At 68.2% G+C, this 57671-nt stretch carries 43 protein-coding genes and 4 pseudogenes (2 of these 47 running past the window's edge); 18 read left to right on the forward strand and 29 right to left on the reverse strand.

Annotated elements, in window-relative coordinates; genetic code table 11:
- Positions 1-1057, reverse strand: partial view of a PorA family protein gene (locus L6444_RS02445; protein WP_236980191.1) — the 5' portion only. Its footprint begins 227 nt before the window's first position; the window shows 1057 of its 1284 coding nt (coding positions 1-1057); it begins with the start codon at positions 1055-1057; its stop codon lies off the left edge, out of view.
- Between the two features lie 177 nt (positions 1058-1234).
- On the opposite strand from L6444_RS02445, the gene L6444_RS02450 reads away from it, so the two are divergent.
- Positions 1235-2422: an acyltransferase family protein gene (locus L6444_RS02450; RefSeq protein ID WP_236980193.1), complete on the forward strand. Its 1188-nt coding sequence runs from the start codon at positions 1235-1237 to the stop codon at positions 2420-2422.
- A gap of 5 nt (positions 2423-2427) precedes the next feature.
- Here the strand turns inward: L6444_RS02450 and L6444_RS02455 are convergent, their stop codons facing one another.
- The 7 genes from L6444_RS02455 to L6444_RS30395 form a co-directional block, all read right to left on the reverse strand.
- The gene (locus L6444_RS02455) at positions 2428-4113 is read right to left on the reverse strand and encodes a hypothetical protein (RefSeq protein WP_236980196.1); all 1686 of its coding nucleotides are present in this window, start codon (positions 4111-4113) and stop codon (positions 2428-2430) included.
- A gap of 76 nt (positions 4114-4189) precedes the next feature.
- Positions 4190-4933: a PP2C family protein-serine/threonine phosphatase gene (locus tag L6444_RS02460; RefSeq protein ID WP_236980197.1), complete on the reverse strand. Its 744-nt coding sequence runs from the start codon at positions 4931-4933 to the stop codon at positions 4190-4192.
- A gap of 4 nt (positions 4934-4937) precedes the next feature.
- A complete protein-coding gene (locus tag L6444_RS02465) occupies positions 4938-6395 on the reverse strand; it encodes an AMP-binding protein (RefSeq protein ID WP_236980199.1) in 1458 nt (485 codons plus the stop codon).
- Positions 6392-7372 carry a phosphotriesterase-related protein gene (locus L6444_RS02470; RefSeq protein WP_236980201.1) on the reverse strand — a complete coding sequence of 327 codons (981 nt, stop codon included), beginning with the start codon at positions 7370-7372 and terminating at the stop codon, positions 6392-6394. The genes L6444_RS02465 and L6444_RS02470 overlap by 4 nt, the downstream gene beginning before the upstream one ends.
- A 70-nt stretch (positions 7373-7442) precedes the next feature.
- On the reverse strand, positions 7443-8444 hold the full coding sequence (locus tag L6444_RS02475; RefSeq protein ID WP_236980203.1) for a Gfo/Idh/MocA family oxidoreductase: 1002 nt from the start codon (positions 8442-8444) through the stop codon (positions 7443-7445).
- Positions 8441-9559 carry a Gfo/Idh/MocA family protein gene (locus L6444_RS02480; RefSeq protein WP_236980205.1) on the reverse strand — a complete coding sequence of 373 codons (1119 nt, stop codon included), beginning with the start codon at positions 9557-9559 and terminating at the stop codon, positions 8441-8443. Before L6444_RS02480 ends, L6444_RS02475 begins: the two co-directional genes overlap by 4 nt.
- Positions 9560-9624: 65 nt before the next feature.
- Positions 9625-11577: a serine/threonine-protein kinase gene (locus L6444_RS30395; protein ID WP_289624955.1), complete on the reverse strand. Its 1953-nt coding sequence runs from the start codon at positions 11575-11577 to the stop codon at positions 9625-9627.
- 164 nt (positions 11578-11741) lie between these two features.
- On the opposite strand from L6444_RS30395, the gene L6444_RS02495 reads away from it, so the two are divergent.
- The 3 genes from L6444_RS02495 to L6444_RS02505 all read left to right on the forward strand — a co-directional run bounded on the left by L6444_RS02495 (position 11742) and on the right by L6444_RS02505 (position 15348).
- Positions 11742-13457 (forward strand): acyl-CoA dehydrogenase, encoded by a 1716-nt coding sequence (locus tag L6444_RS02495; protein WP_236980207.1) that lies wholly within the window; start codon positions 11742-11744, stop codon positions 13455-13457.
- Between the two features lie 275 nt (positions 13458-13732).
- Complete coding sequence (locus L6444_RS02500; protein WP_236980208.1) at positions 13733-14413, forward strand: TetR/AcrR family transcriptional regulator; 681 nt, start codon at positions 13733-13735, stop codon at positions 14411-14413.
- Positions 14410-15348, forward strand: coding sequence for a R2-like ligand-binding oxidase (locus tag L6444_RS02505; protein ID WP_236980210.1), 939 nt, complete (start codon positions 14410-14412; stop codon positions 15346-15348). The genes L6444_RS02500 and L6444_RS02505 overlap by 4 nt, the downstream gene beginning before the upstream one ends.
- A 9-nt stretch (positions 15349-15357) precedes the next feature.
- Here L6444_RS02505 and L6444_RS02510 read toward each other — a convergent pair whose 3' ends face one another.
- Positions 15358-16734, reverse strand: a complete 1377-nt coding sequence (locus tag L6444_RS02510) for an NADP-dependent succinic semialdehyde dehydrogenase (protein WP_236980212.1) — start codon at positions 16732-16734, stop codon at positions 15358-15360.
- Between the two features lie 80 nt (positions 16735-16814).
- Here L6444_RS02510 and L6444_RS02515 point away from each other — a divergent pair, with 80 nt between their 5' ends.
- From L6444_RS02515 to L6444_RS02535, 5 genes and pseudogenes are all read left to right on the forward strand, one after another.
- A complete protein-coding gene (locus L6444_RS02515) occupies positions 16815-18458 on the forward strand; it encodes an acetolactate synthase large subunit (protein ID WP_236980213.1) in 1644 nt (547 codons plus the stop codon).
- Positions 18459-18564: 106 nt separating this feature from the next.
- Positions 18565-19928 (forward strand): annotated as a pseudogene (locus L6444_RS02520) (HNH endonuclease signature motif containing protein).
- A 175-nt stretch (positions 19929-20103) separates the two neighbouring features.
- Positions 20104-21372 carry a PE-PPE domain-containing protein gene (locus L6444_RS02525; protein ID WP_236980215.1) on the forward strand — a complete coding sequence of 423 codons (1269 nt, stop codon included), beginning with the start codon at positions 20104-20106 and terminating at the stop codon, positions 21370-21372.
- Between the two features lie 20 nt (positions 21373-21392).
- Positions 21393-22277, forward strand: a complete 885-nt coding sequence (locus L6444_RS02530) for a LysR family transcriptional regulator (RefSeq protein ID WP_236980217.1) — start codon at positions 21393-21395, stop codon at positions 22275-22277.
- A gap of 99 nt (positions 22278-22376) precedes the next feature.
- Positions 22377-23531, forward strand: coding sequence for an NAD-dependent formate dehydrogenase (locus tag L6444_RS02535; protein WP_236980219.1), 1155 nt, complete (start codon positions 22377-22379; stop codon positions 23529-23531).
- An 11-nt stretch (positions 23532-23542) separates the two neighbouring features.
- Here L6444_RS02535 and L6444_RS02540 read toward each other — a convergent pair whose 3' ends face one another.
- The 3 genes from L6444_RS02540 to L6444_RS02550 are packed head-to-tail and all read right to left on the reverse strand — an operon-like array spanning position 23543 to position 29382.
- Positions 23543-24970 (reverse strand): lipase maturation factor family protein, encoded by a 1428-nt coding sequence (locus tag L6444_RS02540; RefSeq protein WP_236980221.1) that lies wholly within the window; start codon positions 24968-24970, stop codon positions 23543-23545.
- Between the two features lie 7 nt (positions 24971-24977).
- On the reverse strand, positions 24978-29156 hold the full coding sequence (locus L6444_RS02545) for an alpha-(1->3)-arabinofuranosyltransferase (protein ID WP_236980224.1): 4179 nt from the start codon (positions 29154-29156) through the stop codon (positions 24978-24980).
- 55 nt (positions 29157-29211) lie between these two features.
- Positions 29212-29382 (reverse strand): DUF2613 domain-containing protein, encoded by a 171-nt coding sequence (locus tag L6444_RS02550; RefSeq protein WP_236984604.1) that lies wholly within the window; start codon positions 29380-29382, stop codon positions 29212-29214.
- A 246-nt stretch (positions 29383-29628) separates the two neighbouring features.
- Between L6444_RS02550 and L6444_RS02555 the strand changes: the two genes are divergently transcribed.
- Genes L6444_RS02555 through L6444_RS02565 form a run of 3 tightly spaced genes read left to right on the forward strand, consistent with a single transcriptional unit; the run spans position 29629 to position 32754 of the window.
- Positions 29629-30831, forward strand: a complete 1203-nt coding sequence (locus L6444_RS02555) for a glycoside hydrolase family 3 N-terminal domain-containing protein (protein ID WP_236980226.1) — start codon at positions 29629-29631, stop codon at positions 30829-30831.
- Positions 30832-30872: 41 nt separating this feature from the next.
- Positions 30873-31499, forward strand: coding sequence for a TetR/AcrR family transcriptional regulator (locus tag L6444_RS02560; RefSeq protein ID WP_236980228.1), 627 nt, complete (start codon positions 30873-30875; stop codon positions 31497-31499).
- Positions 31500-31503: 4 nt separating this feature from the next.
- Positions 31504-32754, forward strand: a complete 1251-nt coding sequence (locus L6444_RS02565; RefSeq protein WP_236980230.1) for a chloride channel protein — start codon at positions 31504-31506, stop codon at positions 32752-32754.
- A 25-nt stretch (positions 32755-32779) separates the two neighbouring features.
- On the opposite strand, the gene L6444_RS02570 is transcribed toward L6444_RS02565, so the two are convergent.
- Together L6444_RS02570 and L6444_RS02575 are read right to left on the reverse strand one after the other, a co-directional pair.
- On the reverse strand, positions 32780-33634 hold the full coding sequence (locus L6444_RS02570; RefSeq protein WP_236980232.1) for a MaoC/PaaZ C-terminal domain-containing protein: 855 nt from the start codon (positions 33632-33634) through the stop codon (positions 32780-32782).
- A gap of 64 nt (positions 33635-33698) precedes the next feature.
- Positions 33699-35063 carry a 3-oxoacyl-ACP reductase gene (locus L6444_RS02575; RefSeq protein WP_236980234.1) on the reverse strand — a complete coding sequence of 455 codons (1365 nt, stop codon included), beginning with the start codon at positions 35061-35063 and terminating at the stop codon, positions 33699-33701.
- A gap of 123 nt (positions 35064-35186) precedes the next feature.
- Between L6444_RS02575 and L6444_RS02580 the strand changes: the two genes are divergently transcribed.
- The gene (locus L6444_RS02580) at positions 35187-36500 is read left to right on the forward strand and encodes an acetyl-CoA C-acetyltransferase (RefSeq protein WP_236980236.1); all 1314 of its coding nucleotides are present in this window, start codon (positions 35187-35189) and stop codon (positions 36498-36500) included.
- Positions 36501-36910: 410 nt separating this feature from the next.
- Here the strand turns inward: L6444_RS02580 and L6444_RS02585 are convergent, their stop codons facing one another.
- Positions 36911-38746: an acyl-CoA dehydrogenase gene (locus L6444_RS02585; RefSeq protein WP_236980238.1), complete on the reverse strand. Its 1836-nt coding sequence runs from the start codon at positions 38744-38746 to the stop codon at positions 36911-36913.
- A 193-nt stretch (positions 38747-38939) separates the two neighbouring features.
- On the opposite strand from L6444_RS02585, the gene L6444_RS02590 reads away from it, so the two are divergent.
- Together L6444_RS02590 and L6444_RS02595 are read left to right on the forward strand one after the other, a co-directional pair.
- Positions 38940-39935 carry an isopenicillin N synthase family dioxygenase gene (locus tag L6444_RS02590; RefSeq protein ID WP_236980240.1) on the forward strand — a complete coding sequence of 332 codons (996 nt, stop codon included), beginning with the start codon at positions 38940-38942 and terminating at the stop codon, positions 39933-39935.
- 49 nt (positions 39936-39984) lie between these two features.
- A complete protein-coding gene (locus tag L6444_RS02595) occupies positions 39985-40473 on the forward strand; it encodes a flavin reductase family protein (protein ID WP_236980242.1) in 489 nt (162 codons plus the stop codon).
- A 13-nt stretch (positions 40474-40486) separates the two neighbouring features.
- Here L6444_RS02595 and L6444_RS02600 read toward each other — a convergent pair whose 3' ends face one another.
- The 6 genes and pseudogenes from L6444_RS02600 to L6444_RS02625 form a co-directional block, all read right to left on the reverse strand.
- Positions 40487-40642: a hypothetical protein gene (locus tag L6444_RS02600; RefSeq protein ID WP_236980244.1), complete on the reverse strand. Its 156-nt coding sequence runs from the start codon at positions 40640-40642 to the stop codon at positions 40487-40489.
- Positions 40643-40717: 75 nt separating this feature from the next.
- The gene (locus L6444_RS02605) at positions 40718-41464 is read right to left on the reverse strand and encodes a succinate dehydrogenase/fumarate reductase iron-sulfur subunit (RefSeq protein ID WP_236980246.1); all 747 of its coding nucleotides are present in this window, start codon (positions 41462-41464) and stop codon (positions 40718-40720) included.
- A pseudogene (locus tag L6444_RS02610) lies at positions 41464-43382 on the reverse strand (fumarate reductase/succinate dehydrogenase flavoprotein subunit). Before L6444_RS02610 ends, L6444_RS02605 begins: the two are co-directional and overlap by 1 nt.
- A gap of 52 nt (positions 43383-43434) precedes the next feature.
- Entirely contained in the window at positions 43435-44256 is an 822-nt protein-coding gene (locus tag L6444_RS02615; protein ID WP_236980248.1) for a hypothetical protein, read from the reverse strand.
- Positions 44257-44348: 92 nt separating this feature from the next.
- The gene (locus L6444_RS02620) at positions 44349-44645 is read right to left on the reverse strand and encodes a hypothetical protein (protein ID WP_236980250.1); all 297 of its coding nucleotides are present in this window, start codon (positions 44643-44645) and stop codon (positions 44349-44351) included.
- A 174-nt stretch (positions 44646-44819) separates the two neighbouring features.
- On the reverse strand, positions 44820-45269 hold the full coding sequence (locus L6444_RS02625) for an Hsp20/alpha crystallin family protein (RefSeq protein ID WP_236980252.1): 450 nt from the start codon (positions 45267-45269) through the stop codon (positions 44820-44822).
- A gap of 216 nt (positions 45270-45485) precedes the next feature.
- Between L6444_RS02625 and nirB the strand changes: the two genes are divergently transcribed.
- Together nirB and nirD are read left to right on the forward strand one after the other, a co-directional pair.
- Complete coding sequence (gene nirB, locus L6444_RS02630) at positions 45486-47996, forward strand: nitrite reductase large subunit NirB (protein ID WP_236980254.1); 2511 nt, start codon at positions 45486-45488, stop codon at positions 47994-47996.
- Positions 47997-48009: 13 nt separating this feature from the next.
- Positions 48010-48372, forward strand: a complete 363-nt coding sequence (nirD, locus tag L6444_RS02635) for a nitrite reductase small subunit NirD (RefSeq protein WP_236980256.1) — start codon at positions 48010-48012, stop codon at positions 48370-48372.
- 11 nt (positions 48373-48383) lie between these two features.
- Here nirD and L6444_RS02640 read toward each other — a convergent pair whose 3' ends face one another.
- Genes L6444_RS02640 through L6444_RS02650 form a run of 3 tightly spaced genes read right to left on the reverse strand, consistent with a single transcriptional unit; the run spans position 48384 to position 50717 of the window.
- A complete protein-coding gene (locus L6444_RS02640; RefSeq protein WP_236980258.1) occupies positions 48384-48833 on the reverse strand; it encodes a TetR/AcrR family transcriptional regulator in 450 nt (149 codons plus the stop codon).
- Between the two features lie 31 nt (positions 48834-48864).
- Positions 48865-49575: a sirohydrochlorin chelatase gene (locus L6444_RS02645; RefSeq protein WP_236980260.1), complete on the reverse strand. Its 711-nt coding sequence runs from the start codon at positions 49573-49575 to the stop codon at positions 48865-48867.
- A complete protein-coding gene (locus L6444_RS02650; RefSeq protein ID WP_236980262.1) occupies positions 49572-50717 on the reverse strand; it encodes a uroporphyrinogen-III synthase in 1146 nt (381 codons plus the stop codon). Before L6444_RS02650 ends, L6444_RS02645 begins: the two co-directional genes overlap by 4 nt.
- A 624-nt stretch (positions 50718-51341) precedes the next feature.
- On the opposite strand from L6444_RS02650, the pseudogene L6444_RS30400 reads away from it, so the two are divergent.
- Positions 51342-53139, forward strand: a pseudogene (locus tag L6444_RS30400) (PE family protein).
- A 1-nt stretch (position 53140) separates the two neighbouring features.
- Here L6444_RS30400 and L6444_RS02670 read toward each other — a convergent pair.
- From L6444_RS02670 to L6444_RS02690, 5 genes and pseudogenes are all read right to left on the reverse strand, one after another.
- Complete coding sequence (locus tag L6444_RS02670; RefSeq protein ID WP_236984606.1) at positions 53141-54532, reverse strand: nitrate/nitrite transporter; 1392 nt, start codon at positions 54530-54532, stop codon at positions 53141-53143.
- A gap of 153 nt (positions 54533-54685) precedes the next feature.
- Positions 54686-55219, reverse strand: a complete 534-nt coding sequence (locus L6444_RS02675; protein WP_236980266.1) for a GNAT family N-acetyltransferase — start codon at positions 55217-55219, stop codon at positions 54686-54688.
- A gap of 44 nt (positions 55220-55263) precedes the next feature.
- On the reverse strand, positions 55264-56133 hold the full coding sequence (locus L6444_RS02680; RefSeq protein WP_236980268.1) for a 5-oxoprolinase/urea amidolyase family protein: 870 nt from the start codon (positions 56131-56133) through the stop codon (positions 55264-55266).
- 14 nt (positions 56134-56147) lie between these two features.
- A complete protein-coding gene (locus tag L6444_RS02685) occupies positions 56148-56813 on the reverse strand; it encodes a 5-oxoprolinase subunit B family protein (protein WP_236980270.1) in 666 nt (221 codons plus the stop codon).
- Positions 56814-56902: 89 nt separating this feature from the next.
- A pseudogene (locus tag L6444_RS02690) lies at positions 56903-57671 on the reverse strand (ABC transporter substrate-binding protein) (it continues 240 nt past the right edge of the window).

A 57671-nucleotide genomic window follows, 5' to 3' on the forward strand; every position in this document is an offset into this window, starting at 1 on the left:
CGCTTTCGGTGCGCAGGCTGAACGACGCCAGCACGCCGCCGCCGATCAGCGCGATCAATCCGATCGCGGTGAGCGTGATGGGCAGCACGCGCGACCATAGCGCCATCCGGTCCCGCTCGTCGCGGGCCGCGTTGACCTGCGATTCCACCGTGTCCGGAGTCGAGGTCACCTTGTAGTCGGCCAGCGTCACCTCGGGCTTGAGCGCGTCGCGCGCGTAGTAGTGGTGGGCCTGGTCGGTTTGCTTGACGATGGTCCCGGATACTGGGTCCACCCAGAAGGTCCGCTTAGCCGTGTAGTAGCGGGTCATGGTGATCTGCTCGCCGGGCTCACCGGGCACGCCCCACATCTGGGCGCTGGTGGTGATCTTGCGGTCTTCTTCGCCGGAGTACAGCGACGGGTACGGGATGGGGGCCACCGGGTTGCCTTCGGAGTTGACCCCGACGGTTTGGGTGAACCGGTATGCGGTCAGCCCGTTGACGTCTTCTTCACCCTCGTATTCGGCGTCGAACGTCTTCTGCGCGATCGCGTCGAAGTACGGGTAGGACTTGCGCTCGGTGTGGATCGGGAAGCGGTAGGACAACCCGCGGTGGGTCAGCGGCGTCGACGTCGGCGGGCTTTCGTCGCCGATGCCGCGCGGCTTCTGCACCGACCCGCCCGGGTGCGAGTCGTCGGAAACCGCCATGGCCGTCTTGCGGTTGAGGGTGACGGTGTCGACGATGGCCAGCAGCAAACCGCTGTCCTTCTGTTTGTCGCTGCGCCGCACCGAGGAGCCGACCTGCAGCGTGACTACTTGGGCGTTGGACGGCAGCTCCACACTGACTTGCTGCTGGGATACCAGCGGCACGTTCTGGTTGACCACCACGTGGTCCCCGGACAGCGACGCCGCATCCAGTGCGGTCCCGTTGCCCTCGCTGATCAGCGTGGCGTCGATGTTCAGCGGGATCTTTTCGATTCTGCTGCTGGTGTAGGCCGACAGCAGTAGCGCGGCGGTCAGCAGCGCGGCTCCGAGTCCGATGGCGCCGCATGCGGCGAAGCGCAACATGACTGCTCGGTTCACGTTGCTGTGACCTCCTTCTGGTCCCTGGACACATCGGTGACTCGGCGGCGCCGGCCCGCTCCGACTGATCGAGCAGCGAGGCAAACCCGTTCGACCCTAACAGCAGAAACTAAGGCGACGTTGTGCGAACCGGCCCGCTTGCCGGGTAGTTCCCCTGTACCCGCTCAGCGGGTGGACATGCACAGGCAGACTGGGACCGTGACCGACGGCGCGCAGGTGGGTGGCACCCGTAGCTTCCTGCCCGCCGTCGAGGGGTTGCGCGCCTGCGCGGCCATGGGCGTGGTGGTCACCCACGTGGCTTTTCAGACCGGGCATTCCAGCGGGGTGGACGGCCGGTTGTTCGGTCGCTTCGACCTGGCGGTGGCGGTGTTCTTCGCGTTGTCGGGTTTTCTGTTGTGGCGCGGACATGCGGCGGCCGCCCGCAACCTGAAGCCGCGGCCGCGTACCGGCCACTACCTGCGGTCGCGGGTGGTGCGCATCATGCCGGCGTATCTGGTGGCGGTGGTGGTGATTCTGACGTTGCTGCCGGAGTCCGACCACGCCAGCCTGACCGTGTGGTTGGCGAACCTGACGCTCACCCAGATCTATGTGCCGCTGACCCTGACCGGCGGGTTGACGCAGATGTGGAGCTTGTCGGTGGAGGTCAGCTTCTATTTGGCGCTGCCGATTCTCGCGTTCGGCGCCCGACGGCTGCCGGTGGGCGCGCGGGCGCCGGTGATCGCTGCGTTGGGTGCGCTGAGCTGGGTCTGGGGGTGGTTGCCGCTGGCGGTGCTGGGCGGCGGCCTGGAGGCCAACCCGCTGAACTGGCCGCCCGCCTATTTTTCCTGGTTCGCGGCGGGCATGTTGCTGGCCGAGTTGGTGTACAGCCCGATCGGCTGGGTGCATCGGCTGTCGAGGCGACGGGTGGCGATGGCCGCGATCGCGCTGGCCGCCTATCTGGTGGCGGCCTCCCCGCTGGCCGGTCCGGCTGGCCTGGTGCCCAGTAGCGCCGCGCAGTTTTCGGTGAAGACGGCGATGGGTGCGCTGGTGGCGTTCGCGCTGGTGGCTCCGTTGGTGCTGGACCGCGCGGGCACGCCGCACCGGTTGTTGGGCAGCACGCTGATGGTGACGTTGGGCCGGTGGTCCTACGGGCTGTTCATCTGGCACCTCGCCGCGCTGGAGATGGTGTTCCCGGTGCTGGGCATCTTCGCGTTCAACGGCCATATGCCCGTGGTGCTGGCGTTGACGCTGGTCTTCGGGTTCGCGCTGGCGGCGGTCAGCTACGCCCTGGTCGAGTCGCCGTGCCGGGGAGCGTTGCGGCGCTGGGAGAAACGCGAGCACAAAGCCGAGCCGACGGATCGGGAAGCCGACGCGATCGCGCCCTGAACCGCTCAGGCGGGGACGACGCCGCGCCGGTCGACGTCGCGCCAGATCGCGATTTCACCGACTCGTTCGGGCGGCCGGCCGAACAGGTCGGCGAAGAACGCGAGCATGGCCGGCCACTGCTGCATCGGCCCGACGATCACGTGCCGGACCCCGGCGTCCCGCAGGTCGGCGGCGACTTGGGCGCGGTCGTCGCCGCGTGCCAGCACCGGGGTACCGCCCTGGATGTCCAGCATGATCGCGAACAGCTGCGTGGGCGGCGGTCCGGTCCTGGTGCTGCCGTCGGGTTGCGGCAGGTATGCGTAGGCCTCGGGCATCCGCAGCCCGTAGTCCGTCTCCGCCGCCCACAGCATCGGGTCGGCCCGGCCCTCGTAGTCGATGAAATACGGTGCGACGAGCACGGTTTCGCCGGCGCCGATATGCCGGCCGGCCCAGGTCCGGAAGAAGACGGGGGTGTAGAACGAGGTCCGCTCCAGCGGGGCGGGCAGGATTAGCAGCAGCGTCGCGCCCACGGCGAGCAGCCACCCCAGGGCGGGTCGCCGGGCCAGGCGGGTGGCCCGCGCCACGACCAGCCCCACGATCACGGCGACGGCCAGCCAGGCGAACAGCGTGAAACGGCCCGGCAGCACGTGTTCGAGCAACGGCAGCTTCCCCAATGGCAGCCACGGCAGCGGGACCGGCACAGCGTCCTTGCCCAGGTGCAGCCGCGGTCCGAGGGACAGCACCAGCAGCACCGTGCCGGTCACGCCGGCGACGCGGATCCGGATGTCGTGCCACTGCCGGACCGCCACCACCACGAGCAGCACCAGCAGCGGCAGCGAGAGGTAGCCGGTGGCCTCGTGGTACATCCCGCTGAAGTGCTGGGATACCCGAGTGGCCGCGCGCGGGGCGATCAGCTGGTACGGCGTCGGGATGACCAGGTTCAGCAGGTCGGTGGAGAACGTGGTGGGGTCCTGTACCGGTGCGGTGATCCGCTGCCGCCCGAAGAACTGGGTGGCCAGCGGCCAGGCCGCCAGCAGCATGAACGTCGCGGTGGCGACCGCGAGTGCGGGCGCCAGCCGGCTCAGCGCCCGGCGGCACCGGTCACCGAGGTGCCCGTCGCGGTGCGCCACGGCCATCACGCCGACCAGCACGGCGGCCGCGACAACGCTGGTGGCGAGCATTTCCGCGGCGATCAGTAGCTGCGCGCAGCTCAGCACTCCGAGCGCCAGACCGGATTGCCAGGCCGGGCGGCGGCGGGTGATAAGCAACTCGTCGATGACGATCAGGAACAGTGGCGGCACCCACGCCGTCGCGAGGTTGAGGTGCAGGGCCGCGTGCGAGGCGACGTACGGCGAAAAGGCATACACCGCGCCGCCCACCGAAGGGCCGAGGCCGTCGCCGGTCCAGCGCCGGATCGCCAGCCGTGCGGTGAGTCCGCTCAGGGCGATGCCGAGCACCATCAGCACGTTGAACCCGAAGATCGGGCCGCCGATCCGGGCCGGCAGCCAGCCGAGCAGCCCAAGCAGCGTCATCGGCGTGTTCCACATCAGGTTCACCCCGGCGGGCGCCCCGATCTGGGTGGTGAAGAACGGATTGAGGCCGTGGCCCAGCGCGTGCGGTGCCCAGCCCAGGTACCAGATGGTTTGTTCCTGATCGCAGCAGCCGCCGGCCCAGCCGGACGTCGGGTCGCGCCAGGCGGCGATGGTCAGCACGACGGCGCCGAGTAGGTAGCAGAGGAACGCGGTGAGTCCGCCGCTCCACCGCCGCCGGGGTGCGACGGCGCCCGGGCTACGCCGGGGCGACGTTGATCACCAGCGCCGTGATGTTGTCCGGCCCGCCGCCGTCCCGCGCGGCCGCGATCAGGGCGGCGCAGGCGTAGCCGGGAGCCGGATTCTCTTCGAGGATCTGGGACAGCTCCGGTTCCCGGACCACGCCGTGCAGGCCGTCGCTGCACAGCAGGATCCGGTCCCCGGCGCTCAGTTCCACCGCGCTGGCGTCGGCCCGCGCCGGCGGTTTCATCCCCATGTACTTGGTCACCACGTTGCGGGCCTTGTGCCGCCCGGTGTCGGCGGCATCGACCTGATTGGCGTCGACCAGCGCCTGGACCAGGGTGTGGTCGCGGGTCAGCCGGGTCAGCTGGCCTGCGCGCCGCAGGTAGGCGCGGCTGTCACCGAGGTGGGCGACCAGTGCGCGGCTGCCCGCGATGACCACCGCCACCAGGGTGCTGTTCGCCCCCGCGTAACGGCTGTCGGTTTGCGCGATGCCGTGCAGGTCGTCGGAGAGTTCGGAGACCGCGCGGCCCAGTCGGTCGGCGGCCTCCGGTTCGTTGCGGTGCTCCGGGGGCAGGTGGTGGGCCACGTAGCCGGGTAGCTTGTCGACCATCGTCTGGGCGGCCAGGGCGCCGTCGCGGCTGCCGCCCACGCCGTCGGCCACCATGAACAGGTACTGGTCGGCGTCGGCGCCCCAGCGGTCCTGGTTGTCCGATCGTTCGCAACCGACGTCGCTGAGTGCGGAGTACTCGAGGGCGTACATGGGTCTATGTTCGCAGCCGCGAGAGCACCTCGTCACGCACCAACGTGCGACGCGCCTTGCCCGCGTCGTCGCGCAGCGGCGTGTCGACGAATTCGACGGTGCGTGGAACCTTGTAGGCGGCCAGTCGTGCGGACACGAATTCCCGCACCGCCGCCGCGTCCAGGACCGACCCGGCCGCGGTGTGCACCAGCGCGTACGGCACCTGTCCCAGGTCGCCGTCCGGGACACCAACAACCAAGCAGGACAACACCTCTGGATGTTCGGACAGCGCGTTCTCGATCTCGGCCGGGTACACGTTGCGGCCCCCGACGGTGAACATGTCGACGCGACGGTCGGACAGGTAGAGGAACCCGTCGGCGTCGAAGTAGCCCAGGTCGCCCAGCGAATCCCAGCCGTCGCGGGTTTTCGCCGAGGTGCCGATGTAGCGGTAGGTCGGCGCGCTGCCGGGGCTGGGCCGCAGGTAGATCTCGCCGACCACTCCGGGCGGGCAGACCCGGCCGTCGTCGTCGAGCACCGTCATCTCGCCGCTGACCACCTGGCCGACCGAGCCCGGGTGGGTCAGCCACTGTTCCCCGGAGATGAAGGTCAGCGCCTGCAGTTCGGTGCCGCCGTAGAGTTCCCAGACCTTCTCGGGCCCCAGCAGGTCGATCCAGGCTTGTTTGACCGCGGGCGGGCAGGGCGCGCCGAGGTGCCAGAACCGCCGGATCGACGACAGGTCGTAGGCGTCCGGGTCGGCGCGGTGGACGGGCAGCAGCCGCTGCATGATGGTCGGCACCGTGGTGAGAAAGGTGACCCGGTAATCGGTGATGGCCCTGAGGAATTGGTGCGGGTCGAAGCGCGGCAGCAGCACCAGGTGGTGGCGCATCAGCAACGCGATGGTCGCGGTGGTGAAGCCGGTGTTGTGGCTCAGCGGCACCGGCACCAGTGTGGTGTCGCCTTCCTGGGCACCCAGCGGGTACCCGATGGCCGGCGGCACCCGGCTGTCGCCGCCGGCCTCGATGAGCTTGGGGCGGCCGGTGCTGCCGCCGGAGGCCAGCGACTTCCACACCGGCGACACCGCTTCGGGCAGCGCTGCATCCGAAAGGGCCGGATCGGGTTCGAAACCTGTTGGCACAGCGCGTATTCGGCCGGTGGGGTCGTCGCGGCCGACCAGCAGCGCGCGCGGCTTGAGTTCCAGCAGGGCAGCCAGTTCCGCATCGGGCAGCCGCGGCGACAGGGGTTGCGGCACCGCACCCAGCTTCCAGCATGCCACCGCCGCCTGTACCCATTCGATGGAGTTGGGCAGCAGGATGGTCACGTAGTCGCCCGTGGTGACTCCGAGTTCGGCGTAGGCGCGGGCCAGCCGGTTGGTCGACGCGTCGAGTTCGCCCCGGGTGATGGTCTTTTGATCGCAGCTGACGGCCGGTTCGTCGGGAGCCAGCGCGGCCAGCTGCGAGATCTGGGTTCCGATCGGCGCGGTCACTGATAGGCGCCCTGCCGGTCGAAGATCCGGCGCGGGTTGTCGACCAGCATGGTGTGGATCTGCTCGTCGGTGACGCCCCGCTTTTTCAACGCGGGCAGCACGTCGTTGTGGATGTGCAGGTAGTGCCAGTTGGGTGCCATCTGCGGCACCAGCGCCTCGGGCAGCGCGTCGAAGTAGCAGTTGGCGTCATGGGAGAGCACCATCTTGTCGGCATGGCCGCGTTCGCACATGGTCGCCACGATGTTCACTCGGTCCTCGAACGGGGAGATCGTGTCGATACCGAACCGGTCCATGCCCAGGTAGGAACCGGCGGAGATGAGCTCCTCGAGGTAGCCGACGTCGGTGCTGTCGCCGGAGTGCCCGATGATCACCCGGGTCAGGTCCACGCCTTCCTCTTCGAAGATGCGTTGCTGATCGAGTCCGCGCCGCAGTCCGGCGTGGGTGTGGGTGGAGATCGGGACACCGGTGCGCTTGTGGGCCTGGGCGACGGCGCGCAGCACCCGCTCGACGCCGGGGGTGAGGCCGGGTTCGTCGGTGGCGCACTTGAGGATTCCGGCCTTGATGCCGGTGTCGGCGATGCCTTCTTCGATGTCGCGCACGAACATGTCGGTCATGATCTCCGGGCCGTCCAGCATGCCGCCGGGCCCTTCGTAGTGGAAGCGGAACGGCACGTCGTTGTAGGTGTACAAGCCGGTCGCCACCACGATGTTCAGCTCGGTTTGGGCGGCCACCCGGGCGATGCGGGGGATGTAGCGGCCCAGCCCGATCACGGTCAGGTCGACGATGGTGTCCACGCCGCGCGATTTGAGTTCGTTGAGTCGGGTGACGGCGTCGGCCACCCGCTGCTCCTCGTCGCCCCAGGCTTCGGGGTAGTTCAGTGCGATCTCGGTGGTCATGATGAACACGTGCTCGTGCATGAGCGTCACGCCGATATCAGCGGTATCGATGGGGCCGCGGGCGGTATTGAGTTCTGACACGTCCTCGATGCTAGGCCGTGCACCCCGTCAGCGGAACGTGCTTTGCGGGGTCATCCGGACCTGCTCCGGATCAGATTTCACCGGGGCGGAGCTGGGTCACCGCGGCGGTGTCACCGGTGTGCAACGAGGTCAGCGCCGCCTCCACCACCGCGCTCGTGGCATACCCGTCGTAGCTCGTGGGACCGTCGACCGAGCGGGTGGCCACACCGCGCAGCCAGGCGGCATCCTGGGCCCGGTAGGCGGCGTCGAAGCGTTCCATCCAGGTGTCCGGCAGTCGCTGTGCGGCCATTGCGCCGGCCACCGCCTGGGTGACCAGTGACGGTGAGCCGAGTGTGAGGCTGCCGCGGTCGGCCACCAGCTCGAGGCCGATGTCGTATTGCATGCCGGGGCCACGGCCGAGTTGCAGCACACCGAGAACGCCCGACTGCGATGTCAGCGTGACGACGACGGTGAGTGTCGCTCCGGAGCCGCCCTCCTTGACCAGGCAGTGAACCGACCTGATCTCGTCACCGGTCAGCCAGCGAAACAGGTCGATGTCGTGGGCGGCCGAACTGTTGACGAGTTGGCGCGCGTCAAAGTTGTTGACGGCCGAGGGATTATAGTGACGTTGCGTGATCAGGACGGGTTCACCGACCCGGCCTGACCGGACGGTGTCGTAGAGGTAGCGATAGTTCGCGTCGTAGCGGCGCATGAAGCCGACCTGCACCAGCCGCCGCCCGGCGACCCGCTCGGCCGCCACCAGTTGCAGTGCTTGCCGGGTCGACACCGTCAGCGGCTTCTCGCAGAACACGTCCAAGCCTCTGGCCAGGCACGCGTCGACGATCCCGTAGTGGGTCTCGTCGGCGGACGCGACGACGACAGCGTCGACGTCGGCAGTGCGTACGCACTCGATCGGGTCTTCGAAGACGGCGACATCGGCCATGCCGCCCGCGGCGCGTTCCACGAAGGGCCGGTGGCTGTCGGCCACGGCAGCGATCTCGGCCCACGGGGCCAGGCCGGTGAAAATCTCCAGGTGGCGCATGCCCATGCTGCCGAGCCCGCACACCGCGAGCCGCACGGGTGCGGCGCTCATGGGCGGCAGGGCCGCTCGCCGGCACCGGCGAGTCGGCCGGGGCCGGCCGGTGCGGCCACGTCGACCCAGGAACCGCGCCGCACCGAGGCGGCGACCGCGGCATGAATCGTCGTCGCCCGTAGCCCGTCGCTGAACGACGGCAGTCCGTCCGGCGCGACACCGGTGCGCACGGCTTCGTAGACGTCGGCGACGAAGAGGTCGAAACAGTCCTGGTAGCCCTGCGGATGGCCGCTGGGCAACAGCGAATATCGGGCGTTGCCGGGATCGAGGACGGCCGCATCCCGGGAGAGCACCGTGTTGCCGCGCAGCCCGCCGACCACCAGGTCGTCGGGATGTTCCTGGTCGAACAGCACCGCCACGTCGCGGCCGTCGAACGAGAACGACAGCTGATTCTTGCGGCCCGGCGAGGTCTGGCTGACGACGACGCTGCCGATTCCACCGAGATCGGTCCGAAAGGCCACGACGGCGCCGTCGTCGGGCCGGACCGCGGTCCCCGAAGCCCTGCCTTCCGTCGCAGCGAGAGCCGTAATCCTATGTCCGGTAACGAATTCCATCAGGTCGCACCAGTGCGAGCCGATGTCGGCGAAGGTCATCGACGCCCCGGTCTGCGACGGGTCGGATCGCCAGCCGGTGGGGTCGGCGGTGGCCATGTAGTCCTGCAGGTAGCTGCCGTGGATCAGCCACACGGGCCGGCCGGCCAGCCGGGAGCGGGCCTCGCGCACCATCGGGTAGAAGCGATAGATGAACGGCACGGCCGCCACAGTCGCGGCCTTGGCCGCCGAGATCGCCAGTGCTGCGGCGTCCTGGACGCTGGTGGCCAGGGGCTTTTCGCAGATCACGTGCTTTCCGCTGGCCAGGGCCGCCATCGCCTGGTCGTGATGCAGGTCGTTGGGGGTGCAGATGTGCACCACGTCGATGTCGTCGGCCGCGAAGATCTGCTCCGCCGTCGCGGCCCGCTCGGCGTTGAGCCGCTCCGCGGCGGCCTGGCTGCGCTGCGCGGTACTGGCGCAGACGGCGGCCAGTGTCCCGCCGGCGCGCTGAACGGCGTGGGCGTGCACCGCGCCGACCATTCCGGCGCCGATCAGCGCGCTGCGCGGGTTGTGGGTCGCGGCCACGGTCGATGTCCTTTGCGTGCGGCGGGGTTGGTGAATTGTAGTGCTCACCGGCGGCGGCACCGCGCTCAATGCCGCTCCCGGGCCGGCACGATCACCGACACCGTGGCGTCGTGGTTGGCGGTGTAGAGGATGTGGGTGTCGGGGTCCACGGCCAGCGCGAAGGTGTCCTTGCCGATCCGAATGACCCCGGCCACCGCGAGGTCGCTCGTGTCGATCACCGACACGCTGTCGTTGTGGTTGGCGGTGTAGACGGTGTGGACGGTCGGGTCGACGGTGACGCCGTACGGACTGTTGCCGACGTGGATGGTGCCGGCCACGCTCCGGTTGTCCAGGTTGATCACGGATACGGCACCCTCGGCCTCCTGGGTGACGTAGGCCCGGTGCGCGGCGAGGTCGAGACCCACACCTCGGGGGTCGTTGCCGACGGGGATGGTTGCGGTGACGGTATGGCTGACGGTGTCGATCGCCGACAGCGTGCCGTCGCTGCTGTTGGCCACGTAGGCGGTCGCGGTGCTGGGGTCGATGGCTATGCCGTACGGATTCTTGCCGACGGGGATGGTTGCGACCACCCGGTGCGTGGCCAGATCGATCGCCGACACGCTGTAGTCCCACATATTGGCGACGTAGGCGACATGGGAGGTCGGGTCCACCGCGATCCCCCACGGGTTGGTGCCGACTTTGACGGTGGCGGTGACGGCGCGGCTGCCGGTGTCGATGAGCGATACCGTGTCGTCGCGGTTGTTGGCGGTGCAGGCCAGGTGCGTCCCCGGGTCGACCGCCACCCACACCGGGCCCTTGCCGACCGGGACGGTGGCAGTCAGGGTGTGACTGGCGGCATCGATGATCGACATGGTGCTGTCGCCGTAGTTGGCGGTGTAGACGGTGTGGTTGGCGGGATCGACGGCGACCGCCTCGGGCCGTGCTCCGACTCCGATGGTGGCGGCGATGCGTGCGATCGGGGTGGTGCCCGCATTCGCGGCGGCGGCCTTGGCAGGTGTCGCCGGTCGATGCTGCAGCCGCGGGATGACCGCACCGGCAACCGCCAGGACGAGGGCGAGCGCGCCGACCAGCGCGGCGATCCTGCGTCGGCGGCGCCGCATCGCGTCGACGGGGGGTAACGGGTTGGCCGGCCCGGATGGCGCGGAAACTGTGTCCGGGTGCTCAGCCGCCAGCGCCTGGGCGGCGGCGGCCGCGAGTGCGCCGGCGCTCGCGTAGCGGTCCTCGCGATCCTTGGCCATGCCGCAGGTGACGACCTCGTCGAACTGGTGCGCAATACCCGGCCGCTGCCGGCTGGGACTCGGGATCGGGGCGGTCAGGTGGGCGGCGATGAGCGCGGCCAGGTCAGCATGCGGAAAAGGCGGAGTACCGGTCAGGCACTCGTAGAGCACACAGGTCAGGGCGTAGACGTCGGTGCGAAGGTCGATTTCCTCGTCGGCGAGCCGCTCCGGGGACATATAGGCGAAGGTGCCCACCGTGTTGCCCGCCGTGGTGAGTTTGGCGTCGGTGGCGGCGTTGGCCAGCCCGAAGTCGACCAGGCAGGCGAAATCATGGCCGGTGAGCAGGATGTTCGCGGGCTTGACGTCGCGGTGGATGATCTGCTCGGCGTGCGCAGCGTCGAGCGCCGAGGCGATCTGGTCGACGATCCGCACCGCGCGGGCCGGCTCCATCGGTCCACTCTCGTCGAGCACGCCCCGCAGATCAGAACCCCGGACCAAGCGCATGTCGATGTAGAGCTGACCGTCGATCTCGCCGTAGTCGTGAATGGGAACCACATGCGGCTCGTTCAGCCTGCCCGCGGTGGACGCCTCGCGGAACAGCCTTTTACGGAAGATCGGGTTGCCCGAGTAGGACGGCGGCAACAGTTTCAGCGCGACGGTGCGGCTTTTTCTGGTGTCGAAAGCTTCGTACACCTCGCCGAAACCGCCGCTGCCCAGCAGCCTGATCAAGCGGTAGTGGCCGAACGTGGCCCCTGTGCCCCACTCCGCCGTCGTGCCGTCATCGGACGGCCCCTCTGCCACCAACCACCTCCCGCGGTCGTGCGCCCTCGCGGGGCAAGTCTAGGCAGGTCGAGCGCGTTTGGCAGGCAGTTCGCGGTGTCCGGACCCGGCGACGGCGCTGCGCACCTACACTCAACCACCGACCTGTCTGACCAAGCTTGCTCGAACCCCGCGGGAGTCACGTCATGCTGCTCGACCCCAACAACCTGCAACGCACGTATCCGGATGCGCGGTCGGCGGAGATCATGCAGGCCACGGTCGATTTCTTCGAGAACCGCGGCAAGGCCAAGCTCAAGCACGACGATCACGAGCGCGTCTGGTACTCGGAGTTCCTCGACCACATCGCCGAGAACCGGATCTTCGCCTCGCTCATGACTCCCGCGGCGTACGGGGCCGACGACTGTCGGTGGGACACCTACCGGATCAGCGAGTTCGCCGAGATCGTCGGCTTCTACGGCCTGAGCTACTGGTACCCCTTCCAGGTGACCGCCCTTGGCCTGGGGCCGATCTGGATGAGCGACAACGAGGACGCCAAACGCAAAGCCGCCGCCCAGCTCGAGCAGGGCGAGGTGTTCGCGTTCGGCCTGTCCGAGCAGGCCCACGGCGCCGACGTCTACCAGACCGACATGATCCTGACGCCTTCGAAAGAGGTAGGGCACGGCTGGGTCGCCAACGGGGAGAAGTACTACATCGGCAACGCCAACGTGGCCCGGATGGTCTCGACGTTCGGCCGCATCGACCACGGGTCGAAGGAACCCGAATACGTCTTCTTCGCCGCCGACTCCCAGCACGACCGGTACGAATGCAGGAAGAACGTAGTGAATTCGCAGAACTACGTGGCGAATTACGCGCTGCACCAATACCCGGTCACCGAGGCGGACCTGCTGCACCGCGGCATGGGTGCCTTTCACGCCGCGCTGAACACGGTCAACGTGTGCAAGTACAACCTGGGCTGGGGCGCGGTCGGCATGTGCACGCACGCCTTCTACGAGGCCATCACCCACGCCGCCAACCGGCAGTTGTACGGCAGCGTCGTCACCGACTTCAGCCATGTCCGGCGGCTGCTCACCGACGCCTACGCGCGGCTGGTCGCCATGCGTCTGGTGTGCACCCGGACGTCGGACTACATGCGCAGCGCCTCGGCCGAAGACCGCCGTTACCTGCTGTACAGCCCGCTCACCAAGGCCAAGGTCACCAGCGAGGGCGAGCGGGTGGTCACCGCACTGTGGGATGTCATCGCGGCCAAGGGCGTGGAGAAGGACACCTTCTTCGAGACCGTCGCCCGCGAGATCGGGCTGCTGCCCCGGCTGGAGGGCACCGTGCACATCAACATCGGGCTGCTGGCCAAGTTCATGCCGAACTTCCTGTTCGCCCCGGATGCCGCGCTGCCGCTGATCGGGCGTCGCGACGACGACGCCGACGACACCTTCCTGTTCGATCAGGGGCCGACCGGCGGCCTGGGCAAGGTGCGGTTCCACGACTGGCGCGCGTCCTTCGACGGCTACGCCCACTTGCCGAATGTCGCGCTGCTGCGCCGCCAGGTCGAGGTGCTGGCCGAGATGCTTGCGTCGGCGACACCAGATGCTGTGCAGCAGAAGGACATTGACTTCGCCTTCGGGGTGGGTCAGATTTTTGCCCTGGTGCCCTACGCGCAGCTGATCCTGGAGGAGGCGGGCATCTCGGGTGTGGACGAGGCGCTGCTGGACGAGATCTTCGGCCTGCTGGTGCGCGACTTCAACAGCTACGCAGTCGAACTCAACGACAAGGCCGCCACCACCGACGAGCAGGCGCGCTTTGCGCTGCGGATGATTCGGCGCCCGGCGCACGACCGCGCCCGCTACGACAAGGTGTGGAAGGAACAGGTGCTGCCGCTCAACGGCGCCTACCAGATGCGGCCCTAATGTGCCTTGACCAGCTCTACCGTTGGGCGCCGAGCGCCGAGCGCCGAGCGCCGGGCGCCGGGCGCCGGGTGCCAGTGCCCAGCGGTCCAGCGGCCAGCGCCTACCGCCCAGCGGCCCCATATGTACGGTCAAAGCCCCGTTTCACCGACATTTTGCGGACTCTCATGCCGGTCGACATCGGCGGATGGTGCGATATGCGGCGCGGCCCGCCACAGCCTTGACTGTGAACCACGTCACAGTAGAATGACCACCGGTCATACCAGTCAGGAGGCCGCATGCCGACAGTGACCTGGGCCCGCGTCGACCCGGCCCGGCGGGCTGCCATCATCGAGGCCGCCGAGGCCGAATTCGGCGCCCACGGCTTCTCCAACGGCAGCCTGAACGTCATCGCCCGTCGGGCCGGCGTCGCCAAGGGCAGCCTGTTCCAATACTTCGCGGACAAGCGCGATCTCTACGCCTTCATCGCCGACGTCGCCAGCCAACGGGTGCGCGTCTTCGTGGAGGAGGTCATCCGCGAAATCGAGCCCAGCCGAACGTTTTTCGAATTCCTCACCGAACTGCTCGACGCCTGGGTCACCTACTACGCCGAGCATCCGCGGGAACGCGCGCTGCACGCCGCGGCCACCCTCGAGGTCGACACCGACGCCCGGATCAGCGTGCGCAATGTCATCCACCGGCACTACCTGGAGGTGCTGCGCCCGCTGGTGACCGAGGCGCTCCGCCGCGGCGACCTGCGGCCCGATTCCGACACCGAGGCATTGCTGTCGCTGCTGCTGATGATCTTCCCGCACCTGGCACTGGCCCCGTATATGCGCGGCCTCGATCCCATTCTCGGCCTCGACGAACCCAACCCCGAACAGCCGGCACTGGCCGTGCGCCGTCTGGTCTCGGTACTGGCTGCCGCGTTCTCACCCGTCCCCAGCCCAGCCCCACTAGACACCAGGAGCGTCACATGACCCGCACCCACACCGGCTCGATGGTGGCCGGCGGCCTCAACTGGGAGAGCTTGCCGCTCAAGCTGTTTGCCGGTGGTAACGCCAAATTCTGGAATCCCGCCGATATCGACTTCTCCCGCGATCGGGCCGACTGGGAGAAGCTCTCCGACGACGAGCGCGATTACACCATCCGGCTGTGCGCGCAATTCATCGCCGGTGAGGAGGCGGTGACCGAGGACATCCAGCCGTTCATGGCCGCGATGCGCGCCGAAGGCCGGATCGGCGACGAGATGTACCTGACGCAGTTCGCGTTCGAGGAGGCCAAGCACGTCCAGGTGTTCCGGATGTGGCTGGACGCCGTCGGGGTCACCAACGACCTGCACGGCTACCTCGACCCGCTGCCCACCTACCGGCAGATCTTCTACGACGAGCTGCCGGACTGCCTGAATGCGCTGACCAAAGACGCGTCCCCGGCCGCGCAGGTACGGGCGTCGGTCACCTACAACCACATCGTGGAAGGCATGCTGGCGCTCACCGGCTACTACGCCTGGAACAAGATCTGCGTGGAGCGTGGCATCCTGCCCGGCATGCAGGAGCTGATCCGGCGCATCGGGGACGACGAGCGGCGCCACATGGCGTGGGGCACCTTCACCTGCCGTCGCCACGTCGCCGCCGACGACGCCAACTGGACGGTCTTCGAATCGCGGATGAACGAGCTCATCCCAATGGCTCTGCGGCTCACCGAGGAGGGGTTCGCCCTCTACGGCGAACATCCGCCGTTCGACCTGTCGCAGGACGAGATGCTGCAGTACTCGATGGACAAGGGCATGCGGCGGTTCGGCACCATCAGCAGCGCCCGCGGCCGCCCGGTCGGTGAGATCGACCTGGACTACTCACCGGTGCAGCTCGAGGACGACTTCGCCGACGAGGACGCCCGGGCGCTGGCCGCGGTTTAGCGCGGGCCGTCAGCCCACCCACACCGTCTTGGCGTTGCAGAACGCCTTGATGCCCAAGCCGGCCAGTTCGCGTCCGTAGCCCGATCGCTTGACGCCGCCGAACCCGAGTTCGGGATAGGACACCGTCATGCCGTTGATGAACACCTGACCGGCTTCGATGTCGTCGATGAAGCGCTCCTGCTCGGCTTCGTCCTGCGTCCACGCGTTGGAGCCCAACCCGAAGCTGGTGGCGTTGGCGATCTCGATGGCCTCGTCGATGTCGGAAACCCGGTACATGGAGGCGACTGGCCCGAACACTTCCTCGGTGTACAGCGCCATGTCCTTGGTGATGTCGGTGATGACGGTCGGCGGGTAGAACCAGCCCGGCCGGTCGGGGCGCTCGCCGCCGAGGCGAACCTTCGCACCGGCGGCGACGGCGTCGTCGACCTGCTTGGCGATCTCGTCGCGGCCGGACTCGGTGGCCAGCGGGCCCACGTCGGTGTCCGGGTCGGTCGGATCGCCGACCTTCAATGCCTGCATCTGCTCGACGAACTTGTCCACGAACTCGTCGTAGATGTCGGTGTGCACGATGAATCTCTTTGCCGCGATGCAGGATTGGCCGTTGTTCTGCACGCGGGCCTTGACTGCGGTCTTGACCGCGTCGTCCAGCGGCGCCGACGGCATCACGATGAACGGGTCGCTGCCGCCGAGTTCGAGCACGGTCGGCTTGATCTCGTCACCGCAGATGGCGGCGACGGCTTGCCCGGCCGGCTCGCTGCCGGTCAGGGTGGCCGCCGCGACGCGCGGGTCCCGCAGGATGCGCTCGACGGCGCTCGAGGAGACGAGCAGCGTCTGGAAACACCCGTCCGGGAATCCGCCGCGGGCGATCACGTCGGACAGATACAACGCCGACTGCGGCACGTTGGAGGCGTGCTTGAGGATGCCGACGTTGCCCGCCATCAGGGCCGGCGCGGCGAACCGCACGGCCTGCCACAGCGGAAAGTTCCACGGCATCACGGCCAGCACTACGCCTAGCGGCTGGTAGCGCACGTAGGCCCGCTTCGCGCCGACCTTCGACGCCTCGGCGGGCTCGTCGGCCAGCAGCTTCTCGGCGTTCTCGGCGTAGTAACGAAAACCCTTGGCGCACTTGAGCGCTTCGGCTTTGGCCGACGCCAGCGTCTTACCCATCTCCAGGGTCATCATGGCCGCGACTTCGTCGGCTTCTTTCTCCAGCAGGTCGGCGGTCGCGTTTGCCCATTCGGCGCGCTGGGCATAGGTGGTCGAATGGCGGTAGTCGAGAAAGCGCTCGTGCGCGCGGGCGATGGCGGCGTCCACTTCGTCGTCGGTGGCCGCGGTGAAGGTTTCGACGGTCTCGCCGGTGGCCGGGTTGATGGTGGCGATGGGCACGCGGGCCCTCCTTCGTTCGGTGGGTTCTCGGAACGTCCACCATCTAGCCTGCCACTATTCTCAGCACCGGGAGGTGGCGGATGAGCACAGCGGCCCAACTGATCGTCAAGTGCCTGGAAAACGAGGGCGTGGAGGTCGTCTTCGGGATTCCGGGGGAGGAGAACATCCGCTTCGTCCAAGCGCTGGCGGCCTCCGACATCCGTTACGTACTCACCCGGCACGAGCAGGCCGCGGCGTTCATGGCCGAGATGTACGGCCGGGTCACCGGGCGTGCCGGAGTGGTGTCGGCGACCCTCGGGCCGGGCGCCATCAACATGCAGCTCGGCGTGGCCGACGCCACCACCAACAGCACCCCGGTGGTCGCGATCTCGGCGCAGGTGGGGCAGGACCGCGAGTTCAAGGAATCCCACCAGTACGTCGACCTGGTGTCGATGTTCGCCCCGATCACCCGTTGGTCGGCGCCGATCCCCACTCCGCACGCCATTCCCGAGATGGTCCGCAAGGCGTTCAAGGTCGCCGAGACCGAGCGCCCGGCCGCGGTGTACCTGGCCGTACCGGAACACATCGACGAGGACGACTCCGATTACGAGCTGAAGCCCTTGCCCCGCAACGTCGTTCGCGCCGATGCGCCGGCCGCCAGGCAGGTGGCCCGCGCGGTCGACATCCTGCGCGAGGCGAAGCGCCCGGTGGTGTTGGCCGGCCACGGCGCCGCCCGCAGCGACGCCACCGCGGCGCTGGTCCGGTTCGCCGAGAAGCTCGGCGTCAAGGTGGCCAACAGTTTTCACGGCAAGGGCGTGATGCCCGACGACCACCCCAACAGCATCGGCACCCTGGGCTTCATGCGGCACGACTACGTCAACTTCGGCTTCGACAACGCCGACGTGGTCATCGCGGTCGGCTACGAGTTGCAGGAGTTCGACCCGGTCCGGATCAACCCGCAGGCCGACAAGAAGATCATCCACATCCACCGCTTCCCGGCCGAGGTCGACGCGCACTACTCGGTGGAGGTCGGCATCATCGGCGACATCAGCGACTCACTCGACGCGGTTGCCGACGCTCTCGAGGGCCACAGTTTCGCCGACGCCGACGTCCCGGGGTCAGGCTTGCTGGCCGAGGAATTCGAGCGGGGACAGAAGGATTCGCGTTTCCCGCTGGCGCCGCAGCGGGTGGTCGCCGACACGCGGGCGGCGCTGGGGCGCTCCGATGTGGTGCTGGTCGACACCGGGGCCACCAAGATGTGGATGGCCCGGCTGTACCCGACGTACGAGCGCAATACCTGTCTGATCTCAAATGGTTTGTCCACTATGGGTTTTGCGCTTCCCGGCGCGTTGGGTGTCAAGCTGGCCAGGCCGCAGGCCAAGGTCCTGGCCGTGGTCGGCGACGGCGCTTTCCTGATGAACTCCCAGGAGATCGAGACCGCGGTCCGGGAGAAGATCCCGCTGGTGGTACTGGTCTGGGAGGACGGCGGATACGGGTTGATCGAGTGGAAGATGGACCTCGAACTCGGCGATCACTACTACGTGAAGTTCGGCAACCCGGACATCGTGAGTTACGCGGAAAGCTTCGGCGCCAAGGGATATCGAATCGGCAACGCCGACGAGTTGTTGCCGACGCTGCGGACGGCGCTGGACGACGACGGGGTGTCGCTGATCGCGTGCCCGGTGGACTATTCGGAGAACCTGCGGTTGACCGACCGGCTCGGGGAGCTGGACGAGACGCTGTAGATCTCTGTGCGCAGGACCCCGGCGGCTTTGTGCACAGTTGGGAGTTTGTCCACAGGGTCGCGCTCGGGGGCGGTGTCGTGTCGTACCCCGGCGATATCATTCGAACATGCTTGCGAACACGCGTGCGGAGATCGTCGAGGTTCTCGACGCGTGCGATGCGGCGGTCGAGCGGTTGTGCGAGTTGCGGTTTGAGGTGCTGAGCACCCCGGAGCGGATGGCGATCCTGGAGCGCTTGGAGACGGTGGTGCGGCGGCTGCCGGTGCCGCAGCATCAGTTGTTGAATCAGCTCGCCGCGGTGAGCAAGGAGGAGTTGGGTGACACCCTGCGTAACGCGCTGGCCGATCGGCTGCGGATCACGACTTCGGAGGCTGGCCGGCGGATCGGCGACGCCGCCGATCTCGGTGAACGGCATGGTTTGACGGGGGAGCCGTTGGCGCCGCGGTTGGAGGCCACCGCCGCCGCCCAACGCCAGGGCCGTATCGGTAGCGGCCACGTGAACGAGATCCGCGACTTCGTCAAACACTTACCGACGGAAGTGGATGCCGGTGCCCGCGAGCAGGCCGAAGCCGACCTGGCCGGCCAAGCCGCCGCCATGCGCCCCGACCAACTCAAGGACTACGCCCTCACGCTGCTGGCCTACCTGCACCCCGACGGGGAATTCTCCGACGACGAACGCGCCCGCAAGCGCGGCCTGAGTCTGGGCAAACAAGACCCCGACGGCATGTCCAAACTCACCGGCTGGATCACCCCGCCCTGCGCGCCGCCCTGGAAGCCGCCTGGGCCAAACTGGCCGCCCCCGGCATCGCCAACCCCGAGGACCACCTGCCCCACATCGACGAGGGCGAGCCGGACCCCGAAGCGGTCCGCCGCGACACCCGCGGTACCGCTCAGCGTCAGCATGATGGGCTGCACGCCGGGCTGATGGCGCTACTGGCCTCCGGGGACCTCGGGCAGCACCACGGGCTGCCCGTCACCATCGTGGTCACCACCACCCTGGCCGAACTGGAAGCCGGCACCGGCACAGCCCGCACCGGCGGCGGCAGTCTAGTGCCGATGTCCGATGTGATCCGCTGGTCGGGCGCCGCGCACCCCTACCTCGCCCTGTTCGACGGCGCCACACCCCTGGCGCTGTATCACACCAAGCGGCTGGCCAACCGCGCCCAACGCCTGATGCTGTATGCGCGGGATCGCGGCTGCACCCGACCCGGCTGCACCGCTGCGGCGTATCACACCGAGGTCCATCACCTCACCGCCTGGCACACCTGCCTGAGCACCCACATCACCAACCTCGCCCTGGCCTGCGGCATCCACAACCGCCTCGCCGAACACGGCTGGACCACCCGCACCAACCACCGCGGCCTCATCGAATGGCTACCCCCGGCACACCACGACCGGGGCCAACCACGCGTCAACACGATCCACCACCCCGAACGACTCTTCGCCCCCGACGAAGACAACGACGATCCCTAGGTAGGCAAGGACTTGGGTGACGCCTCGGAGGCCACGAATCCGAGGGGTGCATTGGCATGCGTCGGGCCTCCGGTGTGAGCAACACCAGATCCGCTGCGCAACGCGACTGGGCCGCGGTACCCTCTCGGCGATCGCCCGCGTCGGCGTCCCACTGTCGGTCATCGAGGAGGCGGCTTTGTCCCAGGTCGTGGCGGTACCGGACCTGGTGGCGACCGCCGCAGCCGAGTTGGCCGCGACCGGATCGGCGATCGATTCCGCCGGCGCGTCCGCCGCCAAAGCCACCACCTCGCTCTTGACCGCGGCCGCCGACGAGGTGTCGACCGGGGTGGCGGCGTTCTTCGACACGTACGGCCAGCAGTACCAGGCCGCCAGCGCGCAGGTGGCGCAGTTCCATCAGCGGTTCGTGCAGAACCTGGCGTCGGCCGCGACCGCCTACCTGAGCACCGAAATCGGCAGCGCGACAAGCATGCTGGGCGGCGACACCATGACCGGCGCGGCGGCAGCGACCAGGATCACCGTCCCCGGCGCCGGCCCGCTCTACATACCGGATGTCCTGCTGCGGCTGCCCTACCTGGGACAGGTGCTCCTTCAGGGCGGCATTCCCGGACCGGCTTCGGTGTCCCTGCTGCAGGGCTACATCCTGCAGAACACAGCCATCGGGCAGAACTGGTTCTCCGACAGCATCGCCCAAGTGGTCAACTATCCGGCGAGTATGGGCCTGTTGAGCGGCAACTTGTGGGCCCCCTCCGTCAACGATGCCGTCGCCGTCGGGCAGCGGCTGCTGAACGACCAGATCGCCACCGCGGTCGCCGCCTCAGGCGGGTCCCCGGTGCAGATCGCGGGGCTGTCCGAGGGAACGCTCGTCGTCAACCGCGAGTTGGCGTACCTGGCGACCTCGCCGACCGCACCGCCGCCGAGCGCCCTGCAGTTCGCGATGTTCTCCAGCCCCGAAGTCGGCGGCCTGGCCAGCACCTACCTCCCGAATGGCATCACCGTGCCGCTGCTCGGTTACACGTCGCAGAGCCTGGCGAACACGCAGTACAACGTCAGCGTGGTCTTCGGCCAGTACGACGGGTGGAGCAACCCGCCCGACCGGCCCTGGAATCTGCCGGCGGTGGTGAATTCGATGTTCGGCATCCTGTATCAGCACAACCCGGCGGCGCTGACCTCGCTGTCGAACGCGGTCACGTTGTCCAGCGTCACCACTGCGGCGGGCGGCACGGTCACCACGTACATGATCCCCGCACCCACCCTGCCGATGTTGTTGCCGCTGGCGCAGATCGGTGTGCCGCAGCCCATCGTCGGAGGTCTCAACTCCTTGCTCAAGCCGATCGTCGACGCCGGCTACTCGTCACTGACGCCCACTGCCGGGCCGTACTTCTCCCACGGATCGTTGATCGGTTTGCCCACCGCCGCGGACGTGCTGGGCGACCTGCTGACGTGACGAGCGTGGTCGAATGAACCATGCTGTTGCGTCAGCTCGAGTATTTCGTCGCGCTCGCCCAGGAGCGGCACTTCGCGCGGGCCGCGGCCGCCTGCTTCGTGTCGCAGCCGGCTTTGTCGGAGTCGATCCGCAAGCTCGAACAGGAGCTGAAGGTTCCGCTGGTGCGCCGCGGGCAGAAGTTCGAAGGTCTCACCCCCGAAGGTGATCGGCTGGTGCCCTGGGCCAGGCGCATCCTGGCCGATCGCGACGCCCTGAAGCAGGAGGTCGCGGCTCTTCAGACCGGTCTGACCGGAGAGCTGCGGATCGGCGTGGTCCCGGCCGCCTCCACCACGGTCGCCCTGCTCACCGATCCGTTCTGCAGCGCACATCCGCTGGTACGCGTGCAGCTCGAGATGAATCTGCGGTCCGCCCAGATCGTCGAACGCATCCGCCGTTTCGAACTCGACGCCGGTGTCCTTTACCCCGATCAGCAGGACACCGCCGACCTGGTGGTCACCCCGCTGTACGAGGAGACGCCGGTGCTGATCGCCAGCGCCGAGCTGCTGCCCGTCAAAGCCGACGTCATCACCTGGTCGGACGCGGCAACCCTGCCGCTATGCCTGCTGACCCGCGGCATGCGCGGCCGCCGGCTCATCGATGACGCGCTGGCCAGTCAAAACCTAGTGGTGACACCGCAATTGGAAACCGACTCGCTGGCGGCGCTGCTCGCGCACGTGGGCACCGGCCGGTGGGCCAGCATCGTCCCGCAGCCCTGGCTGCGCAGCCTGCGTCCGGCCGCCGACATCAGCGTGCTGCGATTGGAGCAGCCGGCCGTCACCGCATCGATCGCACTCGTCACCAGCAAGGCGGAGCCCGGTTCGGTGCTCGCCCGCGCGTTGGTGCAGATCGCGGCCAACGTGCGATAGGCGCTGCCTATCAGCTGTTCGGAACTGTGTCTTGGACATCGGAGCCGGAGCACGGCGAAACTGAAACCGGTTCTGATACAGCAGGTTAGGAGATCTCCGGTGGCCAAGTGTGTGATGGTGCTATATCCCGATCCCGTCGACGGATACCCACCGCGCTATGCCCGCGACGCCATCCCGGCCATTCACAGCTACCCCGGCGGAAGCACCGTGCCGACCCCGTCGCAAATCGAGTTCACCCCTGGTGAACTACTCGGCTGCGTCTCGGGTGGACTGGGGCTGCGCGAGTTCTTTGAAGCCGCCGGTCACGAGCTGGTGGTGACCTCGGACAAGGAAGGTCCCGACTCGGAGTTCGAACGCGAACTGCCGGACGCCGACATCGTTATCTCCCAGCCGTTTTGGCCGGCGTACCTGACGGCTGAGCGAATCGCCAAGGCGCCCAACCTGAAACTGGCGCTCACCGCCGGAATCGGCTCGGATCACGTGGATCTCGACCTGGCCAAGGAGCGCGGGATCACCGTCGCCGAAGTGACCTACAGCAACAGCATCAGCGTCGCCGAGCATACGGTGCTGCAGATCCTGGCGCTGGTGCGCAACTTCGTCCCCTCGCACCGCTTTGCCGTCGACGGCGGCTGGAACATCGCCGACTGCGTACAACGCGCCTACGACCTGGAAGGCATGGACGTCGGAATCATCGCCGCCGGGCGGATCGGCCGTGCCGTCCTGCGCCGGCTCGCCCCGTTCGACGTCAATCTGCACTACACCGACACCCGCCGGCTGCCGCCCGAGGTCGAGACGGAGCTGAACGTCACCTTCCACCCCGACGTGCAGTCCCTGGTCGGGTCGGTCGACGTGGTGTCGGTGCACTCGCCGCTCTACGCGGACACCCGCGCGATGTTCGACGAGAAACTGCTGGCCTCGATGCGCCGTGGCTCCTACCTCGTCAACACGGCGCGTGCCGAAGAGACTGTCCCGGAAGCGATCGCGGCGGCGCTCCGCAGCGGCCGGCTCGCTGGCTACGCGGGCGACGTGTGGTTCCCGCAGCCGCCGCCCGCCGACCACCCGTGGCGGACCATGCCGAACAACGCGATGACGCCGCACGTGTCGGGCACTACGCTGTCGGCTCAGGCGCGCTACGCCGCGGGCACCCGCGAGATCCTGGAGTGCTGGTTCGGCAGCCGGCCCATCCGGCCCGAGTACCTGATCGTGGACGGCGGGAAGCTCGCCGGTACCGGAGCGTTGTCGTACCAGAAGTGAACCCACACCAGCTAGCGAGGCAGCGATCTCGGCGGCGCATAGCTCCCGATCAGCGTGCGATGCCACCACGCCCGGTCGCGCCGCAGCTCGGTCGGCGTGGTGAACCGGTACTGGTACAGTTGGGCCCGCACGAAATGCGGCGGCGTATCCGGGAAAGGATTGTGCCGCAACAGTTTCAGCGTATCGGCGTCGTTGCGCAGCAGCCGGGTCAGCAACGGCGTCAGCCACGCCAGCGCGTAACCCGGCGAGATCGCGGCGAACCACATCAGCCAATCCAGCCGCAGATGGTACGGCGCGAATTGCCGCGGCAGCCGCCGCACCGAGCCGGGTTTGCCCTTGAATTCGTACTCCCGCCATACGGTTTGGTCGCCAACCGAGGTGTCCGCGGTGCCCTCGACGACCACTTCGTACCGGGTACGGCTGATGCTGCCGAAAGCGCCGTAGGTATTGCACAGATGGAACGCATTGAACGACGCGTTCATTCGCTGCCGCGACGACAGCATGTTGCGGGCCGGCCAGTAGCTCAGCACCAGCATCGCTGCAGCGAGAGCGATCACCAGAACCGCGAACCACGGCGGGGTAGCCGGAAACTCCGGCGTATTGGCCGCCAGTCCCAACCTGGCGAACGTCGACTGGTCGATGGCGCTGAACGCCAGCAGGATGGTCAACCAGTTCAGCCAGGCGAAGTTCCCCGACAGCACCAGCCACAACTGGGTGACGACGATGACCGCCGCGGCCATCCCGGCCACCGGCTGCGGGGCGAACAACCCGAACGGCACCACCAGTTGTGCGAAATGGTTGCCTGCCACCTCGATTCGGTGCAGCGGCTTGGGCAGGTGATGGAAGAACCAGCTCAGCGGTCCCGGCATGGGCTGGGTTTCGTGGTGGTAGTACAGGCAGGTCAGGTCGCGCCAGCAGCGGTCTCCGCGCATCTTGATCAACCCGGCGCCGAACTCGACCCGGAACAGCAGCCAGCGCGCCAGCCACAACGTCAGCACCGGCGGCGCCACCCGTCCACCGCCCAGGAAGACCAGCAAAAATCCGGCTTCCAAAAGCAGTGACTCCCAGCCGAACCCGTACCAGGTCTGGCCCACGTTGACGATCGAGAGGTACAGCACCCACAGCGTCAGCCAGACCAGCATCCCGGCCCACACCGGCACTAACCCCGTCGACCCGGCCGCCACCGCCGCCGCCAGGGCCGCGCCGAACCAGCAGACCGATGCGAAAAACCGGTCGGAATACCGGAACTGGAAGATGCTGGGCGCTTGCCAGAACGATCGCCCGGCCAGATATGCCGGTACCGGCAGCAGGCCGCGCGCCCCGAGCAGCGGCCGGAACTGACGCGCTGCCGCCACGAACGCGATCGCGTAGATCACCGCCACACCGCGCTGCAGGACCAGGCTGCCCAGCCAGTAATCGGGCGCCGAGAACCACGTCATGGCACAACTATTCCTCGTCGTGTTCCCCGTTGCATCCACCATCCTGCGCGGAATCTCCGAATACCACCACCGATGCGGCCAGCACCGCCAGCGAAAGCAGCGCCAGCAGTTGGACATTCGCCCAGTGGCCGGCGTACCCGTGCTCGGAGCGCCAGGGGTGGCGCGACAGCAGCGCCCCAGCCGCGATCAGACCGCCCGCACTCAGCGCCACCATCAGACGCCTGGCTGAACCGAAACGGCGCCGTAATCCCAACACCGCCGCGAAGACCACTGCACCGGCAGCGCCGGAGATCAGCGCGCCGGCTCCCAGCAGCGGTACCACCGCCCAGGGGCCCGGCGCCCACGGAGCCGCGGCGGGGCCGTCGTCCGGGACGCCGCGGCGTCGCCAGAACGCCAGCAACGCCAGCAGCGGCAGTAACGCCAGCCCGAACGCCAGCCCGGCCCGGTATACGGCGTTGGCGGCGAAGGTCAGCGTGATGGTGCCCGGATCGCCGGCGGGCACCAACCAGCCCTGCTGCCACCCGTTCACCGCGATCGGCGTCAGCCGGGTCCCGTTGCTGGTCCGGGCCACCCAGCCGGGGTTGATGCTCTCCGGGATCACCAGCACCCGTGCGGCCGCCGACGCCGGGGCCCGCACTTCGCGCCGGGCCGGACCCCAGGACCCGATTACCGCCGATGTCGTTGCAGCACTTGGCAATTCAGTGCCAGCAGACAGCTGTGCGCCGTCCACCACGAACGCCGGCCCCGGGCTGATCAACAACTCCTGCTGCCCGGGCGGCAGTGCGATCGGATCGGCCTGGCACGGCTGGGCGGCCACCGCCGACCCGTCCAGCAGCGCGCCGACCGTGGTCCGGATCGCGGTGTGCACGAATCGGCCCGCCACCGCGATCACCGGGCCGTGTTCGCAGTCGACGACAATCTCGCGGGCACGGTTGCGCGACGCGTCGGCGGGCGCGATCGGGCTGCCGTCGGCGCCCAGCGCGACGACCTCGGCCAGCCCGGGCGCCTTGAGCTGGTCGAAACCCAGCGCGTTGCGGTCGATGACGTCCTCCCAGTCCAGCAGGCTCACCGTCACCGTGTCGGTGACCCGCGGCTGCAGCGAAAGCGTCTGTCCCCCAACGTCAGTCGTCAACGGTCGTACCTGCGGACCGTCACCCAGGTCGACGGCCACCAGTTTCGGGTGAGCCGGCAACGTGGAACGACTGGCCGTCAGCCGCAACCCGGCCACCTCGGTGGCCCGCGGTAGCGTCAGCGTCAGCGTGGGCGGGCTCTTGTGCTGAACCACTCGCTGCGGCGCAGTCCACGACGTGGCCGGGTCGCCGTCGGTGGCCGCGTACGCCGAGCCCTCGACCTCCACCAGGTCGGAATCGCCACGCGCCCGGGCGGTGTCCGGTTCGGCGATCAGGTCGGCCAGCTTCGGTCCCTGGCGTGGCCGCACCCATACGGTCGGCAGCACCGGTAACGGGGCGGGCACCGTCAGGGTGCGGCTCAGGTTCACCGGCTCTTCGGGGGCCAGCGCCATCGACGCCGCGCAGCGCATGTCGTCGGGACCTGGTGCACAGCCCGGCCTGCCCAGCAGCTCGGCGCCCAGATCCCAACCCGCGACCGCTGCTCCCGGCGGTGGGCCGGGCACCAGCACGGTGTGCCGCAACGCAACCGGGTGCGCGAAACCGGAGGCGTCGTACTGCGTGATCGCCAGGTCGGTGATACCGAACTGCACGCCGGGCGAGCCGTCGTCGGTGGCGGCCGCGGTGATGCGTACCCACGGTGTCTCGCCGAACGGCAACGCGGCGCTCAACGGTTTGCCGGCCTCGTCGAACCGCAACGTGGTGCTGCCGTTGGCGGTTTCCACCACGATGCGGCGGACCTGCGCGCCGACGGCCGTCGCGCTGGGTGTCAGGGTGAGGACGGCGTTGGTCACCGGATGGTCGAAATCCACCCGCAGCCATTGCCCGACCGCAGCCTGCAGCGAGTTGGACACCCACGCGGTGGCCGGGTCGCCGTCGATCGCGGCGGCCGGCGAGGTCGCGGGCGCGACGTCGGGCAGCGCGGTGGCATCCGACGACGAACTGGAGGCCGTGACGCGGCCGCCGGTCCAGCCGCCGTAGACCGTCTGGGCCCCGGGGACGGGATAGTCGGGAACCCGGTTGTAGGTGTGCCGGGCGTCGCCGGGCGCCCGGATCGCCGACGAGTGCAGATCGACTCGGCCGTAGTCGGTTTCCCGGGCCAACGGGGTGTCGGTGACCGTGACCAGCGGGGATTGCAGCCCGGCGGCCTGAGCGTCGGCGTTCATCAGCACCGGCCCCAGCGGCGGGCGGCCCAGCAGCCGTCGTCGCTCGTCCAGACGCAACAGCGCTTCGGGGCCGCCGGTCACCCGTGCCATCCGGTCGGTCTCGGCGAAGTAGGGGCCCACCGCCGCGCCGCCGGCGCCGCCAACGGCATTGACCCGGTAGATCTGCACCGCGGGATACCGCGGCCGCAACCCGCTGTCGTTGACGAACCCGGCCAGTGTGCCGGGGCCCACCGGCCGGCCGAACTCGGCTACCTTGTCCAACCCGGGCGATCCCGCGACCGCGCGGTGCACCAGGATGGGCCGCGCCGACCGGGACGACTCCGGATCCAGGTCGTTGCGCACCACCACGTACGAAATGCCTTGCCGGGCAAGGGTATCGGCCAGACCCGCGGACGGGCGGCCGGCGGCGAACAGGCGCTGCACCGAATCCAGCGCCCGAATTGTCTGCGGCGGGTTCAGCGGGATCGAGTCCCGGACCCCCCACGGTGCGGCACCCAGCACCTGCAGCGGCTCGTCGTGGCTGGTGCCCCACACCTGGGTGGCGAACGGTGCACCCGGCGCCACCAGCACCCGGCCGCTCTGGTGCTCGGTGAGCCAGTCGGCTGCCTGCTGCCAGTAGTCGGGTATCGCGGTGAACGTGCCGGGCGGGGTCAGCCGGCCCGACCAGGCCAGTGACGTGCTCACCAGCAGTGCGGTCAGCGCCACCACTCCGACCGCCACCCGCCGGTCGCGCTCGGGGTGCGCGAAGGCGGCCAGCCACACCGGCCGCGGGGCACTGCCGGGCAGGGGAATGCCGCCCAGCAGCTGGGCCAGTCCCAGCGCCAGCGGGATGCGCACCAGCGGATCCAGCTTGTGTACGTTGCGCAGCGGCGTGCCGCCCGCATCCAGGAACGCCTGCACCTGGTGGGCGATCGGCGAGCCCAGGCCGCCGCTGTAGCCGATGGCCAGCAACACCACCCCGGCCAGCAGCATGCTCACCAGCCGGCCCCGGGCCGGCATCGCCGCGCCGGCCAGCCCGGCCAGCCCGGCCGCCGCGACCAGGCAGGTACCCAGGACCGCGACCGAGCCGGTGACCAGCGGCGCCCCCGCCGTCGCGGTCGGGGCCACGAACGGCGTCCAGCTGTGGGTGCCGCGCAGCACTTCCACCAGCGAGGACCACTGGGTGGTCACCCCGGAGGACTCGATGAAGTCCAGGAACGGCGGGCTCACCCCGCGTAGCTGGCTCAGTGCCACCGCCCACCACAGCACCGCCAAGGCGGTGGCCAGCAGCAACCACCCGCTGTACCGCCACCATCGGCGGTTGGGCCGGTGACAGGCCAGCCAGATCAGCGCGGGCAGACACCCGGCGGCCGTCGCGATCGCGTTCACCGCGCCCATCAGCGCCACCGCCAGCCCGGCCTGGCCGGCCAGCACCCGCACCGAACGCGCGGAACCGCCCCGCAGCGCCAGGATCGTCGGCAACAGCACCCACGGCGCCAGCATCATCGGCAGCGTCTCCGACGAGATGGACCCCAGCGTGGTCAGCACCCGCGGCGACAACGCGAACGCGGCCGCACCCAGCACCCGCGACCCCGGGCTGCCGATCCGCAGCGCCTCGGCGACGCGCAACAGCCCCCAGAAACCGGCGGTCAACAGCAGCGCCCACCACAGCCGCTGGGTCATCCACCCGGGCACGCCGAGCAGGTGGCCGACCAGGAAGAAGCTGCCGTGCGGGAACAGGTAGCCGTAGGCCTGGTTCTGCGACTGGCCGAACGGCAGCTCGCTGTTCCATAGGTTGGCCGCACGCGCCAGGAACCGCAGCGGGTTCGCGGTGAGGTCGAGTTTGGTGTCGGGGGAGACCTGTCCGGGAGCCTGGGCGAAGGTCAAGGCCAGTGCGGCCGCCCCGACGAGCATCAGCCAGCGACGTGAAAGAGCCTCGTGAGAAGTGGAGGCGCCGACCGCCGACCGGCTAGCTGCGGTTGCCGTATTCGACCCGGTTGAGCACCGACGACCCCGGATCGCCCCCGGGCAATGGCGGCTTCGTGTCCTGCTGGATCATCAGGGTCACTCCGAAGACCGCGGCCATCCCCAGCAACATACCGACCACCCCGTACGCCCCGACCGGCGCCAGGATCCGCAGGGCCGAAGTGCTGCGTGCCCCGACTATCGTCGCCGCACCCAGCAGCAGACCCACGCAGACCAGGATGATCCAGATGGTCGGGGACATCGACTTGCTCCTTGGGGTCGCAGAGCTACTCGGCACTGATGGGGGATCGAGAGCAACCTAGCCGCAAACCTAGCAGAAGGGCGGCCGGCCGCGATTCGTCCCGCGGGGCCCGCCGCCCCCCGAACCGGGCGGTGCCGCGACCCGTGACAGCATGTCCGGATGGCATTTTCCCGCCCCCTGGCCGTCGGGCTGGCCTTCTTGGTCACCCTATCGATGCTGGTCGCGGCCTGTGGTCACGGCGGCAAGCGACCCGGGTCCTCGTCGAAGACCTCCCCGCCCAGCTCGTCGGCCGCGCCCTCGCCGTCGACGCCGGCCGCCGCGCCCGGCCCACGGGTGTGCGCCGATCCTAAAGACGTGCCCGCCAAGATCCCGAACCTGCGGGACAAGCTGGCCCAGTTGCTGATGGTCGGAGTGCGCGACGCCGCCGACGCCCGGGCCGTGGTCACCGAGTCCCACGTCGGCGGCATCCTGATCGGCAGTGACACCGACCTGTCCATGCTGCCGGACGGGTTGCGCGACATCGCGAACGCGGCGACACCGCTGCCGTTGGCGGTCGGGGTCGACGAGGAGGGCGGCCGGGTGTCGCGGTTGCGCACGCTGCTGGGCGGCCGTGGGCCGACGGCCCGGAAGATGGGCCAGACGATGTCCACGCAGCAGGTGCACGACCTGGCGCTGGACCGCGGCCGCAAGATGAAGGACCTCGGCATCACCGTCGATTTCGCCCCGGTGGTCGACGTCACCGACGCGCCCGACGAAACCGTGATCGGCGACCGCTCGTTCGGTTCGGATCCGGCCGTGGTGGCCGCGTACGCCGGCGCGTACGCCCAGGGCCTGCGCGAGGCCGGGTTGTTGCCGGTGCTCAAGCATTTCCCCGGTCACGGCCACGGCTCGGGCGACTCGCACACCGGTGAGGTCACCACGCCTCCGCTGAGCGAACTGGTCGGCACCGACCTGGTGCCCTACCGGACGTTGCTGAACCAGAGCCCGGTCGCGGTGATGATCGGACATATGGAGGTGCCCGGCCTTACCGCGGGCGCCCCGGCCAGCCTGAGCGCGCCGGCGGTGACCTTGCTGCGCGTCGGCGAGGGGTACGGCGGGCCCGCGTTCGACGGTCCGATCTTCAGCGACGACCTGTCCAGCATGGCCGCCATCTCCGACCGGTTCGGCGTCACCGAGGCGGTGCTGAAGACGCTGCAGGCCGGACTCGACATCGCATTGTGGGTCACCACCAAAGAGGTGCCCGCCGTGCTGGATCGGCTGGAGCAGGCGGTCAACGCCAACGAATTGCCCGCCGCGACGGTCGACGCCGCACTGGTGCGGGTGGCGGCGATGAAGCGCGTCACGCCGACCTGCGGCGGGTGACTGGCCTAAAGTCGGATCGAGCGGTGAGAGAGGCGTAACCAATGGCAGGTGGTACCAAGCGATTACCGCGTGCTGTTCGCGAGCAGCAGATGCTCGACGCCGCCGTGCAGATGTTCTCGCTGAACGGCTACCACGAGACCTCGATGGACGCCATCGCGGCCGAGGCGCAGATCTCCAAGCCGATGCTCTACCTGTATTACGGCTCCAAGGAAGACTTGTTCGGTGCCTGCTTGAACCGGGAGATGGGCCGGTTCATCGATGGGCTGCGCGCCGACATCGATTTCACCCAAAGTCCGAAAGACTTGCTGCGCAACACTATCAGCGCGTTTCTGCGTTACATCGACGAGAACCGGGCGTCTTGGATCGTGATGTACACCCAGGCCACCAGTTCGCAGGCGTTCGCTCACACGGTGCGGGAGGGGCGCGAGCAGATCATCGAGCTGGTGGCGGGGCTGGTGCGGGCGGGGACCCGCAGTCCTCGTTCGGACACCGAAATCGAGATCATGGCAGTGGCTTTGGTGGGTGCCGGTGAGGCGATCGCAAGCCGGCTCAGCACCGGCGACGTCGACGTCGAGGCCGCCGCGCAGATGATGATCGACCTGTTCTGGGCGGGTCTGCGTGGTGCACCGGCAGACCGGGACGCCGGTCCACACACCGCGACGGGCTAGCCCCGTGCCCCGCCGGAACCTCGACTTCTTCTGCGCGGTAATCATTGTCGGCTTGCTTGCCGGGCTTGCCGGGTTGGCGACGACGATCGTGCTGGAGTCGGTGCAACACCTCATGTACCACTACAGTTTCGGCTCGCTGCTGGACGGCATCACCGGCAGCGGTCCGGCGCGTCGTGTCCTGGCCCCGATGTCCGGCGCCGCGCTGGCCGGCTTGGGGTGGTGGCTGCTGCGGCGGCGCACCGAGGTGCCGCCGCTGGCCGGGACCGTCGCCCGGCACGAACGTATTCCGCGGTTGGCGTGGAGCCTCGATGCGCTGCTCCAGGTGGTGCTGGTCGGCTCCGGAGCATCCCTGGGCCGGGAGGGCGCCCCGCGTCAATTCGCTGCTGTACTGGGCGATTTCGGCACCGGATGGCTCAAGAGGCTGACCCCGGACGATCGGGAGATTCTGCTGGCGTGCGCGGCCGGGGCCGGTTTGGGCGCCGTGTACGCGGTCCCGGCGGCCGGCGCGCTGTTTACGCTGCGAATCCTGCTCAACACCTGGCGGCTGCGGGCGGTGGGCGCGGCGCTGCTCACCTCGAGCCTGGCGGTCGCGGTCGGCTCGCTCGTCACGCACAACCGGCCGGAGCTGGACTGGCCGCGGGCCGACTCGGCTTATCTGCTCAGTGCCCATGCCCTGGCGCTGGCGCCGGTGGCTTTCGCGGTGGGGTGGGCCTTCAGCAAGATCATCGCCGCGGCGCAACCGGCCACGCTCATCCGGTCGTGGGTGTTGATCCCGGGGCTCGCGGCGGCCGGACTGCTGACCGGAGTCTGCTCACACTGGTGGCCGCAGCTGCCCGGCAATGGCAAGAGCATCCTGACGATCAGCCTGGCCAGCGGACTGACCTTGACGTCGGCGGCGGTCCTGCTGGTGCTGAAACCGCTTCTGACGGCGCTGTTTCTGCGAGCCGGGGGCGCCGGCGGCCTGCTCACGCCGTCGTTGGCGACCGGTTCGGCGGCGGGCGCCCTGTTGGTGCTGACGCTGAACGCGGTCGCCGGCACGCACTGGTACGGGCCGGTGAATTCGCTGTGTGGGGCCGCCGGGGTGCTCGCGGTCACGCAGGGTTCACCGGTGTGGGCGGCGATCTTCGTGTGGGAGCTGGCGCACCCGCCGATCCGGATGTTGCTGGCCTTCGCGGTCACCGCGCTCGGGGCGCACGCGATCAAGACATTGGTGCTGGGGCGCAAGCCGCCGCATCCCGACCACCGGTCCGGGTGAGTGCTACACGTCCGCAGGCTGCCGGTTACAGCGGTTCGACGCTGCCCGTCAGGTGCGGGTAGCCCTTCGACAGATTGCGCAACGACAACTTCCAGCCGCGCGAGCCGTCGGAGTCGACCTCGTCGATGTACAACCCGGCGGTAGCCGGCAGCAACACCGGCTTCCCGAACCGCACCGAGTACTGCACCGCGTCCGGGAACCGCGCCTCGATGTTCGCCAATACCGCTGCGGCACTGAACATTCCGTGTGCGATCACGGTCGGGAAACCGAACAGCTTGGCTGCCACCGAGTTGACGTGAATCGGGTTGTGGTCACCGCCCACCGCCGCATAGCGGCGGATCTGCGCGGCGGAGATCTTCAGCACGGTCGGCGGCGGCGGCAGCTTGGGCTGTTTCTGCGGCGGCGGCTTGGGCTCGTCGGACAGGCTGGTGCGCTGCTGGTGCAGGAACGTGGTCACCTGGTGCCAGGCCAGTTCGTTGCCGACACTGACGTCGCTCACCAGATCCACCAACAGTCCCTTGCGGTGCTCGCGCAGGTTCTCCGCATGCACCCGCACACCGACGGTGTCGGTCACCGCGATCGGCCGGTACTGAACGATTTTGTTCTCGGTGTGCACCGATCCCATTGCGGAGAAAGGGAAGTCGAATCCGCTCACCAACGCCATCACCGACGGGAAGGTCAGGGTGAACGGGTAGGTCAGCGGCACGTTGTTGCCGTAGCGCAGCCCGGTGACCGCCGCGTACGCGGCGACGTTGGTGTGGTCCACGGCCAGTTCCTCGACCGTCACCGTGCGTTTCGGCAGCTGGTCGGACCGCGGCAGCACGGGCAACGCCCCGGCCACCGCGCGCAGCATGTTGCGCAATCCGCTTGGCTGACTCATCGCAAATCCTCCTTAATTGTCCGGCTTCTCCTCGGGCCGGTGCGGCCCGCATCGTCGCCGGACACTAGGCGCCGATCATGCCCTGGCCGCAGACCCGAACGACGTTGCCGGTCACCGCGTTCGATGCCGGGCTGGCGAAGTAGGCGATGGTCTCGGCGACGTCCACGGGCTGGCCGCCCTGCAGCAACGAATTGAGCCGGCGGCCGACCTCCCGGGTGGCCAGCGGAATCGCGGCCGTCATCTTGGTCTCGATGAATCCCGGTGCCACCGCGTTGATGGTGATGCCCTTCTCGGCCAGGCTCGGCGCCAGCGCCTGGGTGATGCCGATCATGCCGGCCTTGGTGGTGCCGTAGTTGGTCTGCCCGCGGTTACCGGCGATGCCCGCGATGGACGACAACCCGATCACCCGGCCGCCTTCGCCGATGGTGCCGTTACCCACCAGGCCCTCGGTAAGCCGAAGCGGCGCAAGCAGATTCACGGCGATGACGGCATCCCAGCGGGCGTCGTCCATGTTGGCCAGCAGCTTGTCCCGGGTGATGCCGGCGTTGTTGACCAGAATGTCGGCCTTGCCGCCGTGCTGGTCGCGCAAGTGCTCGGTGATCTTTTCCACCGCGTCGTCGGCGGTCACATCCAGCCACAACGGGGTACCGCCGACCCGGCTGGCGGTTTCGGCCAGCGCATCGGCGGCGGACTCCACGTCGATCGCGACCACCCGGGCGCCGTCGCGGGCGAACACCTCGGCGATGGTCGCTCCGATGCCGCGGGCGGCGCCGGTCACCACCGCCACTTTGCCGTCCAGTGGCTTGTCCCAGTCCGCGGGTGGCGTGGAGTCCTCGGACCCGACGTAGAACACCTGGCCGTCCACGTACGCGGATTTGGCCGACAGTACGAACCGCATGGTCGATTCCAGACCCGTGGCGGCGGGTTTGGCGTCGGGCGCCAGGTAGACCAGGTTCACCGTGGCGCCGTGGCGGACTTCTTTGCCCAGCGAACGGGTGAACCCCTCGAGAGCACGTTGGGCGATCCGTTCCTCGACGCTGGCCGCCGCCTCCGGCGTGGTGCCCACCACCGCGATCCGGGCGCAGTGTTTCAGGTTGCGCAGCAGCGGTGTGAAGAACTTGTGCAGACCCTTCAGCGCGATCGGGGTGGTGATGCCCGTCGCATCGAAGACCAGTCCGCCGAACGAGTCGGCCCAGCGTCCGCCCAGGTTGTTGCCCAGCAGGTCGTAGTCACCGTCCAGGGCCGAGCGCAGTGGCTCGACGACGCGGCCCTCCCCGCCGATCAGCAACGGTCCGGGTAGCGGAGCGTCGCCGACGCTGTACCGGCGCAGCGGCTCGGGCTGCGGCACGCCGAGTTGCTTGGCCAGGAACGATCCGGGGCCGGAGTTGACCACCTGCGAGAACAGATCGGAGGAAACCTTGGTTGCCACTGAGCTTTGCCTTCCGTGGATGGGGACGAACTTACTTGAGAGTAAGAACAGTGGGTAGTATTGCCTGCCGAGGCGGGTACCCCAAAATTAACCCCCGACAAGCGCCGACACACGGAGAGAAAATTGAGCCCTGCAAGTTCCGAGCCGAGACGGCGGGTCGCAGTACTCGGCGGCAACCGCATCCCGTTCGCACGTTCCGATGGCGCCTACGCCGAGGCGTCCAACCAGGACATGTTCACCGCGGCACTCGGCGGCCTGGTCGACCGGTTCAACCTGCGCGGTGAACGGCTGGGCATGGTGGTCGGCGGCGCCGTGCTCAAGCACAGCCGTGATTTCAATCTCATGCGCGAATGCGTGCTGGGTTCCGAGCTGTCGCCCGCCACCCCGGCTTTCGACATTCAGCAGGCTTGTGGCACCGGCCTGCAGGCCGCGATCGTGGCGGCCGACGGTATCGCCGCCGGTCGCTACGACGTGGCCGCCGCCGGCGGGGTGGACACCACCTCCGACCCGCCGATCGGCTTCGGCGACGACCTGCGCCGCACCCTGCTGAGGCTGCGCCGGGCCAAGTCCAATGTGCAGCGGCTCAAGCTGGCCGGCACGCTGCCGGCCAACCTGGGGGTGGAGATCCCGTCGAACAGCGAGCCGCGTACCGGCCTGTCGATGGGCGAGCACGCCGCCATCACCGCCAAGCAGCTGGGCATCAAACGCGTCGACCAGGACGAGCTGGCGGCGGCCAGTCACCGCAACATGGCCGCCGCCTACGACCGCGGCTTCTACGACGATCTGGTGTCGCCTTTCTTGGGTTTGTACCGCGACGACAACCTGCGGCCCGACTCCAGCGCCGAGAAACTGGCCAAGCTGCGCCCGGTGTTCGGCGTCAAGGCCGGCGACGCGACGATGACGGCAGGAAACTCCACCCCGCTGACCGACGGTGCCTCCGTCGCGCTGCTGGCCACCGACGAGTGGGCGGCTGAGCATTCGCTGTCTCCGCTGGCCTACCTGGTGGATGCCGAGACCGCCGCGGTCGACTACGTCAACGGGTACGACGGCCTGCTGATGGCGCCCACTTACGCGGTGCCGCGGCTGCTGGCCCGCAACGGGCTGACCCTGCAGGATTTCGACTTCTACGAGGTCCACGAGGCGTTCGCGTCGGTGGTGCTGGCACACCTGCAGGCCTGGGAGTCCGAGGAGTACTGCAAAGAGCGGCTGGGCCTGGATGCGGCGCTGGGTGCCATCGACCGGTCCAAGCTCAACGTCAACGGGTCCTCGCTGGCCGCTGGGCATCCCTTCGCCGCCACCGGCGGGCGGATCCTGGCGCAGACCGCCAAGCAGCTCGCGGAGAAGAAGAAGGAGCAGGGCGGATCGGGCACGGTGCGTGCGCTGATCTCGGTCTGCGCCGCGGGTGGTCAGGGCGTCGCAGCGATATTGGAAGCCTGACCTGGCGCGCACCTGGCCACCGAGAGATCCTCGCGGAGTGTCTTTCCGATGGTTTGGTACGCGGACAGGTGGGTATCCGTTGCCGCGGATAGCCCCGTGTTGTGGTCTGACCCCCCGACCCCGACGGCAACGCGGGGCAATCCCTAGATCGACCGCCGGTCAGCGGAGACGGGCGAACGAGAAGGGCCGCCGCTGGAGTGAGGGGATCCAGCGGCGGTCTTTTTGCCCTGAGTGCGCCACGCCTTCGCGCGACCCGCGCTCTCCCGCCGGAACTAGCCACCGCCGCTCTCGCGTGAACACGGGGCGGTTCTCCGGCCCGGATTCCGCCCACATTTCACACGAGCCGCTGGCTGACAAAGACTGATGCCCCCGCTTCCGAAGAACGGGGGCACCAGGTATTGCTCAGCGGACTAGAAAGCCGCTTCTTCGAGCTCCATGATTTCGTTGTCCAGCGTCTCGATCACCTCGCGGGTGCTGGTCAGCAGCGGCAGGAAGTTCTTCGCGAAGAACGCGGCGACCGCGATCTTGCCCTCGTAGAAGGACCGCTCCGCGCCGGTCGCACCGGCGTCGAGGGCCTCGATGGCCACCGCCGCGTGACGCTGCAGCAACCAGCCGATGATCAGGTCACCGACGCTCATCAGGAAGCGCACCGAACCCAGGCCCACCTTGTAGAGGCTGGTGACGTCCTCCTGCGCGGCCATCAGGTAGCCGGTCAGCGAGGCGGCCATCGCCTGGACGTCGGTCAGCGCCTTGGCCAGCAGCGCCCGCTCGCTCTTCAGCCGTCCGTTGCCGGATTCGCTGTCGACGAACTTCTGGATCTCGCCGGCCACGTACCCCAGCGCCACACCCTTGTCGCGGATGATCTTGCGGAAGAAGAAGTCCTGCGCCTGGATGGCGGTCGTACCTTCGTACAGCGAGTCGATCTTGGCGTCCCTGATGTACTGCTCGATCGGGTAGTCCTGCAGGAAGCCGGAACCGCCGAAGGTCTGCAGGCTCTCGGTGAGCTTGGCGTACGCCTGCTCCGAGCCCACGCCCTTGACCACCGGCAGCAGCAGGTCATTGACCTTCACCGCGAGGTTCGCGTCCACACCGTGCACGGCCTCGGCGACCGCCGCGTCCTGGAACGTCGCGGTGTAGAGGTACAGCGCCCGCAACCCCTCGGCGTAAGCCTTCTGCGTCATCAGCGACCGGCGCACGTCGGGGTGGTGGGTGATGGTGACCCGCGGTGCGGTCTTGTCGGTCATCTGGGTCAGGTCGGCACCCTGCACGCGCGACTTGGCGTATTCCAGAGCGTTCAGGTAGCCGGTGGACAGGGTGGCGATGGCCTTGGTGCCCACCATCATCCGGGCCTGCTCGATGACCTCGAACATCTGCGCGATGCCGTCGTGCACTTCGCCGACCAGCCAGCCCTTGGCGGGCACGCCGTGCTGGCCCAGGGACAGCTCGCAGGTCGCGGAGACCTTCAGGCCCATCTTGTGCTCGACGTTGGTGACGAAGACGCCGTTACGCTCGCCCGGCTCGCCGGTTTCGAAGTCGATCAGGAACTTCGGCACGAAGAACAGCGACAGACCTTTGGTGCCGGGGCCGGCGCCCTCGGGGCGGGCCAGCACCAGGTGGAAGATGTTTTCGAACATGTCGTCGGAGTCGGCCGAGGTGATGAACCGCTTCACGCCGTCGATGTGCCAGGAGCCGTCCTCCTGCTGTACAGCCTTGGTGCGGCCCGCGCCCACGTCGGAGCCGGCGTCCGGCTCGGTGAGCACCATGGTCGAGCCCCAGCCGCGCTCGGCGGCCAGCACCGCCCACTTCTTCTGCTCCTCGGTGCCGAGGTGGTAGAGGATCTGCGCGAACCCGGCGCCGCCGGCGTACATCCAAACCGCCGGGTTGGCTCCGAGAATGTGCTCGTTGAGGGCCCACATCAACGCCTTGGGCATCGGCATGCCGCCGAGTTCCTCGTCGAGGCCGGCCTTGTCCCATCCGGCGTCGATGACGGCTTTGACGGACTTCTTGAACGACTCCGGCAACGAGACGGAGTGGGTCTTCGGGTCGAACACCGGCGGGTTGCGGTCACCTTCGGTGAAGGAGTCGGCCACCGGCCCCTCGGCGAGGCGGGCCATCTCGGCCAGCATCTCGCGGGCGGTGTCACCGTCGAGGTCGCTGTAGTCGCCTTGACCCAACGCTTTGTCGACGCCAAGTACTTCGAACAGGTTGAATTCCTGGTCGCGGACGTTGCTCTTGTAGTGGCTCACTGAAGGTTCCTCCTCGTTGAGAATGCCACTTGTGGTTGGGTACTAGGACTAAGTTACCCACCAGTAACTCCTTAAAAATATACCCGCCGGTAACTTCGTGCAAGTGGATGTGACGCAGATTCCAACCAACCGGTTGGGTTCTCGCTGATCGTGTTCCTGGCACCCGCTGCCACCTGCGACGATGATGGTGCTCATGACGAATGTGGGGAGCGTCACGGCGCTGCCGACGGTGGATCTGCGCGCCCGGCCAAAGGTGCTGCGCGACGGCCTCCGAGCGGCCGCACACAACGTCGGTTTCTTCTACCTGACCGGCCATGGCGTGCCCGAGGCGCTGGTCGCCAAGGTGTTCGACGCCGCATCGCGGCTCTTCGCGCTGCCGCAGGCCGACAAGGACGCGATTGCGATGGTGCGCAGCCCGCACTTCCGCGGTTACACCCGCCTCGGCGGCGAACTGACCCGCGGCGAGGTCGACTGGCGCGAACAGATCGACATCGGCCCCGAACGCCCGCCGATCGGCGGCCCCGGACGGCCCGACTACTTGTGGTTGCAGGGCCCCAACCAGTGGCCGTCCGCGCTGCCGGAGCTGCCGGGGATCGTCGCGGAATGGGACGCCGCCCTGGCGAAGGTGTCCGGCCACCTGTTGCGGCACTGGGCCGCTTCGCTGGGCGCCCCGGCGGAGCTCTTCGATGCGGCCTTCGCCGAGTCACCGGCGACGCTGATCAAGATCATCCGGTACCCGGCCCACGCCGCGTCTTCGCAAGGTGTCGGCCCGCACAAGGACTCCGGCGTGCTCACGCTGCTGCTGGCCGAGCCGGGTAGCCGCGGTCTGCAGGTGCGGCCGCCCGGCTCGCCGGACTGGGTGGACGTGCCCCCGCTGGAGGGGGCGTTCGTCGTCAATATCGGCGAGCTGCTCGAGTTCGCGACCGGCGGCTACCTGCGCGCGACCGAGCATCGGGTGGACCTCGGCGCGGCGACCGCCGAACGCATCTCGGTGGCGTATTTCTTCAACCCGCGGCTGGATGCCCGGATCCCGGTGCTGGCCTCAGGTGCCGAACGGGCCGCCGCCCAATGGGCGCCGCCGGCCGATCCGTCGGATCCGATCTACGCCGAATACGGCCGCAACGCCTGGAAGAGCCGGTTGCGCGCGCACCCGGATGTGGCTGCCGCGCACGGCTACGCGCCGGGGTAGGCTCCAATGCGAGAATCCCGTTCTCGGCTCGAGGAGCGAATGAAGTCCGGTGAACTCGAACAACAATCTGACGCCGACGTCGCTGCGTGAGGCCTTCGGCCACTTCCCATCCGGTGTCATCGCCATTGCCGCCATTGTCGACGGCGTCCGGGAAGGACTCGCAGCCAGCACCTTCGTGCCGGTCTCGCTGGAGCCGCCGCTGGTGTCCTTCTGCGTGCAGAACACGTCCACCACCTGGCCCAAACTCAAGAGGGCGCCGGCGCTGGGTATCAGCGTGCTGGGGGAGTCGCACGACTCCGCAGCCCGCACGCTGGCGGCCAAGACCGGCGACCGCTTCGCCGGGCTGGAGACGCACGCCAGCGACTCCGGCGCCGTCTTCGTCAAGGGCACCTCGCTGTGGCTGGAGAGTGCGATCGAGCAGATGATCCCGGCCGGCGATCACACCATCGTGGTGCTGCGGGTCAGCGAGGTCACCGTGGACGCCGACGTAGCGCCGATCGTCTTCCACCGCAGCATGTTCCGGCGTCTAGGCGTATAGCGCTGCCTGGCGGCTAGGGTCGTTCGCTCAGTTTCGCCCGGTAACCGGCGATCCGTTGCTCGATTTCGGCGGCGTCATCGGGACGCCCCTCCTTGCGGGCCACCTCGGCGCGCACCGAGAGTTCGCGAATTGCGGTGCGAATGTCGTTGATACTGGTGATTTCTGGCATTTGCGACCTGCCTTTCATATCGCTGGCAGACTTCGACCCCTCCAGGTGTACCCGAAGCTACCGGGCAATAACAGGTCAGCGCCGGAACAGCTTGTTGCCCAGCCAGACCACCGGGTCGTACTTGCGGTCGGCGACCCGTTCTTTCATCGGGATCAACGCGTTGTCGGTGATTTTGATGTGTTCCGGGCACACCTCGGTGCAGCACTTGGTGATGTTGCAGTAGCCCAGGCCGAACTCCTCCTGGGCCTGCTTCTGCCGGTCCACGGTATCCAGCGGGTGCATGTCCAGCTCGGCGACCCGCATCAGGAAACGCGGGCCGGAAAATGCCTGCTTGTTCTCGTCGTGGTCACGGATGACGTGGCAGACGTTCTGGCACAGGAAGCACTCGATGCACTTGCGGAACTCCTGCGACCGCTGCACGTCGACCTGGGCCATCCGGTACTCACCCGGCTGCAGATCCTTCGGCGGCGTGAACGACGGGATCTCGCGGGCCTTCTCGTAGTTGAACGACACGTCGGTCACCAGGTCCCGGATCACCGGGAAGGTCCGGATCGGGGTGACGGTGACGACCTCGTTCTCCTCGAACGTCGACATCCGGGTCATGCACATCAGCCGGGGCTTGCCGTTGATCTCCGCCGAACAGGACCCGCACTTGCCGGCCTTGCAGTTCCACCGCACCGCGAGGTCGGGTGTCTGCGTCTGCTGCAGCCGGTGGATGACGTCGAGCACCACCTCGCCTTCGTTGACCTCGACGGTGAAGTCGGCGAGCTCGCCGCCGTCCTCGTCGCCCCGCCACACCCGCATGCTCGCGTTGTAGGCCATTACGCTCTCCGTTCCGGGTGCTCGGCCAGCTCTTCGTCGGTGTAGTACTTCTCCAGTTCAGAGATCTTGAAGAGTTCCAGCAAGTCCTGCCGCATCGGGATCTGCGGCTCGCGGCTCACGGTGATGTGCTCACCGTTGGAGTTGTCTTCGGCCTCTCTGCACACCAGTAACGTCTTGCGCCAGCCTGAATCCATGCCCGGGTGGTCGTCGCGGGTGTGGCCGCCGCGGCTCTCGGTGCGCTCCAGCGCGGCCCGGGCCACGCATTCGCTGACCATCAGCATGTTGCGCAGGTCGATCGCCAGGTTCCAGCCGGGGTTGTACTCCCGGCCCCCTTCGACCTGGACGTTGCGGTAGCGCGCCCAGAGCTCCTTGAGATGCGTCAGCGCCTTGGTGATCTCGTCCTCTTTACGGATGATCCCGACGAGGTCGTTCATCACGTGCTGCAGGTCGCTGTGCAGCGCGTACGGATTCTCCGGTGCCGAACCGTCCGTCGGCCCGGCGAACGGCTTGAGGGCGAACGCGGCGGCGTCTTCGACGGCTTGGTCGGAGACCGCGGGCCGGCTGCTGAGCGCCCGCACATAGTCGGCGGCGCCCAGGCCGGCGCGGCGGCCGAACACCAGCAGGTCGGACAACGAGTTGCCGCCCAGCCGGTTGGATCCGTGCATGCCGCCGGAACACTCGCCGGCGGCGAACAGCCCCGGGGACCTTGGCCGCGCCGGTGTCGGCGTCCACCTCCACGCCGCCCATCACGTAGTGACAGGTGGGACCGACTTCCATCGGCTCCTTGGTGATGTCGACCTCGGCCAGCTCCATGAACTGGTGGTACATCGACGGCAGCCGGCGCTTGATCTCGGCCGGGGTCAGCCGGGACGCGATGTCCAGGTAGACACCGCCGTGCGGGGGTCCCGCGACCGGCTTTGACCTCAGAGTTGATGGCGCGGGCCACCTCGTCGCGGGGCAGCAGGTCCGGGGTGCGGCGGGCCGAGTCGTTGTCTTTGAGCCACTGGTCGGCTTCTTCTTCGGTTTCGGCGTACTGGCCTTTGAACACCGGCGGGATGTAGCCGAACATGAACCGGGTGCCTTCGGAGTTCTTGAGCACTCCGCCGTCGCCGCGGACACCTTCGGTGACCAGGATGCCCTTGACGCTGAGCGGCCAGACCATGCCCGTCGGGTGGAACTGGACGAACTCCATGTTGATCAGCGTCGCGCCGGCCCGCAGCGCCAGGGCGTGCCCGTCGCCGGTGTACTCCCAGGAGTTCGACGTGACTTTGAACGACTTGCCGATGCCGCCGGTGGCCAGCACCACCGCGGGCGCCTCGAACAGTACGAAGTTGCCGCTCTCGCGCCAGTAACCGAACGCCCCGGCGATCGCGTCACCGTCCTTGAGCAACTCGGTGATGGTGCATTCGGCGAACACCCGGATGCGGGCCTCGTAGTCGCCGAACTCCGCGTAGTCCTCCTGCTGCAGCGACACGATCTTCTGCTGCATGGTGCGGATCAGCTCCAGGCCGGTGCGGTCACCGACGTGTGCCAGCCGCGGGTAGGTGTGACCGCCGAAGTTGCGCTGGCTGATCCGGCCGTCCTTGGTGCGGTCGAACAGCGCGCCGTAGGTCTCCAGTTCCCAGACCCGGTCGGGGGCTTCCTTGGCGTGCAGCTCGGCCATCCGCCAGTTGTTCAGGAACTTCCCGCCGCGCATGGTGTCGCCGAAGTGGGTCTGCCAGTTGTCTTTCGGGTTGGCGTTGCCCATCGAGGCGGCGCAGCCGCCCTCGGCCATGACGGTGTGGGCTTTGCCGAACAACGACTTGGTGACCACCGCGACCTTCAGGCCACGCTCGCGCGCTTCGATGACAGCACGTAAACCCGCGCCGCCGGCACCGATCACGACTACGTCGTAGGCATGCCGTTCGACCTCAACCATGAAACCTCACTCAGCTTTTGGATATTCGTTCTAGATGTGGCCGAAGGGCTGCTCAGCCAACGAATCTGATGTCGTTGATCGTGCCGCTGGCCACCAACATGATGTAGAAGTCGGTCAGCATCAAAGTGCCGAGCGTGATCCACGCATACATCTTGTGCCGCTCGTTGATCTTGCTCACCTGGGTCCAGATCCAGTACCGCACAGGGTGTTTGGAGAAGTGCTTGAGCCGCCCGCCGGTCACGTGCCGGCACGAGTGGCAGGACAGCGTGTAGACCCACAGCATGATCACATTGCCGAGCAGGATCAGATTGCCCAGGCCGAAACCGAATCCGCTCGGGGAGTGGAACGCGACGATCGCGTCGTAGGTGTTGATCACCGAGATGATGCCGGCGATGTAAAAGAAGTACCGGTGGGTGTTCTGGATGATCAGCGGAAGCCGGGTTTCCCCGGTGTAGTGCACGCGCGGCTCGGCGACGGCGCAGGCGGTGGGCGACTGCCACACCGTGCGGTAGTAGGCGCCGCGGTAGTAGTAGCAGGTCAACCGGAACAACAGTAGGAACGGCAGCGTCATCGCCGCGAAGGGCAGCCACCACACATCCGGCAGGATCTGCGGCCAGAACTCGCTGGCTTCTGCCAGGCAGCCCTTGCTCACGCACGGCGAGTAGAACGGCGTGAGGTAGTGGTAGTCCTTGACGAAGTAGTGGTCCTGCTGGAACGCGCGGGCGGTCGCATAGATCACGAACGCGGCGAAGCCCAGGTTGATCCGTAGCGGCTGTAGCCACCATTTGTCGGTGCGGAGCGTCTTCTGCGCGATGCGGGCGCGGGTTGGTGAAAAGACGCCTGAGTCAGAACGGCTCGCCGTTGGTGCGCTCATCTATTTGTGTTCCTCTTCGAACGGGCTGTAGGTCGAAGGGTACACAGATAAGGCGCCCGCTACTCAGTCGGGCTTGCGGGCTGCTAGCTCGGTCAGGACCGGTGGTGACCCCCGACACCCTCGTCGTCGACATCGCGCCAGAATTCGCTGTCGTACTGGGTGTCCGGAATGACGATCTTGTCGCCGGATTGGTGCACGGTGGCACGGGCGAGGTCCAATTCGGCAACGTCGCTGTCGAGTAATTGGATGTCGCTGAGAATGCGGTCGGCGTCGATCACGATGCGACGCGTCGCCGGGTTGTCCCCGTACCGCGCCTTCAAAGAGCTCACGCAACGCCGCAGGCCGCCCATGAGGTCGTGCAGTTCGGTGAGTTCGGTGGTGGCGGACAATCAATGCTCCCGGTGCTGAAGGTGTTACGGATCACAGTACGGTTTCCCGATACTATCCGCAGTCCCGGCCGGGCGCCCGCCGCCGGGGGCCAGCGGGCGGGCGGCGGTCATTGCTTCCCGGGCCGACGCAGAGTGGCCCCGACACTTGGCGGGGCCACTTGCGTCTGGGGTGGACTACTTGGTGATCGCGATGCGCTGCGGCTGCGATCCCGCGTAGGCACCGGCTACCCGGACGGTGAGTACGCCCGCGTCGTACGACGCCGAGACGGCCTCGCTGGTGACGTGTGCCGGCAGCTGGAACGACCGGCGGAACGACCCGTAACGGATCTCGCGCAGGATGCGTCCGTCCTTGTCCTGCGAGTGCTCGTCGCGGTGTTCGCCGTGGATGACCAGACGCCCCTTCTCCAGCTCGACGTTGACGTCCTTCTCGACGTCCACGCCGGGCAGCTCGAGGCGCACCACCGCGTCATCGCCGTCCTTGACGATCTCGGCGGCGGGGTTGAAACCGCTGGTCGCGGAGGCGGATTCGGGGGCTAGCCAGCTCGCGGAGGCCGGGCCGAAAAAGTCCCGCAGCCACCGGTCGGTGTCCCACGCCGGACGTGACCACAAGGCGAGGTTGCTCATGGATGACTCCTTCATCTTCGTTGTGAATCAGCTGTGTCCGACGCTGAGTTGGTCGGCTACCCGGTTAAACATGAGTCCCCTACGCTTAAGTTCCACCTGGGTGTTCGCCCAAAGCGAACGGATTCACACCGGCAGTCCTCGGCGGTGAGGTCACCGTGACGAGGGCGTCACATTCCACGCGGCTTTCCGCAACATCGCCCTCCTACCGTCGTCCGCATGCCCAGCACTGCCCGTCATGCGATCGTGGTCGGCCACGGCATGGTGGGCCATCGATTCGTCGAAGCCCTGCGTGCCCGCGACAGCGCCGGGTCCTGGCGCATCACGGTGCTGGCCGAGGAGTCCGACGCCGCCTACGACCGCGTCGGGCTGACCTCGTACACCGAGAGCTGGGACCGCAGCCTGCTGGCGCTGCCCGGCAACGACTACGCCGGCGACCAACTGGTACAGCTGCAGTTGAACACCAAAGTAGCCGAGATCAACTGTGCCGCAAAGACTGTCGTCACCGCCAAGGGTGACCGGTACGGTTACGACGCGCTGGTGCTGGCCACCGGGTCCTATGCGTTCGTGCCGCCGGTCAAAGGGCACGATCTCCCGTGCTGCCACGTCTACCGCACCCTCGACGACCTGGACGCCATCCGCGCCGCAGCGAGCCGTGCGGCGGATTCCGGTCGCGCCGGCTTGGTGATCGGCGGCGGCCTGCTTGGGCTGGAAGCGGCTAACGCGTTGCGCCAGTTCGGTTTACCTACGCATGTCGTCGAGATGATGCCGCGGCTGATGGCCCAGCAGATCGACGAGGCCGGCGGCGCGCTGCTGGCCAGGATGATCGGCGAACTCGGCATCGAGATCCACGTCGGGATCGGTACCGAATCGATTGAACCCGTTGACGATTCGTTCGCACAGGTGCGCCTGTCCGATGGCCAGGTCGTCGACGCCGGAGTGGTGATCTTCGCCGCCGGCATCCGGCCCCGCGACGAGTTGGCTCGCGCCGCCGGTTTGGTGATGGGGGAGCGCGGCGGTGTGCTCACCGACTCCGCTTGTCGCACCAGCGATCCCGCCGTCTACGCAATCGGCGAGGTGGCCGCGATCGAGGGACGGTGTTATGGGCTGGTCGGTCCCGGCTACACCAGCGCCGAGGTGGTGGCCGACCGGTTGCTGGACGGGGCCGCGGAATTCCCCGCAGCCGACCTGTCCACCAAACTCAAGCTGCTCGGCGTCGACGTCGCCAGCTTCGGCGACGCCATGGGCGTCACGCCGAACTGCCTCGAGGTCGTCATCAACGACGCGGTGAACCGCACCTACGCCAAGCTGGTGCTCTCCGACGACGCCAGGACGCTGCTGGGCGGCGTGCTGGTCGGAGACGCATCGAACTACGGGGTGCTGCGACCGATGGTGGGCAGCGAACTACCCGGGGATCCGTTGGCGCTCATCGCACCCGCGGCGGAGGGGGGCGCCGCGCTGGGTATCGGAGCGCTGCCGGACTCCGCGCAGATCTGCTCCTGCAACAACGTCACCAAGGGCGATTTGAAATGTGCCATCGCCGACGGCTGCGCAGACGTGCCCGCGCTGAAGACGTGCACCGCGGCCGGCACCTCGTGCGGGTCCTGCGTACCGCTGCTCAAGCAACTGCTCGAGGCCGAGGGCGTGGAACAGTCCAAGGCGCTGTGCGAGCACTTCAGTCAGTCCCGCGCCGAGCTGTTCCAGATCATCTCGGCCACCGAGATCCGCACCTTCTCCGGCCTGGTGCAACGCTTCGGCTACGGAAAGGGTTGCGACATCTGCAAACCCGTCGTCGCTTCCATCCTGGCTTCCACCGGATCGGAGCACATCCTGGCCGGCGAGCAGGCCTCGCTGCAGGACTCCAACGACCACTTCCTGGCCAATATCCAGAAGAACGGCAGCTACTCGGTGGTGCCGCGGGTGCCCGGTGGCGACATCAAGCCGGAGCATCTGATCCTGATCGGGCAGATCGCCCAGGATTTCGGCCTGTACACCAAGATCACCGGCGGCCAGCGCATCGACATGTTCGGCGCCCGGGTGGACCAGCTGCCGGCGATCTGGAAACGCCTGGTCGATGCGGGCATGGAATCGGGCCACGCCTACGGCAAGGCGCTGCGGACCGTGAAGAGTTGCGTGGGCAGCGACTGGTGCCGCTACGGACAACAGGATTCGGTGCAGCTGGCGATCGACCTGGAACTGCGCTACCGGGGTCTGCGCGCGCCACACAAGATCAAGCTGGGGGTGTCGGGCTGCGCGCGTGAGTGCGCCGAAGCGCGCAGCAAGGACGTGGGAGTCATCGCCACCGAGAAAGGCTGGAACCTCTATGTCGGCGGCAACGGCGGCATGACGCCCAAACATGCCCAGCTGATGGCCAGCGACCTGGACACCGAAACGCTGGTGCGTTACGTCGACCGGTTCCTCATGTACTACATCCGCACCGCGGACCGGTTACAGCGCACCGCACCGTGGCTGGAATCGCTTGGCCTGGAACATGTTCGCGAAGTGGTCTGCGACGACTCGCTGGGTCTGGCCGAGGAGTTCGAGGCGGCCGTGCGGCGCCACGTCGCCAACTACCGATGCGAATGGAAGGGTGTGCTGGAGGACCCGGATAAGCTGTCGCGGTTCGTCTCCTTCGTCAACGCCCCCGATGCCGTCGACGAGACGGTGCAGTTCACCGAACGCGCCGGGCGCAAAGTCCCTGTGCCCCTTGGCCTACCGCGGATCCGTTGAGCAAGGAGAAAATATGAAGACCGCCAATCAGGTGTGGACGACCGCCTGTGACTACGACCACCTGATCCCGGGCCGCGGTGTGGGTGTGCTGCTCGACGACGGCAGCCAGGCCGCGCTGTTTCGCCTCGACGACGGTTCGCTGCACGCGATCGGCAACATCGACCCGTTCTCCGGTGCGGCCGTGCTGTCCCGCGGCCTCGTCGGCGACCGGGGCGGCCGGACCATGGTGCAATCGCCAATCCTCAAGCAGGCCTTCGCACTCGACGACGGCAGCTGCCTGGACGACCCCAGCGTGTCGGTGCCGGTGTACCCGGTGCGGGTGACCGCCGACCGGCGCATCGAGATCGGCCGCCGCGCCGCGCGGATGGCCGCCTGACCCGGGGCCGGTCAGTCGATCTTGCCGACCAGGTAGCGCTGCATCGTCGGGCCGATGGCGTCGACCAGCTGCTCCACCGTCATCGAGTGCATCGGTTCGGAACGCACCCCGTAGCGCATGATGCCGAGCCCCACCAATTGTGACGCGCACAGCGACGCCCGCACCGCCACCTTGTCCGCCCCCAGCATCTTCAGCAGCGGGTTGAACACCGGCCCGATGAACATGGACTGCACGATCTCGGCGGTCTTGGAGAGTCCGGTCGATGCGATGGCGCTGGCGGCAAAGGGACCGCCGCCGGCGGCGTCCCAGGTGGTGATCAGCATGTACAGCGTCCGGCGGCCTACCTGATTGACCGAACCGGTGACGATCCGGTCGATGAATTCCGGTGTGCCGAATGGTAAACGCAGCATCTTCGCTACGTCGTCGAGGAGCCCACGCGAGGGCTCTTCGTTACGGGCCATGTTGCCAGGATTACCTGGATACCGGCAAAGATCAAGCGTCCATGCGTTGCCGGCGGGGCTCTGTCGGCGCGGCGGCCGCGCGGAAACGGTGCGCGACAAGGCGCGCCAATCCGGCGTGGGTGCCCAGCGGAGGTGTCACCAGATCGGCGCCGCAACTGCGTAGCCGGTGCGCAAACAGGCCGTCGGCCAGCAGGTAGGAGGCGATCACCACACGGGCCGCACCCCGGCGGCGCGCGGCGTCCACAGCGTCGCGGATGTGCGGGGTACCGACGGCGGCGAAACCGATGTCGACCCGCGACCCGGTGAACGCCGAGAGCGCCGCGGCGGCGTTGTGCAGGTCGGAGCGGGCCCGGTGATCCGAGGTGCCGGCCGCACCGAGAATCACCGAATCGCCGGGGCGCCAACCGGATTCCAGCAGAACCTGCCCCAATACGGCGGTGATCCGGCAGCCCGGCCCCAGCGCCGGAGCGACCCTGACGTCCGGGTGTCCACTGGCCGCGACATGGGCGGGCAGGTCGGTGCGGACATGGTAACCGCGAGACAGAAACGCCGGCACCACGATTGCGGGTTGACCGTCGTCGGGCAGCTGCGAAAGAACTTCGCTCGGGGTGGGGCCCAGCACGTCGACGAAGGCCACCTGGACGGTGCGGGGCAGCAGTCGGCTCACCCGTGCCGCGAGATCGCCGACCATGGCCACGCCCGACGGGCGTCGGGTGCCGTGCGCCGTCAAGATCAGGTTCATGCGGCGTCGTGTTCGGTGTCCAGGGCCAGCCGGTATCCGCGCTTGACCACCGTCGCGATGATGTTCTTGTCGCCCAGCGCAGTTCGCAGTCGCAGCACCGCGGTGTCCACCGCGTGGGTGTCCGCGCCGTTGCCGGGCAGGACGCGCAGCAACTCGGAGCGTCCGACGACATCGCCTGGGCGATGGGCCAGCGCGCGCAGTATCGCCATACCCGAGGCCGATATCGTCCGGACCGTGCCGTCGACCAGGACGCACGTTCCCCTGATGTCGACTACGTGTCCGGCGGCCTTCACGCTGCACGACCCCAGCGCCGGAAGTTCTTCGGCGATGTGGCGGGCCAAGGCGCCCAACCGCATTCGCGGCGGCGAGGAGGTCGGCACACCGCGTCTGATCAACGGTCGCGACGTCACCGGGCCGACACACATCGCGTGTACGCCGCCGCGCAGGGCGTCCAGCAACTGATCCTCGACGTCCAGCTCGCGGGAGCGTTCCAGCACCGCCGCGGCCGCCGGCGCCGAGGTGAAGCTGACCGCGTCGAACTGACGCCGCGCGATACCGGTCACCAGGCAATCGAAGTCACCGCCCAAAGGGGTTGGCTTCCAGCGGTATACCCGGATCGGCACCACCTCGGCTCCCGCCGCGCACAGCCCGGCGAGGAATTCCGGGAATGGGTCCCAACCGTCGGCCGCGCCGTGCAGTTGGATGGCGATCCGCTTTCCCGACACGCCGGCGTCGAGCAGGTACTCGAAAACCTCTTGTGAGGACTCTGATTCCGGAGACCATTCCTCGCGCAGACCCGCTGCCCGCAGCGCCCCGGTCGCCTTCGGTCCGCGGGAAATGACCCGGGCCCCGGACAGGGCGCCGACGAGCTCGGTGGCCAGTCCCCATCCTTCGGCCGCGGCCACCCAGCCGCGAAAACCGATGCCGGTGTGGGCGATCAAAATGTCTGGTGGGTCGGCGATCAATGCCTCGGTGTTGCTGTGCAGTTCGTCGTCGTCGGGCAGTGCGATCATGCTGATCGCCGGGGCGGCGAAGATCTCGGCGCCGTGCCGGCGCAGCAGCGCACACAGCTCCTCGGCGCGACGGGCCGATGTGACTGCGATCCGATAGCCGGCGAGTGGCACAGACTTGGGCCGGGCCATCTGACTGTTATATGCCGCAGCGATTTCTGAAACGTTAACCGACAATTGCTGCGACATTGCCCTCGCCTGCGTTCCACGTCACATCTCTGCGGCTCCGGAGCGGCCCTGCAGCGGCTTGGACAACCGGATCGGTCCGGCGAGCGGACACCGCGGCCCTGCGAAACATGGCGTAGCTGACCTCCCAGCAGATGGCAGACTCGCGACTGCCTTAATTTGGTTGCGCCACTGTTGGTTTCGATGCTCACATCGGCGGTGGTAGGCAGTCAAGCCAGCAGCCGCGATATCGGCTGCCAGTTGCGTCCCAGTTCTCTGCAAGGTCACTGACAAAGCGACCTGGATCACACGCGGGCGAGTCGGACCGCTGCGCACTCTCATTGCACCCGCCGAAGCGGCGGCGTCCCAGGGGCACGTGCCATCGGGACCCGGACAGCGCGGCGAAATGGCTGCGCCAAAGCTGGTTTCGATGTTCTCGGCAGGTCGGCCCAGCGCGCCTTCCCGCCAATAGGGGGAGAAAATTTCATCCGCAAAATCCTCCAGGCGCGCTAGGGACGCGCCTCGTGCAGCGGGTCAAGGTGGGATGGCGCCTCGGTAACGTCATCCACCCAGCGAAGGGGATCGGGCACGATGTCGTATTTAACTGTTGCCCCTGAAGCACTTTGGTCGGCAGCGGCCGACGTGTCCGGTATCGGTTCCACCGTTCGTTGGGCAAATGCTGAGGCGGCAGCTCGGACGACGGCGCTGCTGCCCGCCGGCGCCGATGAGGTGTCGCTGGCCGTGGCGGCGCTGTTCTCCGGGCATGCCCAGGCGTATCAGCTTGTGTCGACTCGGCTCTCCGCGTTTCACGACCAGTTCGTCGAGGTCCTCGCTTCGAATGCGACCACCTATGCCACCGCCGAGGCGGCCTTCGCGTCGCCATTGCGCCAGCTCCTCGACGTGGTCAACGCGCCCACCGAAGCACTGGTGGGCCGGCCGCTGATCGGCAACGGCGCGGACGCCGCACCGGGCTCGGGGCCAACGGCGGTGCAGGCGGAATCCTGCTGGGCAACGGCGGCAACGGCGGGTCGGGTGCGGACGGCCGGGCCGGGGGTGGCGGCGCGGCCGGGCTGATCGGCAACGGCGGCAGAGGCGGCACCGGCGGTGCCGGCGCAAACGGCGGCGCGGGTGGCAGCGGCGGATGGCTCTTCGGCCACGGCGGCCGCGGCGGCGACGGCGGGGCCGCGACGTCGATCGCCATGGCTGGTGGTCACGGCGGGGCGGGCGGCAATGCCGGGCTGTGGGGCGCGGGCGGTCGCGGCGGCCACGGCGGGGCTGGCATGGCCGGCGCGAACGCCCACAACCCGGCATCAACCACCGACCCGAACCTGACCGGCGCTTCCGGCCACGATGGTCTCACCGACAAGGCCGGAAATCTCACCGCCGGCGATGGCGCATCCGGTCAACCAGGTGGCGCTGGCGTCAACGGCGGTAGCGGCGGTAGCGGCGGGAACGCCGACGCGACGCAGGGTAAGGAGTTGCCGGCGGCCAGAGCAGTCTCCGGCCGTGGGGGCGACGGCGGTGTTGGAGGTGCCGGCGGGGCCGACGGCGGTGACGGTGGGCAGGCCGGATACGCCCGCGCCCTCGGCGGCGCCGCGATCGCCGGGTCTGGTGGCAGCGGCGGCGTCGGCGGTGTGGGTTTGACCGGGCAGGGCGGTAGCGCCGGCGGCGCCGGCGGCGACGGGGGCCGCGGCGGGTTGCTGGTAGGCAACGGCGGCGACGGTGGCCACGGAGGTATCGGCGGCTTCGGCGGCAGCGGTTCCGCGGGTGGTGCCGGGGGCGCCGGCGGTGGGCACTCGTCCATCGACTCGGCCTCCACGAACGCCGCGTACAGTTCCGCCGGCAACGCCTACGGCGGCAACGGCGGATCCGGTGGCGACGGCGGCGGGGGCGGGCAAGGCGGCGCGGGAGCCGCCGGCGGAGCGGGCGGAAACGGCGGTGTCGGCGGGTGGTTGGTCGGCAATGGCGGGGCCGGCGGGCACGGGGTGCCGGTGGCGCCGGCGGCGGCGGCGGGTTCGGCGGCAACGGTGGGGACGGCGCTGCGGGCGGCACTGCCGGTAGTCCCGCCGGCGCTGCGGTCGGCGGCTCCGGCGGCGATGGTGGCGATGCCGGTCGTGGTGGCGACGGCGGCAACGGGGGCGAGGGTGGTCGGGCTGGTGCCGGCGCACGCGGCGGGTTGTTCGGCAGGGACGGTGCGGCGGGCAGCGTTGGGGACGGCGGCGCGGGCGGGACCGGCGGTTCGCGGGGTGGCGCGGGCAGCGGCGGGGCCGCCGGCGTGGGGTTGGGACCCAACCCGCACAACGGTTCCGCGGGATCAGACGGCGCCGCCACACCCGAGTTCGATGGGGCCAACGGCACTGACGGCAACGCCGGGGTCAAGCGCGCGTGAATTACACGTACGCCAAACTAGCGGCGGCGCGTACGGTGAGCGGCCTGCGCACGTAGATCAGCCACGTCAGCACCGAGGCGGCGATGTAGAAACCCACGAACGCCCAGAACGCCGAGGTGGCGGTTCCACTGCTCGAATACGATTGGCGGAGCGCGAGATTGACCCCGACGCCGCCGAGCGCGCCGACGGCACCGGCAAGGCCGATCAGGGCGCCGGACATAGAGCGTGACCACAGCCGACGTTCGTTCTCGCTCAACGGGAGTGAGTGGCTGCGAGCCTCGAAGATCGACGGAATCATCTTGTACACCGAGCCGTTGCCGATTCCGGACAAGATGAACAGGGCCACGAATCCCGCGATGTAGCCGATCATCAGTGCGGCCGGCGCGGGCCCGGCGTGCTGCTCACCGAAAGTGCTTACACCGACCAGGATTCCGGCGGCCAGAATCATTCCGCAGAATGCGCCGAGGGTCACCCGGCCGCCGCCCACGCGATCAGCCAACCGGCCGCCGTACACCCTGGACAGTGAACCCAGCAGCGGTCCCAGAAAAGCGATCTGGGCGGCATGTAGCGATGCCTTGGCGGTGCTCTGCCCGCTGGCGACGAAGTTGATCTGCAGCACCTGCCCGAAGGCGAAGGAGAAGCCGATGAACGAACCGAAGGTGCCGATGTAGAGCAGCGCGATCAGCCAGGTGTGCGGCTCGGCCAGCACCGCGCGCATGGTGGTCATCTCGATGCGGTACTGCTGCAGGTTGTCCATGAACACCGCGGCGCCGATACCGGCGACGGCCAGCAGCACCAGGTACACAGCGCAAACCCAATAGGGTTGGCGGTCACCGGCAGTCGCGATCACCAGCAGGCCGACCAGTTGGATCACCGGGACGCCGAGGTTGCCGCCGCCCGCATTCAGTGCCAGCGCCGCCCCCTTGAGTCGTTGCGGGTAGAAGGCGTTGATGTTGGTCATCGAGGAGGCGAAGTTGCCGCCGCCGAGTCCGGCCAGCGCGGCGCAGGCCAAAAACGGCCACAGCGGCAACCCCGGGTTGGCCAGCAGAAAGATGCTGCCGACGGTGGGAATCAGCAGCACCAGCGCGGAGAAGACCGTCCAGTTGCGGCCCCCGAACTTCGCCGTGGCGAACGTGTAGGGGAAGCGCAGGCAGCCGCCGACCAGCGTCGCGGTCGCCCCCAGCAGGAACTTGTCGCCCGCGGAGAAGCCGTACACCGAAGCCGGCATGAACAGCACCATCACCGACCAGGTGGACCAGATCGAGAAGCCCACGTGCTCGGCGGCCACCGACCAGATCAGATTGCGCCGCGCGACGAACTTGTTACCGCCTTCCCACGCCACCTCGTCCTCGGGATCCCAATCGGAAATGGTGTGCGAACGGCGCGCGAGCATGGCGGACAAGGGAGACTCCTAACGGGCTGCTGAAGACCTTGCCGGTGACGCTAGGAATCCTTTGTTGCCCGGGCGCTTCTGCGGGTGACGCCGACTGTGAACTTTCGCTCACCGCAGTACCGGAGGGCCTGTGAGGCCTACGTACCAGACCCTTTACCAGACGTCGCCGTCACGCCAATCGCACATGAGTCCGGCGGAGGTGTCCAGGCTGACGCTCACCGGGAGCACGAACACCGTCCCGTCGTCGTCGGGGGTACGGGTCGGACCGGTGGGTGCGAGCACGGAGGTGGGGCCGAGCCACGGCAGCCAGCCGCGGGCCGAGTACAGGCCCCGCGCGGCGCGGGTGGAGCTCAGCGCACCGAGTTGGTAGGCGCCTCGCATCACTTGTTCGACGCCGTCCAGCAGCGCGTTCACCAGTCCCTTGCGGCGCCAATCTTCGCGCACCGCAACACCTTCGACGTAGCCGCAGCGCAGCGCGCTGTTCTGGTAGACGAGCCGGCGCTGCACCACCGCGGCGTGCGCGATGATCGCCCCGTGATGCCAGATCAGCGCATGCATGCCGCCGAGCGTATGGTCCCAGTCGCTGTCGGTGAAGTCACCGGCGAACGCCTCGGTCAGCATCCGGTGGGTGCGCTGGCGCGTGTCGTTGTCGAGATCGGCGGTGTGTACCAGGCGTGCGGTGTGCACGGTCCTTGTCTACCACCGCTGCGCGCCGGAGTTTCAGACGGGCGTCACGACCGCGGCCGCGCCCAGTGCATCCGCACGTACTGGCCGGGCCGCACCTGGGCCGCCTTGTCGATGTCCTCGTCGATCACTACCCCGATCACGGGGTAGCCGCCGGTGATCGGGTGATCGGGTCCCAGGATCACCGGTAACCCGCTGTGCGGCACCTGGATTGCGCCCCGGGTGGTGCCCTCGCTGGGCAGTTGCCGGTCCGGCCAGCGGTGCACGATGGGGCGCCCCTCCAGTCGCATGCCCACCCGGTCGCTGCGGTCCGAGGCCATCCAGACGGTGTGCACCAGGGCGTCCGGGTCGACGAACCAGTCGTCGCGGGGTCCGGGGATCACCATCAGCTCGACGATGTGTTTTTCGATCGCGGCCACCGGTGCCTGGTCGAGTTCGGGGTACTCGTTGCTGTGTTCGCCGACCGGCACCACGTCGCCGGCCTGCAGCGGTAGCGGTCCGATGGCCGCCATCACGTCGTAGCTACGCGAACCCAGCACCGGCGTCACGCAGATGCCACCGCGCACCGCCAGGTAGCTGCGCAGCCCGGCCCGCGGCGTGCCCAGCGAGATCACCTCACCGTCGCGTACGTGCTGAATGCTGTTGGTGCCGAACATCTTTCCATTGACGGTCGGCTCGGTGTCGGCCCCGGTCACCGCGATGTCGAGGTCGCCGCCGCGCACCCGCGCCGAGAATCCGCCGAACGTCACTTCGACGGTGGCCCGGTCGTCGGGGTTGGCCACCAACCGGTTCGCCAGGGTGTGGGATCGACGGTCGGCGGCCCCGGAGCGGCCGACGCCGAGGTGGGCCAGACCGGCCCGGCCGAGGTCCTGCACCACCGCCAGCGGTCCGGTGCGCAGGATTTCCAGCGTCGTCATCGCGATCGATCCTCCTACGTCGCCCGGAACCGGACCCAGGTGCCGGGCGTGAGCAGCGCCGGATCGGGTTTGTCGATATCCCACAACACCGCGTCGGTGTGGCCGATCAGCCGCCAACCGCCGGGTGATCGGCGCGGATAGACCGCGCTGAATTCGCCGGCCAGACCCACCGCTCCGGTCGGAACCGAGGTTCGCGGTTCGGCGCGGCGCGGCACCCGGAGTCGCTCGTCGCCGCCGATCAGGTAGGCGAACCCCGGCGAGAACCCGCTGAAGCCCACCCGCCAGCGGCTGCTGGTGTGGGCGTTGATCACCTGGGCGGTGCTCAGGCCGGTGAGTTCGGCGACCTCGGCCAGATCCGGTCCGTCGTAGACGACGTCGATGACGACGTCATCCGCGGGGTCGCCAGCATCGGGTTCGGTGGCGGGCACCACCCGTAATTTGCGCAGCCGCCGCCGGGTGGCAGCCTGAAAACGCGGCGCAGCCAGCTTCACCAGTACGGTCATCGAGGCCGGGACGATGTCGACGACACCGGGTAGCCGCGCTGCGTGCAACGCATCGGTCCAGGCCAGAACGTCGGCGGTGCTGTCGCATTGCAGCAGCAACGCGTGGTCGCCGTAGTCGAGTACGGTGCTGGTCACGACCAGGTCCCCCGGGATGTCGGTGATCTCTGTCACACTCATTACTCGACGGTAACTCCGCGAGCGCAAGCGGGCGAGGAACTTTCGAGCACTGCCAGAGCTGCCTTAACGAACGCTCAAGTCCGGGTCGGTCAGCCCAGGATTTTTGCCAGCTGTGGCGGCAGTTGGTCGGCGACCACCGGGTAGCTCAGTGGCGATGCGAAGGCGATCGCGCCGGCCAGGTCCTTGGAGGTGAAGACATGCCGTTTCTGCGCGGTCGCCTGGGAGGCCGCCACCTCGGGATCGGCCAGCAGCGCCTGCTCGTCGTCGGGGCTCTCCGTCGTCCAGATCACCACGTCGGCGGAATCGAGCACCTCCTTGATGTGGTCGCGGGGGATGGCCGCGCGGTGGTCGGTGGCATAGGCGTTGATGCTGTCGGCAACGACGAGACCCATCTGCTCCAGGAATTCGGTCCGCCAGCCCGCCGTCGTCGCGACCACCGTGCCCTGCCACAGCCGGCCCTGCAGCAACAACGCTTTCTTGCCCTTCCAGGACGGGTTCTTCTGGCCGACGTCCTTGAACTTGCTGTCGACCGCGTCGACCAACGACTTCATCTGCGCGGACTGGAACACCGCCTGGCCGATCGTGGTGGCCTGGTCTTTCCACGGCTCGAAGAAGGCGTCGCCGTCGGACTGGGCGATGGTCGGGGCGATGTTGGACAGTTTCTGGTAGGTGTCGGCATCTAGGCCGGCGTTGGTCGCCACGATCAGGTCGGGCTTGAGACCGGCGATCTGGTCGACCTGGATCCCGTTCTCCAAATTGAGCAGAACCGGTTGTGCCGCAGCGAGTTTCGGCTGCGCCCAGGGCCAGACGCCGAAGGGCTGGTCGCCGAACCAGTTGGTCACCGCGATGGGTACCACA

This window comes from Mycobacterium kiyosense (genome assembly GCA_021654635.1).
Lineage (GTDB): Bacteria > Actinomycetota > Actinomycetes > Mycobacteriales > Mycobacteriaceae > Mycobacterium > Mycobacterium kiyosense.

What these genes read in the sequence shown, in the direction of transcription:
- L6444_RS02450 (WP_236980193.1), top strand. Translation starts at nt 1,235, where the DNA reads ATGCACAGGCAGACTGGGACCGTGACCGACGGCGCGCAGGTGGGTGGC.
- L6444_RS02460 (WP_236980197.1), bottom strand. Translation starts at nt 4,933, where the DNA reads ATGTACGCCCTCGAGTACTCCGCACTCAGCGACGTCGGTTGCGAACGA.
- L6444_RS02475 (WP_236980203.1), bottom strand. Translation starts at nt 8,444, where the DNA reads ATGAGCGCCGCACCCGTGCGGCTCGCGGTGTGCGGGCTCGGCAGCATG.
- L6444_RS02495 (WP_236980207.1), top strand. Translation starts at nt 11,742, where the DNA reads ATGCTGCTCGACCCCAACAACCTGCAACGCACGTATCCGGATGCGCGG.
- L6444_RS02500 (WP_236980208.1), top strand. Translation starts at nt 13,733, where the DNA reads ATGCCGACAGTGACCTGGGCCCGCGTCGACCCGGCCCGGCGGGCTGCC.
- L6444_RS02505 (WP_236980210.1), top strand. Translation starts at nt 14,410, where the DNA reads ATGACCCGCACCCACACCGGCTCGATGGTGGCCGGCGGCCTCAACTGG.
- L6444_RS02515 (WP_236980213.1), top strand. Translation starts at nt 16,815, where the DNA reads ATGAGCACAGCGGCCCAACTGATCGTCAAGTGCCTGGAAAACGAGGGC.
- L6444_RS02530 (WP_236980217.1), top strand. Translation starts at nt 21,393, where the DNA reads ATGCTGTTGCGTCAGCTCGAGTATTTCGTCGCGCTCGCCCAGGAGCGG.
- L6444_RS02540 (WP_236980221.1), bottom strand. Translation starts at nt 24,970, where the DNA reads ATGACGTGGTTCTCGGCGCCCGATTACTGGCTGGGCAGCCTGGTCCTG.
- L6444_RS02545 (WP_236980224.1), bottom strand. Translation starts at nt 29,156, where the DNA reads ATGCTCGTCGGGGCGGCCGCACTGGCCTTGACCTTCGCCCAGGCTCCC.
- L6444_RS02555 (WP_236980226.1), top strand. Translation starts at nt 29,629, where the DNA reads ATGGCATTTTCCCGCCCCCTGGCCGTCGGGCTGGCCTTCTTGGTCACC.
- L6444_RS02560 (WP_236980228.1), top strand. Translation starts at nt 30,873, where the DNA reads ATGGCAGGTGGTACCAAGCGATTACCGCGTGCTGTTCGCGAGCAGCAG.
- L6444_RS02570 (WP_236980232.1), bottom strand. Translation starts at nt 33,634, where the DNA reads ATGAGTCAGCCAAGCGGATTGCGCAACATGCTGCGCGCGGTGGCCGGG.
- L6444_RS02590 (WP_236980240.1), top strand. Translation starts at nt 38,940, where the DNA reads ATGACGAATGTGGGGAGCGTCACGGCGCTGCCGACGGTGGATCTGCGC.
- L6444_RS02600 (WP_236980244.1), bottom strand. Translation starts at nt 40,642, where the DNA reads ATGCCAGAAATCACCAGTATCAACGACATTCGCACCGCAATTCGCGAA.
- L6444_RS02605 (WP_236980246.1), bottom strand. Translation starts at nt 41,464, where the DNA reads ATGGCCTACAACGCGAGCATGCGGGTGTGGCGGGGCGACGAGGACGGC.
- L6444_RS02615 (WP_236980248.1), bottom strand. Translation starts at nt 44,256, where the DNA reads ATGAGCGCACCAACGGCGAGCCGTTCTGACTCAGGCGTCTTTTCACCA.
- L6444_RS02625 (WP_236980252.1), bottom strand. Translation starts at nt 45,269, where the DNA reads ATGAGCAACCTCGCCTTGTGGTCACGTCCGGCGTGGGACACCGACCGG.
- nirB (WP_236980254.1), top strand. Translation starts at nt 45,486, where the DNA reads ATGCCCAGCACTGCCCGTCATGCGATCGTGGTCGGCCACGGCATGGTG.
- nirD (WP_236980256.1), top strand. Translation starts at nt 48,010, where the DNA reads ATGAAGACCGCCAATCAGGTGTGGACGACCGCCTGTGACTACGACCAC.
- L6444_RS02640 (WP_236980258.1), bottom strand. Translation starts at nt 48,833, where the DNA reads ATGGCCCGTAACGAAGAGCCCTCGCGTGGGCTCCTCGACGACGTAGCG.
- L6444_RS02645 (WP_236980260.1), bottom strand. Translation starts at nt 49,575, where the DNA reads ATGAACCTGATCTTGACGGCGCACGGCACCCGACGCCCGTCGGGCGTG.
- L6444_RS02650 (WP_236980262.1), bottom strand. Translation starts at nt 50,717, where the DNA reads ATGGCCCGGCCCAAGTCTGTGCCACTCGCCGGCTATCGGATCGCAGTC.
- L6444_RS02670 (WP_236984606.1), bottom strand. Translation starts at nt 54,532, where the DNA reads ATGCTCGCGCGCCGTTCGCACACCATTTCCGATTGGGATCCCGAGGAC.
- L6444_RS02680 (WP_236980268.1), bottom strand. Translation starts at nt 56,133, where the DNA reads ATGACGACGCTGGAAATCCTGCGCACCGGACCGCTGGCGGTGGTGCAG.
- L6444_RS02685 (WP_236980270.1), bottom strand. Translation starts at nt 56,813, where the DNA reads ATGAGTGTGACAGAGATCACCGACATCCCGGGGGACCTGGTCGTGACC.